The organism is Kitasatospora sp. NPDC058063, assembly GCF_042885395.1.
Lineage (GTDB): Bacteria > Actinomycetota > Actinomycetes > Streptomycetales > Streptomycetaceae > Kitasatospora > Kitasatospora lactacystinica.
The window spans coordinates 1-57,671 of the sequence record NZ_JBHVSD010000039.1 but is presented as its reverse complement, the minus strand read 5'-3'; the positions used below and the strand labels follow the sequence as shown (position 1 = coordinate 57,671).

The window sequence follows — 57,671 nt, the reverse complement described above, 5'->3', positions numbered from 1 at the left end:
AAGACCGTGCCCCGGGCGTCCGCGTCGAACGGGCGGATGTGTCCGTCCGGGGAGAGGAAGGCCCCCTCCTGGTACGGGTAGCCGGTGTTCTCCTGCACCTTGTAGGAGACCGCACCCGAAAGGGCCATGTCGCACTCGTAGTTGAGCAGGCTCTGGCAGGCGGAGTGCAGCGCCACCAGCGAGCTGGAGCAGGCGGTCTGGACCGGGAAGCTCGGCCCCCGCAGGTCGAGCTTGTACGACACCCGGCTGGTCAGGAAGGCGAGTTCGAAGCCCAGGCCGACGTTCTCGCCCTTGATCGCCTCGCCCTGCTCCAGGTTGCCGAGGATGTTCCCGAGGTAGGCGGTGGTGCTGGCGCCGCCGAAGACGCCGGTTCTGCCGTCGTACTGGGCGGCGTCGTAGCCGGAGTGCTCCAGTGCCTCCCAGGCCGTCTCCAGGAAGAGCCGGTGCTGCGGGTCCATGATCTTCGCCTCGCGGGCGGTGTACCCGAAGAACTCCGCGTCGAACAGGCCGATGCCCTCGAACCTGGGTGCGGCCTTGACGTAGTCGGGCCGGCCGAAGACCTCGGGCGGCACCCCGGCCGCCGCCAGCTCCTCGTCGGTCAGGGCGACGATCGACTCGACGCCGTCGCGCAGGTTCGACCAGAACTCGGTCAGGTCCCCCGCGCCGGGGAAGCGCCCCGCCATCCCGATGATCGCGACGCCGTCCCGTTCCGGGAGATCCGTGAACTCATTGGTCATCATTCGCCCCTTGCCGTCCGACGCCGTTGCTGATGCTGACGCCGGCGCTGCTGCATCTTCTCTCTGCGTTCCTCAAGTGCCTTGAGGCTGCCGCCCGTTGGCTGCTGCTCGGGCTTCTCGACCAGGCCGGCCAGGTGGGCCGCCGTCAACCCCTCGTACAGGTCACCGAGGGCGAGCTTCGTGCCCAGCCGGGTGTTGATGGTGCTCACCAGCTGGATCGCGATCAGGGAGTTGCCGCCCAGATCGAAGAAACTGTCCTGGATGCCGACCTTCTCGATGCCCAGCAGCTCCTGCCACAGCTCGCAGATCGTGCGCTCGGTGTCGCTGCGCGGTGCCACGAACTCGGTGAGGATGTCCGGGCGTTCGTGCGCGGCGCCACGGGGTGCCGCGGTGGCGTCCTGCTCCAGCGAGAAGGCGTTCTCGAACAGCGCCGAGAGCTCGGCGGGCGACACGATGACCTGCGACTCCGAGACCCGGGCCAGGATCGTGTCGAGGGCCCACAGCCCCTCGGCGGGCGACATGGCGCGCTCGTCCGCCTGCTCGGTGCCGGACGGCGCGGCGGTACCGACCGCCATGCCGATATCCCGCCACGGACCCCAGTCGATCGAGATCACCCGCCGGGTGCGCCCCCGGTCCTGGGCGAAGGCGTCGAGGAAGCAGTTGGCGGCGCAGTAGTCGACCTGGCCGACACTGCCGATGTTCGCACCGTTCGAGCCGAACAGGACCAGGAAGTCCAGCTCCTGGTCCGCCAGCACCTCCTCCAGCACCAGGGTGCCGTGCACCTTCGGGCGCAGGACCTCGGCGGCCGCCTGGAGGTCCTTGAGCTGGATCAGGCCGCCACCGGCGACGCCCGCCGTGTGGAAGGCGCCGTGGATGGCCCCCCACCGCTGGGTGGTCCGCCGGACGGCCTCGCTCATCGCCGCCTGGTCGCTCACGTCGGCCCGGAACACCAGGAGCTCCGCACCTGCGTCCCGCAGGCGGACCAACTCCCGTACGGTATCGGCGAGTCGGCCCTTGCCCGGGTTGCCGGCGAGCCAGGAGTCCCACTCCGCGGCGTCGGGCAGCCGGGTACGCGCGGTGAGCGCGACCCGTGCCCCCGCTGCCGCGAGGTGCCCGGCCAGGGCCAGGCCCAGGCCGCCGGTGCCGCCGGTGACCAGGTAGACACCGTCCTTGCGCACCACCGGCGACTCGTCGCGTCGGGGCAGCGGCTGCGGCAGGTAGTGCTGGGACCAGCGGTGCCCTCCTCGGTGCGCCACCGTCTCCGTACCGGGCTCCGGTGCTGCCGCCAACTCGGCCATCAGCTTCCCCAGTTGGACATGGGAGGGAGCTTCCTGGCAGTCGAGGTCGACGCTGCGGCAGGTGGTGCCCGGCAGCTCGCGGGGCAGCACGCGACACGGGCCCAGCAGGGTGGCCTTCAGCGGCGAGAGCGGCTCGGCGCCGGTGACGTTGTGCAGGCCGTTGCTGAGCACCCAGATCCGGCGCGGCCCGCCGTCCGGGTGCTGGACGAGGGCCTGAGTGAGGCGGATCAGACTCTCGAAACCGTGCTGGAGGCTGCCCTCCTCGCCCGGCGCGGTGACGCTCCAGCCGTGCACGATGTGGGTGGGCACGCCGGCAGGGCCGTTCCGCAGGGTGCTGATCAGCCGCTCGTAGCCGGAGCTGTCGGCCGGGTCGATGGCGTAGTGGCCGTCTCCCCGGTCGGACCAGGCGTCGGCCGCCGCCACCACGGTGACGGCGGCACCGGCGGCCCGCAGCTGCTCGGTCACCGCCTCGCCCACACCCAGGCCGTCGGCGAAGACCAGCCAGTGCCGGGAGCAGTCCGGCTGCTCCCCGGCCGGGAGAGGCGCCCGCTGCCAGGACGGGGCGTAGAACCACTGCGTGATGTCGTCGCGGCGCGCCGCGGCACGACCGGTGGCCCGGGCCGTCGTGGCCTGTCGGTCGAGCCAGTAGCGCTTGTGTTGGAAGGGGTAGGTGGGGAGGGGGATGCGGCGGCGTTGTTGGTGGGAGTGGTAGGTGGTCCAGTCGGGTGTGGTGCCGGTGAGCCAGAGGGTGGTGAGGGCGCGTTGGACGGTTTCGGAGGGGGTGCGGGGGTCGTGCTTGTGGGGGAGTGAGTTGAGGGTGGTGGCCTGGGTGGCGGTGTTGGTGAGGATGCGGCGGGCGAGGCTGGTGAGGGTTTGGCCGGGGCCGATTTCGAGGAGGGTGGTGCCCGGTTCGGTGGTGGCGGTTCGGATGCCGGTGGCGTATTCGACGGTGGCGCGGATGTGGTGGCCCCAGTAGGCGGGGTCGGTGGCCTGCTGGTCGGTGATCCAGGTGCCGGTGGTGTTGGAGACGAAGGGGGTGTTCGGTGCCTGGCGGGGCACGCCTGCGACGGCGGTGGTGAATTCCGTGATCACCGGTTCCATCAGGTGGGAGTGGAAGGCGTGGGAGGTGGTGACGGGTTGGGTGGCCCAGCCGTGTTCTTCGGCGAGGGTGGTGAAGGCCTGGATGGCGTCGTGGGGGCCGGAGACGACGCAGTCGCGGGGGCCGTTGTGGGCGGCGAGGGAGAGGTCGTGGGGCAGGGCGGCTTCGACGGTGGAGCGGTCGGCCATCACGTTGAGCATGGCGCCGGGGGGCTGGGCCTGCATGAGGCGGCCGCGCAGGGCGACGAGGCGCAGGGCGTCGGGCAGGGTGAAGACGCCTGCGACGCAGGCGGCGACCCACTCGCCGAGGCTGTGGCCGAGCATGGCGGTGGGGGCGATGCCCCAGGACTGCCAGAGCCGGGTGAGGGCGTACTCGACGACGAAGAGGGCGGGTTGGGCCCACTGGGTCCGGTCGAGTCGGCTGTCCTCGGTGAAGATCACCTCGCGGATGTCGTCGCCGAGGTGTGGTGCGAGGAGTTCGGCGCATTCGTCGACGCAGGCGCGGAAGACGGCTTCCTGCTCGTACAGGTCACGGGCCATGCCGGTGTGCTGGGAGCCCTGGCCACTGAACAGAAAGACCAGTGGTGCGGTTTCGCGGGTGGTGTGGCTGGTGGTGACGTGGGCGGGATCGCGGGTCTCCAGGGCGGTGGCGATGGTGTCGGGGGTGGTGCCGGTGACGGTGCGGCGGTGCGGGAACGTGCGGCGGCCGGTGGCCAGGGTGTGGGCGGCGTCGGCGAGGTTGGGCTGTTCGCGGCGCAGGTGGGCGGCCAGTCGGTCGGTGGCTTCTTCGAGTGCCTGCGGGGTGCGGGCGGAGAGGACGAGTGTTTCGGTGGGGCGTGTGCCGGCGGGGGAGGCTTCGACGGCCGGCGCTTCTTCGAGGATGAGGTGGGCGTTGCTGCCGCCGAAGCCGAAGGCGCTGATCCCGGCGCGGCGGACGCGACCGTCGGTGCGCGGCCAGGGGCCGGGCTCGGCCTGGACCCGGAAGGGGCTGGTGGCGAAGTCGATGTCGGGGTTGCCGCGGGTGTAGTTCAGCGAGGCGGGGAGGAGTTCGTGCTTGAGCGCGAGCGTGGTCTTGAGCAGGCCCGCGACGCCGGCGGCGGCGTCGAGGTGGCCGATGTTCCCCTTGACCGAGCCGAGGGCCCAGGACCCGGTGTCGCCGAACGCCCGTGACAGCGCCTGCACCTCGATCGGGTCGCCCAGCGAGGTGCCCGTGCCGTGCGCCTCGATGTAGTCGATGTCCGTGGGTGCGAGGCCCGCGCCGGCGAGCGCGGCGGAGATGACCGCGGCCTGACCGCCGACGGTCGGTGCCGTGAAACCGACCTTCACCGCGCCGTCGTTGTTGATCGCCGAGCCCCTGATCACGGCGTGGACGGTGTCGCCGTCGGCCAGCGCGTCCTCCAGCCGCTTCAGCGCGACCAGACCGACACCCGTCCCGAAGACCGTGCCCCGGGCGTCCGCGTCGAACGGGTGGACGTGCCCGTCGGGGGACACGAAGGACCCGTCCTGGTGCAGGTAGCCGGTGCCCGGGTTCGGGTCGACGTGGACGCCACCCGCCAGGGCGAGGTCGCACTCCCCGGCGAGCAGGCTCCGGCAGGCGGTGTGGGCGGCGACCAGCGCGGTCGAGCAGGCGGCGCGCAGCGAGACCGCGGGGCCCTTCAGGTCCAGCTTGTACGACACCCGGGAGGCCAGGAAGGCGAGTTCGTTGGCCACCAGGATCTGGGTCTGGCCCAGGGTGTCCACGATCTGCTGGTGCGAGTAGACGTGCTGGACGTAGCGGTTGGCCCCCGCGCCGCCGAAGACACCGGTTCTGCCCTCGTACCGGGCGGCGTCGTAGCCGGCGTGCTCCAGTGCCGCCCAGGCCGTCTCCAGGAAGAGCCGGTGCTGCGGGTCCATCACCTCGGCCTCGCGGGCGGTGTACCCGAAGAACTCCGCGTCGAACAGGTCGCTGCCGGCGAAAGCGGGCGCGGCCTTGACGTAGTTCGGCTGTCCGAAGACTTCGGCCGGCACCCCGGCCGCCGTCAGCTCCTCGTCGGTCAGGGCGACGATCGACTCGACGCCGTCGCGCAGGTTCGACCAGTACTCGGTCAGGTCCCCCGCGCCGGGGAAGCGTCCCGCCATCCCGATGATCGCGACACCACCGCGCGCCGCCGTCACCGCGCCGCCCGGAGGCCGTCGACGAGCGCGCCGAGGGTGCGCACGGTGGGGCCCTCGTAGACGATGGTCAGCGGTACGGCCACCGCCAGCTCCTGACGCAGCCGGTGGACGACCTGCAGGCCGAGCAGTGAACTGCCGCCCAGTTCGAAGAAGTTGTCCTGCACGCCGACACTCTCCAGGCCGAGCAGCTCCTGCCAGATCTCCGCCACCCGGTGTTCGGTCTCGCCGTTCGGAGCGACGAACGGGTTGCGCAGGTTGGGGCGCTCGTGCCGCGCGGCCGGGGCCGGCGCCTCGGCCACCGGGTCGGCCCACAGTTCGTGACGCAACGTCAGATCACCGGTGGAAGTGATGATCTGCGCCTGGGGCACCGCGTCGAGCAGGGCGTCGAACACCTGCCGGCCCTCGGTCGGGGTGAGTGCCAACTCACGTACTGCCGCGCCGAGTTCGGAATTCGCCCGGTCCTCCTGGGAGAAGTGCCAGGCCTCCCAGTTGACGCTGGTCCAGGGCAGGGCCGCGCTGTGGTGCCGCTGGGCGAAGGCGTCGAGCGCGGCGTTCGCGGCGGCGTACGCACCGAAGCCGAGTCCGCCGAGCAGCGAGGCGATCGAGGAGCAGATGACGGCGAAGTCCACCTGCTGGTCGGCCAGCACCTCGTGCAGCACCTGCGTGCCGTAGAGCTTGGGGCCGAAGTGCCAGAAGGCCTCCTCCGCGCCCAGGACCGCGACCTCCCGGTGGGCCGCCGTGCCGGTCGTGCCGGCACAGTGCAGCACGCCGTCGACCGGGCCGAACTCCCGCAGGACGCGCTCCTTCAGGGCGAGCATGGCCGTGCGGTCGGAGACGTCCGTGGCGGTCACCAGCACCTCGGAGCCGAGCGCCTCGATCTCCTGGACGGCACGGATCGCGGACCGGACCGCTTCCGGGTGCTGCGGATCGGCCCAGTTCTCCCGGGGCGGCAGGCCCGTCCGTCCGAGAAGCACCAGGCGCACCTCGGCCCGGTCGGCGAGGGCACGGGCCATCAGCAGGCCGATCTTCCCGAGGCCGCCGGTGACCAGGTACACCCCGCCGGGGCGGACCGGGGACCCGCCCCGGGGGCGCGGCGCGCCGGTCACGTACGTCGGCGCCCAGCGGTGCCGTCCGCGCAGCGCGATGGTGCGCTCGCCGGGCGGGGCGGCGAGGTCGGCCAGTAGCTGGTCGACCAGCCCGGGTACGGCCTGCGGGCCTTCGGGGCGGACGTCGAAGTGGACGCAGCTGAGCGAGGGGTACTCCTGCGGCAGCACCCGGCACAGGCCCTGGACGGTCGCCTTCGGCGGGCAGAGCGGCTCGTCCCCGAGGACGGCGTGCACCTCGGAGGACAGCACGTCCCAGCGCTGCCGCTGCGTCATCAGCTCGGCCTCGGTGGCCTGGGCCCAGTGGACCAGGCTGTCGAAGGAGCGGTGCAGCAGGGCCCCGACGTCCTCGGGTGCGGTGGCCCGGTCGGCGTCGTCGCCGACGCTCCAGCAGTGCACCACCCGACCGGGCAGCGGCCCCTCGGCGCGCAGCGCCTCGGCGAGCCGGTCGAAGTGCTCCGGCCGGGCGGGGTCGAGGACGTACTCGCGCTCGCTCCTGCGGTGCCACTCGGCTCCCCGTGAGACCGTGCGCACGGTGGCGCCGAGACCTTCGAGGCGGTCGGCGAGGTGGCGGCCGACACCGGTCTCGTCCGCGAAGACGAGCCAGCGCTCGTCGGCCGGGCCGACCTCGGCGGGCCGCGGTGCGCCGGCCAGCCGCTGCCAGGACGGCGTGTAGAACCACTGGGGCAGGTCGCCGCGCCGCTGCTGGGCCGAGCCGCTGCCGGGCTGGGCGGTGCCGGGTTCGAGCCAGTAGGTGAGCCGCTCGAAGGGGTAGGTGGGGAGCGGGACCCGCCGGGCGCCGGCCGTGGCCGGGAAGGGGCGCTCCCGGCCGGCGAGCCAGAGGCGTCCGGCGGCCCGCAGGAGTGCGGTGCGGTCGCTCTGCCCGAGGAAGGCGCCGGGGAGGGACGGGAGGACGACCCGGTCGGTGCCGGCGGCGGCGGGGTGCTGGATGGCCCCGGGGGTCAGGGCCGGCGCGGGGCCGATCTCGACGATCGCGATGTCCGGGACGGACCACAGGGTGGCCAGGCCGTCCGCGAACCGCACGCTCTCCCGTACGTGCCGGGCCCAGTACTCGGGGCTGGTGGCCTCGTCGTCGGTGATCCAGGTGCCGGTCAGGTTGGAGACGAACGGCACGGCCGGGGCGTTCAGCCGGACCGAGCGGACCAGTTCGGCGTAGCGCTCGACGACCGGGTCCATCATCGGGGAGTGGAAGGCGAAGCGGGTGGTCAGCCGGCGGGTGGCGATGCCGGCGGCCAGCAGTTCGCCGGCCACCCGCTCGATGCCCTCGACGGTGCCGGAGAGCACGCAGGTCTGCGGACCGTTGATCGCGGCGAGGCAGACCTCCGCGTCGGTGTACCGTGCGACGGCCTCCTCGGAGAGCGGCACGGCGAGCATCGCGCCCTCGCCCTGCTCCTCGATCAGCCGGGCGCGTTCCGCGACCAGGCGCAGGGCGTCGGGCAGCGAGAAGACCCCGGCCACGCAGGCCGCGACGTACTCGCCCAGGCTGTGACCGATCATCACCTCGGGCTCGACCCCCCGGGCGGCCCAGAGCCTGACCAGGGCGTACTCGAGGGCGAACACCGCGGGGTAGCCGAGGCGCGGCTGGTCCAGCGGGTGCTCGCTGCGCTCCGGCTGGAGCAGCAGCCTGCTGAAGTCGAAGGGCTGCCCGGGGGCGGCGTCCGCGGACTCGTCGACGGTGAAGACGAGTTCGCGGATGTCCGTGCCGAGCAGCGGCTCGAGCAGTCCGGCGCACTCGTCCATCGCTGCCCTGAACTCCGGCTCCTGGGCGTAGAGTTCGCGCGCCATGCCGGGGAACTGGGAGCCGAAGCCGGTGAACATGAAGGCCACCGGCCGGTGCGGGGCCTCGGGCGCGGTCGCGGTGAGCAGCCGACCGTCGTCGCGGGCGTCCAGCGCCGCCAGTGCCTCCTCGGTGCCGCCGGCCACCAGCATCCGTCGGTACGGGAACGCCCGGCGGCCCTGCTGGAGGGTGAACGCGACATCGGCCAGCGGGAGTTCGGGGTGCGCCCGGAGGTGGTCGTGCAGCTGGTCGGTGGCCGCCTCCAGGGCCTCCGGGCTCTTCGCGGAGAGTACCAGCAACTGCTCGGTGCCGTCGGCCGGCCGGGATTCGCGCGGCAGCTCCGGGGCCTGTTCGAGGATGACGTGGGCGTTGGTGCCGCCGAGGCCGAAGGAGCTGACCCCGGCGCGGCGCGGGCCGTCGCCCTCGGGCCAGGGCAGCAGCTCGGTGTTGACGTAGAACGGGCTGCCGGCCAGGTCGATCCGCGGGTTGGGCCGCTCGAAGTGCAGGGTGGGCGGCAGCTGCCCGTGCTCCACCGCCAGCACGGTCTTGATCAGGCCGGCGACCCCGGCGGCCGAGTCGAGGTGGCCGATGTTGGTCTTGGCGGAGCCGAGGGCGCAACTGCGCTCCCCGACCCCGGAGTAGGCCGAGGCGAGTGCGGAGAACTCGATCGGGTCGCCCAGGACGGTGGCCGTCCCGTGCAGCTCGATGTAGCCGATGCTCTCGGCCGGCACGTCCGCGTTCGCCAGCGCGGTGGAGACGACGGCGGACTGGGTGGCGGCGCCGGGCGCGCTGAAGCCGGCCCGGCGGGAGCCGTCGTTGTTCAGCGCGGAGCCCTTGATGACCGCGTGGATGTGGTCGTTGTCGGTGATCGCGTCCTTGAGGCGCTTGAGCACCACCATCCCGACGCCGTCGCCGCCCACCGTCCCCCGGGCGCGGGCGTCGAAGGTGCGGCAGTAGCCGTCCGGCGAGAAGATGCCGTCCGGGCGGTAGACGTAGCCCTTGCTCCTGGTCCCGTCGACGGCGACGCCGCCGGCCAGTGCGGTGTCGCACTGGTAGGCCAGCAGCGCCTGGCACGCCTCGACCACGGCGACCAGTGACGTGGAGCAGGCGGACTGGATGTTGAGGGCGGGGCCCTCCAGACCGAGCTTGTAGGAGACCCGGCTGGCGAGGAAGTCCGGCCGGTTGCCGATCACCGTCTGCTTGTCGCCGAGGATCTGCGCGGCGCCGGGCTGGGAGGCGATGTTGAAGAGCAGGTAGGTGTTGTTGCCCGCGCCCGCGTAGACGCCGACCAGGCCGTCCTGCCGACCGGCGTCGTATCCGGAGCTCTCCAGGGCGGCCCAGGCGCATTCGAGCAGGACCCGGTGCTGCGGGTCCATGAGTTCGGCCTCGCGCGGGGAGTAGCCGAAGAAGGCGGCGTCGAACTTCTCGCTGTCCGCCAGCGGGTAGCCCGCGCCGACGAAGTTCGGGTCGGCCAGGGTGGCGGCGTCCACGCCCCGGGCGGCGAGCTCCTCGTCCTCGAAGCGGGTGACGGAGCAGACGCCCGCCTTGAGGTTGCTCCAGTACTCCTCGACCGTCCGGGCGCCGGGGAAGCGGCCGGCCATGCCGACGACGGCGATGTCCAGACTGTCGTCGAACTCGGAGAAGCCGTCGGCCTGTTCGGAGTCCGGCTCGGCGTCCACGGTGGGGTCGGGCTCGGGGGAGTGCTCACTCATGGTGACCTCGCTTCGCTTGCAGCTGCTGCTGGCGGCGCTTCAGCAGGGCGTTCTGCTGAGTGCTCCTGCCGCGGGTGGCGGCCGGTGCCACCCCCTGCCTCTGCTGCGAGAGCAGCTCGGCCTGGGCCCGGACGGTGGTGTGCTGGAACAGGTCGAGCAGGTCGACCTCCCGGCCGGTCGCCGCCCGGAGCCGGTGGTGCAGCCCGACCATGAGCAGGGAGTGCCCGCCGATGTCGAAGAAGTTCTGGTCGGTGCCGACCGCTTCGGTGCGGAGGACCTCCTGCCACACCTGCGCCACCAGTCGCTCCAGTTCGTTCCGCGGTGGCAGCGGCGCGGTGGCAGGCTCGGCGGGCCGGGGCAGCCTGCCGCGGTCGACCTTGCCGTGCCCGGAGAGCGGCAGCCGGTCCAGCGTCACCATCGCCTGCGGCACCATGTGCGGGGAGAGCCGGTCCCGCAGGTGGCGCTCCAGTCCGGCGGTGCTGAACCCGGGGCCGTGCGGCTCGATGTAGGCGACCACCCGCCGGTCGCCGGGGACGTCCTCGCGGACGACGGCGACGGCGTGGCGCACCTCGGGGTGGCTCTTCAGCGCGGCCTCGATCTCGCCCAGGGCGACCCGGAAGCCGCGGATCTTGATCTGGTCGTCGCGCCGGCCGAGGAAGGCGATCGTCCCGTCGGCCAGGCGGCGGACGATGTCGCCGGTGCGGTAGAGGCGGGAGCCCGGCCCGTCGCCGAGGGTGTCCGGGACGAAGGCCGCCGCGGTGAGGTCCTCCCGGCGGTGGTAGCCGCGGGCGAGGTTGCCGCCGCCGATCAGCAGCTCTCCGACGACGCCGACGGGCGTGGGCCGGCCCGCCGCGTCCACCACGTGGGCCCGGGTGCCCGGGAGCGGAACGCCGATCGGCGCGGTCTCCCACTCCGCCTCCGGGTGGTCGGCCACGGCGAGGGTCAGCACACCGACGGTGGTCTCGGTCGGACCGTAGTGGTTGAAGACCCGGCAGTGCGGGACGAGGCGCTGGAGGGCGCGCAGCCAGCGCCAGTCGGAGGCCTCGCCGCCGATGACCAGCAGGCGGCGCGGCAGGAGCTCGGCGAAGCGCGGCGAGGTCTGGAGGGCCCGGAGGTGGGAGGGCGCGATCTTCAGGCAGTCGACCCCCCGGGTCTGCACCCAGTCGGCCAGCCTCTCCGCGTCCAGCGCGACGTCACGGGAGATCAGCTGGACCTCGCCGCCCGTGCACAGCGGCGGGGCGAAGGCCGTGACGCTGGAGTCCACCGTCAGCGGCTGCACCATCGCGTAGCTGAGCGGCCCGTCGATGCCGAGCCGCCGGACGACGGCGCGGGTGTAGCCGACGAGCTGGCGGTGCTCGATCACCACGCCCTTGGGCTTGCCGGTGGAGCCGGAGGTGTAGAGCAGGTACGCGGCGTCCCCCGGGGCCGAGTGCCCGGCCGGCGGGTCCTCGTCCGGCCGGCCGGCCAGCACGGTCAGCCCGGCGTCGAGCTCGACCACCCGGTGTCCGGTGTCGAGCGGGGCGGTCGCCACCACGATCCGCACGGCCGCGTCGGCGAGGATGCCGTTCCGCCGCTCGGCCGGGTCGTTCGGGTCCACCGGTACGTACGCGCCACCGGCCTTGAGGATGCCGAGCACGGCCACCATCAGCCGTACGTCGCGATCGGCGCACAGGCCCACCGTCACCTCGGGGCCGACGCCGCTCTCGCGCAGCAGGTGGGCCAACTGGTTGGCCCGGGAGTTCAGTTCGCGGTAGCTGAGGGCGGCGCCCTCGGAACGGACGGCGATCGCTTCGGGGGTGCGGGCGGCCTGCTCCTCGAAGAGCCGGTGGAAGCACCGGTCCGCCGGCTCGCCCGGGACGCCGTTCAGCGCCTCGATGACGCGCTCCTCCCCGGCGGTGAGCAGGGGCAGCTCGGCCACCGACCGGTCCGGATCGGCCGTCGCGCCTTCGAGCAGGCGCAGCAGGTGGTCCACCGCGCGGCGGGCTGTGGCCGGGTCGAGGACGTCGGTGGCGAACACCAGCTGACCGGTCAGTTCGCCGTCGACGTGGCAGAGTTGGAGATCCAGGTCGCAGGAGGTGGTCTCGGGCACGGGACGCGGTTCCGGCCGGAAGGAGAAACCCGGCCAGAGGTGGACGGCCGCGCCGGTGCGGACCTCTTCGGCCGCCGCCAGCGCGGCGCCCGCCCGCCGGACCAGGTCCCGGAAGCTCCCGCCGGCCTCGACGCGGACCGGCGTGGTCACCCCGGCGCCGTTGGTCACCCCGACCGCGAGCTCGGCCTGTCCGCCGTACCGGTGCAGCAGGGCCAGGTGGAGGGCGAAGGCCGCCGCCGGGAGCCCTCCTCCGCAGGCTTCACCCAGCTGCCGCAGGGCGGCGCTCGCCCCGGCGGGGACGACGAGGGGGACCGAGCCGGCCCGGTGGTCGCGCCGGGCCGGAGGCGTCCGGTCCAACGGGAGCTCCGGGGCGGCGGGCAGCTCGGCGGGGCGCCCTTCGGCATCGGGGCCGGGCACGGAAGGTGCGGGGTGGCGCAGTGTCATGAGGGTTGCCTCGAGGAGTCTGGGGGCAGGACGTACGTCACCCGTCTCGCCGGAACGGGCCACGGCTACGCGGATCGCTTGGTGCAGAGGTAGACCTGGTTGCGGCGGTGGTCGGCGGGGACGTCGATGATCTCGACCGTCTCCGAGAGCGAGTGCAGCAGCGCCTCGAACGGGCCGGCGGCGTAGCGGTTGAGCCAGATGTAGCCGTCGGCCGTCTCGCGCCGCAGCAGCACCTCGGTCTCCCGAGGCACCTGGAACATGCAGATCACCACGGTGCGGCGGGAGACCCGGAACAGTTCGCGGACGGCGGTCTCGTAGTACGGCAGGCTCTCCAGCACGTGCCGGCAGTTCACCACGTCGAACGAGCCTTCGGGGAAGGTGAGGTCGGTGACGCTCATCTGCTCCCACCGCGCCTCGGGGTGGAGCGCGCGGCAGTCGTCGATGGCGGCCTCGTTGATGTCGATGCCGGTGTAGTCGACCTCCAGGCCCGCCGTCAGCAGGTGGCGGTAGGTGACCCCGGAGATGACACCGCAGTCGAGCAGTTCGAACGGTTCCTCGCCGTGCAGTGCCGCGATCCGCTCGGTCACGACCGCGTGCGAGGGGTGCCCGGCCCGGGACTCCTCGCCCATGTGAGCCATGTCAGAGGTGTGCGCCCAGAGCGATCTCGTGTTCACTGCGTTGATCCTCCGTACTGCTGGAGCGGAGCCGGTCATGACGGCACGGCCGGCCGGACGGTGGCTGGTGGGAGAGTGCCGGGCGCGCGGGACGCCGCCGGACCAGGGCCGTCGGGCGGCGGACGTCGGACGGTCCGGAGGGCCGTTCCAGGGCTTCCGCGGGCGCGGCACCCGGTTCCCTGGCACCGTCCGGACCGGGAGAATCCCGGGAGCCGGCGGTGCGCGCGTGACATCCGTCCCGTCCCGGCGCACGGGAACCGATGTCACATCAGAAAGCCGCGCCTTCCTGGGACTCGGTGTCGAAGACGGCGTCCGGGCCGAACATCCGGGCGTGCTTCGCCGCGGCGAGGGCCAGCGTGCCGCTTGCGTCGCGGGCGCTCGCGACCTCGGCCAGTTGGTTGACCACGGCGGGCTTCGCCAACGTCTGATCGCGCAGCTCGGGGGAGCGGGACATCAGGACCATGGCCGCGGTGGTGTAGCCCGACTCGGCCCAGGACTCCCAGATCGCGTCGCGGTCCTGCTCCTGGCCCGCGAAGAGCTCCTCGCGGCGATCGTGCCGGCGCGTGGGAACCGGGCTCCGGCCGGCGGCCTCCGTGCGCAACCGGACGCGGCGGCCCGCGATGTAGGCGACGGCAGCGCCCTTGCGGATGGCGAAGTTCAGGGCCTGGGCCGCCGTGTCCACCACCGGCTCACCCTTGTCGTTCAGGGAGGTGTTGCACACCATCGGCACCCCCGTGGCTTGCCGGAACGCTTCGATCGCCCGGTGGAGCAGGGGGTTGGTCTGGGCGGACAGGGTCTGACGCCGGGCCGAATCGTCGAGATGGAGGATGGCCGGGACCAGCCGGCGCTTGGACTCGGTCACGTACGCCGTCTCGAGCATGTAGGGCGAGGGCCAGGGGTCCTCGAACCACTCGCCGCTGTACTCCTCCAGGACGATCGGGGCCACGGGGCGCCACCACTGCCGGCTCTTCCAGTCGTTCAGCAGCTCCTTCGACCGGGGTGAGCGGGGATCGGCGAGGATGCTCCGGTGGCCCAGTGCGCGCGGACCGATCTCGGCCGCTCCGTCCGCCCACACCAGCGGTCCGGTGGAGAGGTCCTCGACGAACCGGGCCTCGGTGAATTCCTCGACGTCCTCGATGAAGTCGTCGAAGTGCTGCAGCGCGCTCTCGACGTCGGTGAGCTCGGAGCCGTGGTAGGCGGACTCGAGCCGGAAGCCACCGCCCGGGAGCAGCCCCTCGCCGAGGAGGCCGAGGAGGCCGATCCCGAGGGACTGGCCGGAGTCGTTCGCGCTCGGCGGCGTGAGCAGGCCCTTGAACCCGTAGCGGCGCAGGAGGAAGGAGTTGGTCGGACAGTTGAGGGCGAAGCCCCCGCTCAGGGAGAGGTACGCCTGGCGCGGGTCCACCCCTGCCGACTCGAGCAGCCGGTCGACGTTGCGCACCATGACGAGCTCGCAGGCCGTCTGGACGATCTTCATGACCGCGGACTGCAGGTGCTCCTGGCGGGTGAAGCGGCTGTCCAGCTCCATGGACGGCAGCTGGGACTCGGCCGCACGAATCACGGCCTGGACGAAGGGAAGTGTGTCGACCAGCGGTACTCGCCGGCCTCCGAACAGCTCCAGCTCCCGCACCGCCGCCTCGGTGTCGAAGGCGATTTCGGTGAGGCAGGCCGACGCCAGGGCCATCAGGGTGCCCGGCTCCCTGCCGAACTCCGAGGACGCGGCGTCGTAGATCGGGGCCGGGGATTCGACCGGAGCGAAGTCGACGTCGCCCTTGGCGGACACGCAGCCGGTGTACCAGTACTTCTTGCCCGTCCGGTCGAGGCCGAAGTCGGGCCGGCCGTCCAGGGCCAGTCCGATGATGGTCTCGCTGCGGAACACCTCGGAGTCGAGGAGCAGTCCGCTGTAGAGATGGGCGAGGCTGTGGACCGGGAAGTCCTCGGTGCCCGCCGGTAGCTTGATGTCGGCGTGGTGCGGCAGGCCGGGCGTGCCCCAGGACAGGCTCACGTCCTCCAGGCAGAGCCCCTCGGCCGCGAGCAGTTCGGTCAGCACCTTGTTGTAGCGGTCGACGGTGAAGAGCGGCCAGAAGTGGTGCTTCTGTCCGCTGACGCGCTCGAGCTCCCAGACTCTGACGAGTTCGACCCGCGAGTCGTGACTGCGCCAGAGCGCGATGTTCTGATCATGGCGCGGTGCGATGACGGATAAGCTGCCGGGCGGGGAGATGTAGCTCGACAGGAAGTACTTCGCGGCTGGGTAGGCGGTCACGATGTCTCTTTCGGCGGTTGGACAGTGGCTGCTGGCTCTTCGGGCCGGACGGTCCTGGAAACCGCCCGCGTAGGCGGTCGCGAGGCTGCCAGGGCCGGCTCGGCCGGGCGTCGGTGTCCACCGGCGACGTCAGGTGCGACAGACTGTCCCGGCCGGGTGCGATCGGGCCTCGAGCCGGAGCTCCGGCGGCGGCCTGCACGGGGACTTCGACCTTCTACGAGGCCTCGGGACGGGGACGGCGGGGACGGACTCCGACCCCGCATCCTCGTGTGGATGCGCCGGCCCCGGGGCGAGCGACGGGATCGCTCGGGTCCGTCCGCGGCGGGACTACTTCGAAGCGGGGATCCGCTCCTCGACGAGCTGGACCAGTTCACCGACGTTGGCCACGGTGAACATGTCGACGACGTCCAGATCGACGTCGAACGTGCTCTGGATCGAGACCATCAGGCGGAGCAGCGACACGGAGGTGGCTCCGAGATCGTCGAAAGTGCTGTCCAGTGCGACTTCAAGGGGGGCGAATACTTCGGAAATCACCGACATCAAGTCGTCGGACTGTGCGTTCGACATTTTGTGTTCCAGATCTCTTGCATTCGAGGTCTATGCAGGTAATTGACCCTATGGTCTTGCTGAGACATCGTCAAGTCTCTTTTTCCGGTTGGGAGATGGTTGATGTCCAGATTGTGTCGCGTTGGGTCAGGTGGGCGAGATTGGTGTGAAACGGGCGTAGTGAAGCAACAGTTTGTCAAGTCGGCGCGCTTTCCCTGGTCGAAGGCTCGACAGGACGTGGGTACCCTGGGGTAGGGTGACCGACGTTTGATCGCACAGGCACTCACCGCTGGGGGATCTGGTGTCAGAAATGACTTTTCGGCCTCTCACGCCTATCACTGGCGCGGAGGTGGAAGGCGTCGATCTCGCGGCGGAGCTGTCGCCGGCCGTAGTGGCCCGCCTTCGCGAGGCCCTGGTGCGTCACAAAGTTCTCGTTTTCCGGAATCAGCCGATGAGTGACGCGCAACAGGTTGAACTCACCAATGCTCTGGGTGGTGCCACTGCGGCACATCCCATCGTGAACGGTCTGAGCGAAGCCCCCGCCGTATTGCGGACCGCGCTGTCGGAGGAGCGACGGGCGCTGGTCGAGGCCGAGGCCGGCCTCAGTCATCCGTTGAAGGGAACGACACCGCGGCGCCTGCGGACCGAATGGCATGTCGACAGCACCTTCGTGGTCAATCCGAACGCCATCACCATTCTGCGCGGTGTCGAGATTCCACCGGTCGGCGGCGACACTCTCTTCGCCGATCTGGAAGCGCTCTACGAAGGATTGTCGTCCTCCCTGCGGGGGTACGTCGACACCTTGCAGGCGATACACTCCCGACACGTCCCGACAGCGGCGCCCCGCTTCGACGGCAAGCCGGCCGGCCCCTTCGCGGCCGTGCACCCGCTGGTGCGGGTGCACCCCGAGACCGGTGCGCGCAGCCTGCTCGTCAGTGCCGTCTTCCTCCAGGCCATCCGCGGTCTCAAGCCCCGCGAGAGCGCGGCCCTGCTGGACTTCCTCCTCGACGAGCTCGCCGGGCGGGACGAGATCCACGCCCGGGTCCGCTGGGAGCAGGACACCCTCGTCATGTGGGACAACCGCTCCGTGGCCCATGCCGGTCCGGTGGACGGCCTGATGTTCCAGGAGGAGCGGATCGTTCACCGCACCACCGTCGTCGGCGACGTGCCCCGCGGGCCCGACGGCTTCGTGTCGCGCGCCCTCATGGGAGGCCGGTGCGAAGCGCTGGCCTGAGAGGCCGCGCCGTGACGCCACGGCGATCAGGCGGTCCATGCAGGTCAACTCGGTCATATGAAGATGTACTGGCATCGTGGCTCCGGCACAGATTCGGGTCAGTCGGTCCATTCTCCGGTAACTTCTGTGGGGGAAAAGCAAAATGCCGGTCGTCGACCACTGTGCAACAGCCGAAGCGCCACCCAGGTACCGCCTGTTATGCGTCGACTGCGGCTGGGAATCCGATCCGGAATTCCGGCTCCGATGTCCCCAGTGTTCGGGTGCGCTCGATCCCAGGATGAACCTGGAGAACGTCACCGAGCGTGACGGCGACCGGCCTGAGCTGACCTACCTGGACTTCCTTCCGGTCGAATCCGAGCACTTACTCGACGCGAGCATCAGTGTGCGGACCCCCTGCCGTCCGGCCGCGCGCCTCGGAGCGGTCATCGGTCTGCCCCGCCTCTGGGTGAAGGACGAGTCCCAGCAGCCGACCGGGACCACCAAGGACCGGCTGGCCTCCGTGGTCCTGGCCGTGTTCCGGCAGTTCGGGATCAAGGAGTTCGTCGCCTCCAGCACCGGGAACAGCTCCACCGCCCTGGCCCGCGCCGTGCGGAGGGACCCCTCGATGCGGGCACACTTCTTCTGCGGCCGTGACTTCACCGGCGACCACGACATCGAGACCGGCGACCGGGTGTCCCTCACCGTGGTGGACGGCAACTACGCACAAGCCACCCGGGCGGCCCAGGAGTTCGCAGCCCGGAACGGGCTGGTCTGGGAGGGCGGGTTCTTCAACTGGGCCCGTCGCGAGGGCCTGAAGCTCACCTACCTGGAAGCCTTCGACGCCATGGACGACAAGCCCGACGTCGTCGTCCAGGCCATCAGCAGCGGCATGGGGATGATGGCCGTACGCAAGGGCGTGGCAGAGTACCTCGCCTGCGGCCGGCTCACCTCCTCGCCCCGCTTCGTGATGGTCCAGCAGGACACCTGCGCGCCGATGGCCGTGGCCTGGCGGGAGGGACGGGCCGAGCTCACCGAGGACGACGTCATCGAGCACCCGACAGGTCTGGCCCGGGCCATCCTGCTCGGCGACGGCCGGGCCACCTATCCCTACATGCGGGACATCGCCACCGAGAGCGGTGGCTCCATCGTCTCGGTGAGCCAGGACGAACTGGTCCAGGCCCGTACGATGCTCCGCGAGCTGGAGGGGCTGGACGTCTGCCACTCCTCGGCCGCGACCATCGCCGCGCTGCGCAACGAGGCCGCGGCCCGGCGGATCACCCCGGACCAGGTCGTCCTGGTCAACCTGACCGGCCGTGAGCGGTACACCGCCGCCGACGCCGGACCGGCCCTCGCCGCCGCCACCGCCGGCTGAGCCTCCCTCTTCCGAGCCGGATGCCACCGCTCCCACCGGAGCGATGTGCCCGCCCTCACGTTCGCAAGGAATGCGTTGATACTCAGTCACCTCACCCCGCAGCAGGCCGAGCGCCACGCCGAGTTCCGTGCCTTCGCCGACCGCGTCCTGGTCCCGCAGGCGGACCGCTGCGACCGCGAGCAAGCGGTCTCCCGGGAGACCGTCGCCGACCTGGCCGGGCAGGGCTACCTCGGCGCGCCCGTCCCGAAGGAGTTCGGCGGCCTCGGCATGGACTGGGTCGAATACGGACTGCTCACCGAGGAACTGGGCCGAGGCTGCCAGTCGATCCGCAACCTCGTGGCCGTGGAGGACATGGTCGCCCACTCGATCCACAAGTGGGGAACGCAGGAGCAGAAGCAGCGGTGGCTTCCCCGGATCACCTCGGGCCGAACGCTGGCGGCCTTCGCCCTGACCGAGCCGGACGTCGGCAGTGACGCCGCCGCCGTCGGGACCACGGCGACGGCCGACGGCGCCGATGTCGTCCTGCGCGGCACCAAGAAGTGGATCAGCTTCGCGCAGATCGCGGACCTCTTCCTGGTCTTCGCCGCGTTCGACGGGCAGCACACCGCCTTCCTGGTGGAGCGGGACACTCCCGGCCTGTCGGTGGAGCCGATCGAGGGCCTGCTCGGCCTGCGCGGCTCGATGCTCGGCCGAATCACCTTCGACGACTGCCGGATCCCGGCCGCCAACCTGGTCGGGCGTCCCGGCCTCGGCCTCACCTTCGTCGCCTCCAGTGCCCTCGACCTCGGCCGCTACAGCACCGCCTGGGGCTCGGTCGGCCTGGCTCAGACCTGCCTGGAGGCCTCGACGCAGTACGCCGGCCGCCGCACCCAGTACGGCACCGAGATCCGCAACCACCAGCTGGTCCAGCAGCTGCTGGCCGACATGCTCACCGACACCGTCACGGCCCGGCTGCTCTGCTACCACGCCGGGGTGAGCAAGGAGCGCGGCGAGACGGAGTCCGTCAACCACACCCTGCTGGCGAAGTACCGGACCTCGACGATCGCCGTCAAGGCGGCCGCCGACGCGGTGCAGATCCACGGCGCCCAGGGCATCGGGGCGGAGGCTTCCGTTCAGCGCCACTACCGGGACGCCAAGGTGATGGAGATCATCGAGGGCACGACGCAGATCCAGCAGACCATGCTCGGTCAGTTCGCCGTCCGGGCGGCCCGGCTGTGAGCGAGCTCCGGACGGGGGCAGTGACATACGGTCAGCTGTCGGTCCTGCGTTCGCTGGAGACACACGGCCCCGACCATCGGGCGGTCGCCAATCTGGTCAGTGTCTGGGAGGTGCCGTTCGGTCTCGGCGCGGCCCAAGTCATGGACGCCTGGCTCCAGTTGGTGGAGAAACACGACTCGCTGCGGACCACCTACGACCTGAGCGGCCCGACGCCGGCCCAGACGGTCCACCCGTACCGCCCGTCCCGGGTGGCCGCGCGGGAGCTGGCCGAGGACAGCTTCGCGGCGGCCCTGCGGCTGGGCGGCGAGGCGGCCGTCGAGCCGATCGACATCGAGACCGAGCTGCCGTGGCGCGCGTTCGTCACCACTCACCAGGGGGATGCGCTCCACCTGGTCACCGTGATCCACCACGTGGCGGCCGACAACGGTGCGCTGCGGGTGCTGGAGGAGCAACTCGGCGTCCTCCTGGAGGGCGGGGCGCTCGGGCCGGTGGTGCAGCCGCTGGACATGGCGCGGGAGCAGCAGGAGGAACCGGGCACCCGGAGCGTCCGGCACTGGACCGAGGCCTGGAGCCGGCTCGTCCCGGCGGACCGGGATCCGGCGGACGCCACCGAGCGACGCCGGGCATCGCTCTACAGCCCGGAGGGACTGACCGCCGCGCAGGAGCTCTCCGACCGGCTGAAGATCTCGGTCCAGTCGGTGGTGCTCGGCGTCGGCGCGCTCGCGCTGTCCCGGCTCAAGCGCACCGAGCGGATGACCTTCGCGCTGATGGCCGCCAACCGGCTCACCACCCGGTGGGTGCCGCTGGTCGGCTCGCTCAACCAGTTCGCCCCGGTGACCGTCACGGTCGACGAGGAGGCCCACCCGCTGGAGTACCTGAGGGCCTGCTACGTCCAGTCCATGGCGGCGTACATGAACGGCTGCTACGACGTCGACGCGCTGAAGGAGAGTCTCCGGGAGGCCGGCCTGCCGGAGACGGATCCCACCGCCTTCGCCAAGCACTACAACTTCCTCGGCGAGGTGGACGCCGAGCCGGCCGCCGGGTCCTCCCTGCGCACCGGGATCGAGTGGCGTCCGTCCACCCAGCGGTCGGGGCCGAACTTCCACCTGGCCGTGGCCACGGGGAAGGGAATCCTCATCGGAGTGGGCGCGAGCCGCGATTATCTCGACGGAAATCTCCCGGCCGTTCTCGCGGCGTCGATCGAGGCCGGTCTGATCAATATGTCCAAGGGGTTCGAGAAATCCCTGGCAGAAGTTTCACTGGAAAATACTTGGCGAATTCTCTGAAGGCAGAAGAATGCGGGGAGAAACGCTTCTTCTCCCCGCACTTCGGCATCCCTGGGCCTGGTCGAGCCAGTTCTAGAAGCCTGCGCAGATTCCCCGAAGCTGCTTCTTCATCATGACCACCTCCCGTCCGTGGCGACTATAGCCACAGGCGGTCGGGAGGTGGAAGGAAAATCTGGATATGGCCCAGGAAAGATGGTTAGGATTTCACTCATGACGGATTCGTACGCCGATCCGGGAACCCCGGACCACCGAAGTGCCGCGCGTTACCTGTGGTGGCTGACCATGAGTCAGCGCCGACGGGTGACGGGCGGTGCGGTGATCGGCACCCTCTGGATGGTCGGCCTCCTGCTGCCGCCGTACCTCATGCAGCGTGCCATCGACGACGGGCTCCAGCGGGGGAAGACCGGCGTCCTGGTCGGCTGGGTGGCGGCACTGGTCGGCGCCGCGCTGCTCAACGCATGGCTCGGCATCATGCGCCACCGCATCATGACCCGGGTCCGGATGGACGCCACCTTCCGGACCATCAAGGTTGTGGTCGCGCACTCCACCCGGCTGGGTGCCGAACTGCCCCGCAAGGTGACGGCCGGCGAGGTGGCCAGCATCGGCGTGGGCGACGTCGCGCAGATGAGCCAGACACTGACGATCACCGGCCCGGGCGTCGGCGCTGTCGTCGCGTACATCGTGGCGGCCGCGCTGCTGCTGTCGGTCTCCGTCACGCTCGCCCTCGTGGTCCTGCTGGGAGTGCCGCTGCTCGCGGTCGTGGTCGGACCGCTGCTGGAACGCCTCCAGGGCGCGGAGTCCAAGTACCGCGCGCAGCAGGGGGCGCTGACCGCCCGGCTCGGGGACATCGTCGGCGGCATGCGCGTACTCAACGGCATCGGCGGCAAGGACATGCTGGCCGGCCGCTACCTGCGCGGATCGCAGGACCTGCAGGCCGAGGGCTACCGGGTCGGCGCCGTCACCAGCTGGATCCAAGCGCTCTCGGTCGGCCTGCCCGCCCTCTTCCTCGCGTTGGTGACCTGGCTGGCCGCCCGGATGGCGGCCGAGGGCACCATCACGATCGGCACCCTGGTCGCCGTCTACGGCTACGTCGCCGTCCTGGTGGTACCGGTCTCCAACTTCATCGAGGGCGGATACGACCTCACCAGGGGTCTGGTCGCCGCTCGACGGGTCGTCCGGATGCTCGACCTGAAGCCCGCCTTCGAAGACGCCGCGACACTGCGACCGGCCCATGACGAGCCGTCGGCACTGCACGACGCCGACACCGGTGTGGAACTGGCCCCGGGCCGGCTGACCGCCATCGTGAGCGCTCGCCCGGCCGAATCCGCGGCCGTGGTCGACCGGCTCGGCCGGTACAGCGCATCCGCCGCGACCTGGGGCGGCGTGCCGCTCGCCGAGATCGCCCTGGCCGAGATCCGCAGGCGGATCGTGGTGGCGGACAACGACGCCGACTTCTTCTCCGGCGCGCTGCGCACCGTGGTCGACGGCCGGTCCGAGCACACCGGCCCGTCCATCGCCCAGGCCGTCCGAGACGCCGCGGCGGAGGACATCGTGCAGGCACTGCCCGACGGCCTGGACACCATGATCCAGGCCCAGGGCAGCAACCTCTCCGGCGGTCAGCGCCAACGGCTGCGGATGGTCCGCGCCCTGCTGGCGGACCCGGAGGTGCTCCTGCTGGTCGAACCCACCTCCGCCGTGGACGCCCACACCGAGGCCGCCATGGCCGCCGGCCTGCGCCGGGCGCGCACCGGGCGCACCACCGCCCTCACCTCGACCTCCCCCGTCCTCCTGGAGCAGGCCGACACCGTCTGCTACCTCGTCGACGGCCGTCTGGCGGCGGCCGGCCCGCACCAGGAACTGCTCGCGACAGAGCCCGGCTACCGCGCGCTGGTGGCTCGCGGCGAAACCGCCACCGAGTCCACGCCCGCCGAGGAGGCCGTCCGATGACCGCTCAGACCCAGACCGACCCCGGACGGCTCCCGATCGCCGGCCCCGCCGAGGTCCGCCGGGCCGCCGTGCGCCTGGTGGGGCAGGACGGCCGTGCCGTCGCCGCGATGCTGACCCTCAACGGACTGGCCGCGGCCGCCGGTCTGGGCGGCCCCTGGCTGCTGGGCCGGATCATCGACGACGTCCGGGGCGGCGCCGGCACCGGACACGTCGACCGACTCGCCCTCGGCATCCTCTGCTTCGCGCTCGCGCAGCTGCTCCTCGGACGCTTCGCCCGCTACGCCGCCCACCGCTTCGGCGAGCGGACCCTGGCACGGATCCGAGAGCGGTTCGTCGACCGCTCCCTCGCCCTGCCCGCTTCGGTGGCCGAACGCGCCGGCGTCGGCGACCTGCTGACGCGCGGCACCGCCGACGTCGCCACCGTCGGCTCCACCCTGCGCGACGCCGGGCCGGAGGTCTCCGTGGCGCTCGTCCAGATCCTCCTGATCCTGGTCGCCATGCTCGCGGTCAACCCGCTGCTCGGCATCTGCGGGCTGCTCTGCCTCTCCGGAATCTGGTTCGCCACCCGCTGGTACCTGCGCCGCGCACACACGGGTTACCTCGCCGAAGGCGCCGCCAACTCCGCGCTGATCGAGATCCTCACCTCCACCGCGACGGGGGCCCGCACCGTCGAGGCCCTGGGTCTCCAGGACCGCCGCATCGCCGCCACGGCCGAGGCGGTCGAGCACTGCCGGGCCACCCGCACCTACACCCTCAGCCTGCGCACCGTGCTCTTCCCCGTGGTCGAGTTCTCGTACATCGCCCCGGTCGCCGGCATCCTGCTGCTCGGCGCCGCCCTGCGCGACACCGGCGCGGTCACCACCGGCGCGGTGGTCGCCTGCGCCCTCTACTTCTGGAAGCTCTCCGAGCCGCTGGACAAGATCCTGCTCTGGCTCGACCAACTCCAGCGCAGCAACGCCTCCTTCGCCCGGGTCGAGGGCCTCGGCCGGATGGACGCCCCGGCCGTGACCGGCGGCGGCCGGCCCGAGGACGACCGGATCGACGTGGTCGACGTCCGGTACGCCTACCAGGGCGAGCGGGACGTCCTGCACGGCGTCGACCTCACCGTCCGTCCGGGCGAGCGGCTGGCGATCGTCGGCCCGTCCGGAGCCGGCAAGTCCACGCTGGGCCGGCTGCTGGCCGGGGCGGAGACGCCCCGCACCGGACGGGTGACCGTGGGGAAGGTGCCCGTCGCCGAGCTCGACCCGGCCCAGCTGCGCCGACACGTCGTCCTGGTCTCCCAGGAGCACCACGTCTTCCTCGGCACCGTCCGGGACAACCTCCTGATCGCCGCGCCCGCCGCGACCGACCAGGACCTGCACGCGGTGCTGGCCGCCGTCGACATCGACTGGGTCGACGAGCTGCCGGACGGGCTGGACACCGAACTCGGTGCCGGCGGGCTCCGTCCGAACGCCCAGCAGGCCCAGCAACTCGCCCTGGCCCGGGTGGTCCTGGCCGATCCGCACACGCTGATCCTGGACGAGGCCACCTCCCTGCTCGACCCGACCACGGCCCGGCACACCGAGCGCTCGCTGGCGGCCGTGCTCAAGGAACGCACCGTGATCGCCATCGCCCACCGCCTGCACACCGCCCGCGACGCGGACCGGATCGCGGTCATGGAAGGCGGCCGGGTGACCGAACTGGGCAGTCACGACGAGCTGTTGGCGGCCGGCGGCGGCTACGCCGCGCTCTGGAAGTCCTGGCACGGCGCCTGAGCGCGCCCCGGCCCTCCCGACCCCTCCCGACCCGTAGGAGCGGAACCCCATGCACCCGGCACCACCGCAGACCGCCCAGAGCTGGGTCCGGCCGATTCCCGGCCGGACCGAGCCCGGCGCCCTCCGGCTCTTCTGCTTCCCGTACGCCGGGGCAGGCGCCTCGGTCTTCCGGGGGTGGGGCGCCGGACTCCCGGAAGGAGTGGAGGCGTTCGCCGTGCAGCTCCCGGGTCGGGAGGACCGGTTCTTCGACCGGCCGATCGCGGACCTGGAAGAGCTGCTGGACGTCCTCCTCCCCGCCCTGCTCCCGTACCTGGACCGGCCGTTCGCCTTCTTCGGGCACAGCATGGGCGCCATCGTCAGCTGGGAGCTCGCCCGCAGGCTGCAGCGTGAGCAGGGGCTGGAGCCGGTCCGGATCACCGTGTCCGGCTGCCGGGCGCTACCGGCCCACGAGTCCAGGAAGCCGAGTGAACTCGACCTCTCCGACGAGGAGCTGATCAACGAGCTCCGCCGTCTCAACGGCACGCCGGAGGTGTTGCTGCAGAACCCGGACTTCGCCGCCTTCATCCTGCCGACCTTCCGGGCCGACCTCTCGCTGTTCGCCGGCTACGTCTACCGGCCGGGCGAGCTGCTCACCTGCCCCGTCTCGGCCTTCGGCGGTGACGCGGACCCCAGGGTCGCCGAGGAGCACCTCCAGGGCTGGGCCGAGCTGACCACCGGCCGGACCGAGGTGGAGGTCTTCCCCGGCGGCCACCTCTTCCTCAACGACGAACGGGAGGCCGTGCTCCGGAGCGTGTCCCGGGCGCTCCCGGCCGTCGGCCACTGACCAGTACTTCGTTTCGAACCCAGGGGGCTCGCGTGGAGACAGTGTGGAATGTCGTCCAGGCTCAGGTGGAGCGGACGCCCGAGGCCGTGGCCGCGCGGACGGCACGCACCTACACCTACCGTGACGTCGCCGCGCTGGCCGCAGACCTCGGCGAGCGGATAGCGGCGAAGGTCCGGCCGGGCTCCGTCGTGGCGCTCGACGCGTCCAGCCGGTTCAGCGGGGCCGTCGGCATCCTCGCCGCGAACGCCGCGGGCTGCGCCGTGCTGCCGCTCGACCGGCAGAGCCCGCCGGCCAGGCGGGCCCGGGTCCTCGACGACGCCCGCCCCGCCCTGCTGCTGCGCGAGCTGGCCGAGGGCGAGTTCGCCCTGGAGGGGAACGGACTTCCGTCACCGCCGAGGGAACCGGACCTGGGCGAGATCGCCTACATCCTGTACACCTCCGGCTCGACCGGGCAGCCCAAGGGCGTGATGGTGGGCCACGAGGCCCTGATCGACCGCCTCGCCGCCCTGGCCGAGCGGCCGGGGCTGGCGGCCGGCGAGAGCGTGCTGGCGATGGCCGCGCTGTCCTTCGACATCTCGCTGGTGGAGCTGCTCCTTCCACTGACCGTGGGGGCCTCCTTCACGGTGGTCCCGGAGGAGACCAGGGCGGATCCGCTCGCCTTCGCGGAGCTGGTGGCGGCGGCCGCGCCGGACGTCGTCCAGGCCACCCCCAGCTTCTGGCGGATGCTCACGGCCTCCGCCTGGAAGGGTGCGCCCGGCAGCCGGCTGTGGACCGGCGGAGAGACGCTCACCCCGAGCCTCGCCCGGGAGCTGCTGCCGCGGTGCGGTGAACTCTGGAACGTGTACGGCCCGACCGAGGGAGTCCTCTGGTCCACGGCGGCGCGGGTGGACTCCGCCGAGCGGATCTCGCTCGGCGAGCCGGTGGCCGGGGTGGGCCTGCTCACCGACGAGAGCGGCGAACTCCTGCTCTACGGGGAGGGGCTGGCGCACGGCTACCTCAACCGGGAGGAGCTGACGGCTGAGCGTTTCCTGCACAGCGACACCCCCGACGGCCGCCGCCGCGTCTACCGCACCGGGGACCGGGTCGCACGGGGGCCGGACGGCGCACTGGAGTTCCTCGGCCGCCTGGACAGCCAGGTCAAGCTGCGCGGACACCGGATCGAGCTGGGCGAGGTGGAGGCCGTCCTGGAGGATCACCCGGAGGTCTCGCAGGCCGTCGTGCTGGTCCAGGACGCCGACCGGCCCGACACCGCGGCGCTGGTGGCCTTCGTGGTGCAGCGCGCCGAGGCGGACCTCCGGGGCTGGTTGAAGGACCGGCTGCCGTCGAGCCACCACCCCGCCAGGATCACCGCCCTGTCCGCGCTGCCCCGCACCACCACGGGAAAGGTGGACCGGATCGGGCTGGCGGCCGGCCCGGCCGCCGGCGACCGGGCGGTGCAGGCCGCCGAAACGCCCGCCGCAGCGCCCCCGGGGGACGTCCGGGCACTCGTGGCCGAGGCGTGGCGGCAGACGCTCGCCGCGGACTCCGTCGACGAGGACACCAACTTCTTCGACGCCGGCGGCAATTCGGTTCTCCTGACGGTGCTCCAGAAGCGGCTCGCCGACGGCCTCGACATCCGGGTGCCGATCAAAGAGATCTTCCGGCACCCGACCGTCGCCTCGCTGACCGACCACATCCTCCGTACGGAGACACCCGAGTGAACCTCTACTGCATTCCTTACGCCGGGTGCTCGGCACGCGTCTACGACCCGTGGCAGCGGCACCTGCCGGACCGCGTCACCGTCGTGCCGCTGGAGCTCCCCGGCCGGGGCTCACGCTGCGTGGAGGAGCCGATCGACGAGCTGGCAGCCCTGCTCGCGGACCTGTACCAGCAGCTCGACCCGACCTCGCCGTACGTGCTGTTCGGCCACAGCTACGGAGCTGTGATCGCCTTCGAGCTGGCCAAGCTGCTCCGCTCCAAGGGCGCTCCGGAGCCGTCGGCGCTGCTGGTCTCGGCCAGCCGCGCACCCCGGCTGCCGGCCGTCGACGCGGACAGCCACCGACTCTCCGACGCCGAACTCGTCGAGCGACTGGCCGCGCTGGGCGGGACTCCGAAGGAGCTGCTGGAGAACGAGGAGCTGATGGAGATCTACCTCCCCGTCATCCGCGCCGACTACCGGATCATCGGCGAGTACGGCACCGGCACCCCGGGCACGGTCGGCTGCCCGGTCGTGGCGTTCTACGGGGACACGGACGACGAGGCGGACCGGTCCTCGGTCGAGGCGTGGGCGGACTACACCGACGGCCCCTTCCGAGTCGAGGAAATCCGCGGCGACCACTTCTTCCTGCACTCCGCCGAGCGTGAGCTCGTGGCCGCCGTCGAGGCGGTCTGTTCGAAGGGGGAGCCGTGCTGAGTCCGGCCGCCGCACCGGTGACCCCCGGCCAGTTGCCGGTCGCCCCGCCGCGCCGGGTCGACCAGAACCCGGAGAGTGCCAAGTGACCGTGACACAGGCCCCACGCTGCCCCTACCGCGACGACGACCGTCCGGCGGCCGACCCCTGCGCGGACTACCTCCCGCTGCGGGAGGAGGAGCCGGTCCGCTGGGACGAGGACCTGGAGGTGTGGATCGTCTCCGGGTTCCGCGAGACGACGGCCCTGCTGCGGCACCCCGCTCTGTCGGCCGCCTGGCCGCAGCGGGGCACCACCACCCTGCACCGGGAGGGCGAGGGCGGGGAGCGGGCCGCAGAGGTCGTGCGCAGGTGGTTCATGTTCAACGACGACCCCGAGCACGCGGCGGCCCGCCGGGTCGTCGCGCCGCTCTTCGCGGCCGACCGACTCGCCGCGATGCGTCCCGTCGTCGAAGAGCTCGTCGACGAGCTCCTGGCGGGGCGCACCGACGGGCTGGAGGTGATGGCGGAACTCGCCGTCCCGCTCTCCAGTCGGGTCATCTGCCGGATCCTGGGCCTGCCCGGGGAGGTCGCGCCCCGGCTGCACGACTGGGCGCCCGACATCGCGGCGCTGCTGATGGCGGACTACCTGCCGCAGGTCAGGACCAGGGGTCATCGCGCCCTGCGGGAAATCGCGGACGTGGTGGACGAGGCCCTGCGCTCGGAGGTCCGCGAGGGCACCGGGCTCCGGCTGCTGCGCGACGCCCGCCAGAGGGGCGTCATCGAGGCCGCCGACGTCTGGGCCACGGCGAGCCTGCTGATCTACGCCGGGTACGAGACCACCTCGACCTTCATCGGCAAGGCCGTTCGGGCCGCGCTGCACGCCGATGCCTGGGCCGACCTGCGAAGCGGTGAACCGGGCCCGGTGGTCGACGAGCTGCTCCGTTTCGACACCTCGGTCCAGCAGGTGGCCCGGGTGGCCACCGCGCCGGTGGAGGCGGCCGGTCACCTGATCGCGGAGGGGGATCTCGTCCTGCTGATGCTCGGCGTGGCCAACCGCGACCCGGCCGTCTTCGCCGACCCGGACCTCCTGGACTACGACCGCGAGATCAGGCGGCACCTCACCTTCGGCTTCGGCGCGCACTACTGCCTGGGGGCGGGGCTGGCGCGGATGGAGTCCGAGATCGTACTGGAGCGCCTCGCCGGCAGGTGGGCGGATCTCGCCCTCGACGGGCCGCCGGTGACGAGGCAGCACTTCGGCGTGACCCTCCTGGAACGCCTGGCCGTGCGCGGCACGGCCTCCTGACGGCCGACCGCACATCCCCGAAAGGAGAGTTGGGATGACACGAGTGACGAGCGGCTCCCCGGAGTCGGCGGACAGCCTCATCGGCGGTGAGCGGGTGTCGCGGCACCACCTCCGCCGGTTCCTCGCCCACCAGGACCACCGGGGCGACAGGGACGTGGTGGAGCGCGCCGCCCGGGCGGACCGGGAACTGCTTGCCGGGGACAGGAGTGGTCTGTGATGCAGGGCATCGTGAACGAACCGACGGTGGTCCGGATGCTCGGCGCGATCGTCGATGCGCATCCGGACGCGGTTGCGGTCGAGTGCGGCGAGCAGAAGCTCACCTACCGCCAGTTCTGGGACGCGGCCGCCGCGGTGGCCGGACGCATACGGCAGGCCGAGGGCCACCGGAGCGGTTGCCTCGTCGGCCTGCTCTTCGAGCGCGGCATCGAGGGCATCGTGGCGCAGCTCGGAAGCTGGCTCGCGGGTGCCGCGTACCTGCCGCTCGACCCGGCACTGCCGGACGGCCGGGTGGAGGCGATCCTGCACGACGCCCGGCCGGTGGCCGTGCTCGCGCAGGAGGGGCTCGCCGGACGGGTGCCCGCGGGTGTTCCGGTACTCGACAGCACCGGGGCGGCCCCGGCCCCGGTGCCGCCGGTGCCGCCGGGCCCGCCGGCCTACGTCATCTACACCTCCGGTTCGACCGGTACGCCCAAGGGCGTCGAGGTCGGCCACGCGGGCCTGGCGAACCTGGTGTCCTGGCACCGGGAGACCTACGGCACCCGGCCCGGGGTACGGGTCGCGGCCTTCGCCGGGCTGGGGTTCGACGCCACGGTCTGGGAGGTCTGGGCGGCTCTCGCGAGCGGGGCGACGCTGGTGCTGCCGACCGAGCGGCTGATCGTCGACAGCGCGGTGATCGCCGAGTTCATCGAGCGGAGCGCCATCACGCACTGCTTCCTGAGCACCCCGCTCGCCGAGCAGCTGTTCGCCCTCCCGGCCCCGCCCGTCGGCCTGGCCGTCCTGCTGACCGGCGGGGACCGTCTTCGGGTGAGCCCGCCGGCCGGCTTCCCCGCCGCGGTCTTCAACCACTACGGGCCGACCGAGGCCACCGTGGTGACCACCGCCAGCGCGGACCTGCGCCGCTGCCCCACCGAGGGCGCGCCGGTGATCGGACGCCCCATCGCCGGCGCGAAGGTCCGGCTGGTGGATGCCGACGGGGTCGAGGTCGCCGAGCCCGGTGTGCCCGGGGAACTGCTGATCGGAGGCGACGTCCTGGCCTTCGGCTACCGGGGCGACCCGGAGCTCACCGGCCGCAGGTTCGTCGCCGACCGGGACGGGAACCGCTGGTACTCCTCCGGCGACCTCTGCCGCTGGACGGCCGACGGCGAGCTGGAGTTCGTCGAGCGGCGGGACGCCCAGGTCAGCATCCGCGGCCACCGGGTGGAGCCGGCCGAGGTCGAGCAGGAGATCCTGGCCGTTCCCGGAGTGGACCAGGCGGCCGTCGTCCACGTGCCGGACCAGGACGGCGGATCGCTGCGCGCCTTCTTCTGCGGCGAGGCCGAGCCGGGCGACATCCGCGCCGCACTGACCGGTCGGCTGCCCGCGTACATGCTCCCCGCCGGGCTGCACCGGCTCGTCGCGATGCCGCTGACACCCAACGGCAAGATCGACCGGAAGGCCCTGCCGGACACCCCGGCCGCAGCCGCAGCCGCGGCCGAGCCCTCGCCCCTCGGCGCCACCGAGGCGCGGATCGCCGAGATCTGGTCCGAGCTGACCGGGAACGTTCCCCGCTCCGGGGACAGCTTCTTCGAGATCGGTGGGCACTCGCTGATCGCCGCCCGGGCGGTGTCCCGGACGCGTGAGCAGTTCGGCATCAAGATCGGGCTGCAGGCCATCTTCAACCATCCGGTCCTCGCGGACTTCTCCGCCGAGGTCGACGAAGCCGTCAGGAGTGCAGAGTGATGCAGGACCAACGGCCCCTCGTGATACTGGAGTTCGGGAACGAGGTGCCCCGGAGGACCTTCGGCGCCGTCCTGCCCGACGGCTGGCGGGAGCGGACCCTCAGGATCGACCCGTTGCACTACCCCGGCCTCGCCGACGGAGCCGTCGGGACGGCCGAGCAGGCCGCCCACTGGGCCGGGCGGATCACCGCCGCCGGGCCGCTCCCGGTCGCGGTGCTGGCCTACTGTTCGGCCGTCGGCCTGGCCGCGGCGCTGGTGGAGGCGCTGCCCGGGCCGGACGTCCCGCTCATCGTGCTCGACCCGGCACCGGCCGATCCCAAGACTCCTCAGGAACTGCTGGACGACCTCGCCCTGGCCATGGACGAGTCCGCCGAGGTGCCCACGATCACCGGCCTGCCGCCCGGTGACGCGCTCACCCTGGCCGGCTCCTTCCTGCTCTCGGTGATCACCGGCTGCTCGCCCGGGCTCGACGAGGAGATCCTGGTCGAACTGACCGAGGGGCAGCGGGCCTGGCTCAGCTTCACCCTGACCGCGGCGGTGCCCCCGCAGGCCCCGCCGGCTCCCACCCACGTCCTGCTGAGCGAGGCGCTCGACTGGCCGGGCTCCGGGGCGGTGCACCGGGTCGACGTGACGGCGGAGGAGCTGTTCCACGCACCCGCCGTGAAGGACCTGCTCACCGACCTGCTGGCCACCGGGGAGAAGGAGGAGCCGTGCAGCCCGCCCGCGTAGAGCGTGACGCCGTCGACGTACCCACCCCGGAAGCGGTGGACGCCGTGACGGCCGAACTCGACGGGGCTGCCTCGTGATGACCCTCCTGCCGCCCGGGGTGGAGGTCGAGGAGGCCTACGGTGATCTGCCCGACGTCCCGCTGCAGCCGGGGGAGGCCGAGGCGGTCGCCCGGTCACCGGTCGCCAGGCGCCGCGAGTTCGCCACCGTCAGGCACTGCGCCCGAACCGCCCTCGGCCGGCTCGGCATCCCCCCGGCCCCGATCCTCCGGGGCACGGCGGGGGCACCGCGGTGGCCGTGCGGCGTGGTCGGCAGCATGACCCACTGCCCGGGCTACCGGGCGGCCGTGGTCGCCCGGGCCGGGGCATACCGCTCCCTCGGCATCGACGCGGAGGTCCACCGGCCGCTGCCCGACGGGGGCCTGCGCCTGATCACGTCGCAAGCCGAACGGCGCCACCTCGCGGAACTCCTCCACCGGGACGCGCAGGTCCACTGGGGCACGCTGCTCTTCGCCGTCAAGGAGAGCGTCTACAAGGCGTGGTACCCCCTGGGCGGCACCGTGCTCGACTTCGCCGACGCCGAAGTCGTCCTCGACCCGGAGAACGGGACCTTCACCGCCCGGCTGACGGCTTCGGAGGCGACGGCCGACGGGGCCGGCCCGGTCTTCTTCGAGGGGCGGTGGCGGGTGGCGGACGGGCTGGTCCAGGCCGCGAGCGCCGTTCCGGGTCGGCCGTGCACGTCCTGAACCGGTTACGTCGGTCCGGGTGTCCCGTAAACCATTGATGTGAGGATTGGCTGGCCAAGTGGAAGACCCCGACGATTTCGAGGGTGACAGGGCCTGGTTCGAACTGTGGAACGGCCAAAGGGGGTTGTGGCTCCAGCATCAGCTGGACGAGGGCCGGGAGGAATCCAACCTTCCGTACTGGCAGCACTTGTACGAGGTGGTGGACATCGTCGCCGTACGCCGTGCCGCCGCCTTCCTGATGGACCGGCACCAAGCGCTGCGGCTGTCCTTCCGGGACACTCCGGAGGGTCCGCGCCAGCGTGTCCTGCCCGGGTTCGACCTGGACGTGCCGCTCGTCGACCTGACCGGCGAGGCCGATCCGACGGCCGAACTGAATCGGCGCGTCCGGGCCGAGAACGCGACCCCCTTCGACGAACTCGCCACCCCGCCGGTGCGGCTCAAGGTGTTCAAGCTGGCCGCCGACCACCACTGCCTCCACGTGAACGTGCACCACATCATCGCGGACGGCACCAGTATGGGCATCCTCATACGCGAACTGCTGCTCTGCTACCGAGCCTTCGCCGCGGACGGAGAGCCGCAGCTGCCCCCGCTCCCGACGACCTACGACGCCTTCGTGCGGGGTCGGCGGGAGTGGCTGGCGAGCGACCGGAGCAAGGCCATGGAGGTGTACTGGCTCGACCAGCTGGCCGCCCCGCTGCCGCGGCTGCGCATCGGGGACTACGACGCTCCCGCCGACGCGGTGGTGAACGAGACGCTGGAGTTCGACGTCGAGGCCGACACGGCCGCAGGGGTGGCGGCACTGGTCAAGAAGCTGCGCGTCACGCCGCACATCCTGCTGCTCAGCGCCTACGCGGTCGCGTTGCGGGACATCAGCGCCGACGACGACATCGTGGTCTGCGTCCCGTTCTCCGGCCGGGACACCATGGAGTTGAACGGCATGTTCGGCAGTTTCGTCAACCCGCTCTCCGTCCGGGTGCGGATGTCGGGCGCGGACCCCTTCGAGGAGGTCGTGCGCCGGACCAGGGCCGTGAGCATCGGCGCCTACGCGCACAGCCGTTACCCGTTCACCCTGCTGCTCGAGAAGCTCGATGCGGAATCCCGACCCGGCCGGAACCCGGTCTTCTCGACCTCCTTCCAGTTCGCGGACTTCCTGCCCCCGGCCCGGCAGACCTCGCAGCTCGACCTCTGCCTGTTCGGCAAGCCGGACGGCGACCGGCTCGGTCTGCGGCTCAACTACAACTCCCGACGGCTGGCGAAGTCCGAGGCCGAGGAGGTCCGGTCGGCCTTCCTGGCCGTCCTGCGGACGGTCGTCGAGGACTCGACGGTCCCGCTGGCCGCCCTGGCGGAGCCGCTGGCGCGGGCCCGGCGGGCGGCGCGGACCGTACCCGCCGGCCGTCGCCGGCTGGGCGCCCTGCGAGCCTCCCGGCCCGGGACACCGAACGCCTGAGCCGGTATCGCGCCATCTCACCGAAAGGAAGGGCCCATGGACGGACAGCGTGACGACGACGGCTATGTCGTCGTGATCAACTCCGAGGAGCAGTACTCCATCTGGCCGCAGGGCCGCGAGCTGCCCGCCGGCTGGCGGGAGACGGGCGAGCGGGGCTCGAAGGAGGCCTGTCTCGCGCACGTCGACGAGGTGTGGACGGACATGCGTCCGCTGACCCTGCGCCGGGAGATGGCGGGCGGGACCGGCCGATGAGGGTGACGGTCAGGCCGCTCGCCGAGCGGCCGCAGGCGGCCACGCGGCTGTTCTGCTTCCCGTACGCCGGCGGCGGCGCCTCGGTGTTCCGCGACTGGGCCGCCGCCCTGCCCGCCGACATCGAACCGTGGTCGGTACAACTTCCGGGCAGAGAAGACCAGTTGGGCGCCCAGCCGTTCGACCGGATGGGCTCGGTGCTCAACGCCCTGGTGCCCTCGGTCATCCAGCACCTGGACCGTCCCTTCGCCTTCTTCGGGCACAGCATGGGCGCCCTGGTGGCCTGGAACCTCACCCGCACCCTGCAGCGGATGGAGATCGGCTCACCCACCCGGCTGTTCGTCTCGGGGTGCGTACCGCCCCAGGCCCGGGAGGAGACCGCGCACCACGCCGGCCCGGAGAAGGAACTGATCGGGAAACTGCGCTCCTGGTCCGCGACACCGGAAGCGGTTCTGGCGGACCCGGAACTGATGCGCCTGATGCTCCCGGTGATCCGGGCCGACCTCGCGGTGATCGAGACCTACCGGTTCACCGACGGGCCGCTGCTGACCTGCCCGGTCACGGCGTTCGGCGGGACCGAGGACGATCCCGCGGGCATCGCGGCGATGCCGCGCTGGGGCGAGCTCACGGCCGGCGGCTTCGACCTGCGGATGTTTCCCGGCGGCCACTTCTTCCTGCACTCCGCCCGTCCGGCCGTGCTCGCCGAGATCGCCGGGCGGCTCGCCGCCGTGCCCCGGCAGAGCGGTCACTGACCCGAAGCCCTTCGAAACAACCATCCTCTCGATCGACGGATTTAGGTGGAACGACATGTCGCAGCGGTCCGTGATGGACGTCGTCTCGGATGTGTGGACGGCTGTCCTGCACACCGAGATATCCGGTCCTGACGCCAACTTCTTCGCGCTGGGCGGAAACTCACTGCAAGGTGCCAGGGCGATCAGCCGGCTGCGCGAGGAGCTGGGCATCCGGATTCCGCTCAGCGTGCTCTTCGACGCACAGACCCTCGTCGAGCTGACCGCGGCCATCGAGGCGATGCGGGAGACGGAGCCCGGAGCGGAACAGACCATCGCGCCGTTCGACGGGCGCTCGGGCGAGGTCTTCCACGCGCCCACCTCGTTCACCCAGCAGCGGCTGTGGGTCGACGAGCACATCCAGGGTCCGAGCTCCCGCTACAACATCCCGATGGCGCACGAGCTCGTGGGCCCGCTCGACATCACGGCCCTGGGGCAGGCCGTCCAGGAGCTGGTCGACCGGCACGAGGTCTTCCGCACCACCATCGAGGCGGTCGACGGCATCCCCGAGCAGGTGATTCAGGCCGAGGCCGAATTGCCGCTGACCGTGGTCGACCTCCGGGACGAGCCGGAGGAGAAGCAGGAGCAGGTCCTGGCCGGCCTGCTCCTCGACTCCGCCCAGCGGCCGTTCGACGTGGAGCGGGGGCCGCTGCTCCGGGTCGAGCTGTACCGGCTGGACGAGGACTGGCACGTCCTGCTCATCAACCTGCACCACATCATCACCGACGTGCACTCCTTCGAACTCGCCATGGCCGAGCTGCTGGAGCTCTACGCCGCCGCCGCCGACGGCGGGATCCCGGCGGCCGCGAAGCCGCCGGTGCAGTACGCCGACTACGCCGCCTGGCAGCGGCGCACGGTCACCGGGACCGCGCTCGAACGCCAACTGGACCACTGGAAGGACCGGCTGCGCGGCCCGCTCCCCGTGCTGGACCTTCCGACCGACCTGCCGCCCCGGGAGACCGGCACGAGCCAGGGGGCGTCGGTGGACATCGAGCTGCCCCGAGCGGTGTCGCGCAGGATCCGCGAGCTGTCCAGGGAGCACAACGCCACTCCGTTCATGACCATGTTCACGCTGCTCAACGTGCTGCTCAGCCGGTACAGCGGCCAGACGGACATCGTGGTCGGCATCCCCAGCGCCAACCGTGATCTGCCGGAGCTCGAGTCCATGCTCGGGTGCTTCCTCAACACCCTCGCCGTGCGCAGCGACCTGTCCGGCGACCCGACGCTGGCCGAGCTGCTCGGCCGGGTCCGGGGCAGGGTCCTGGAGGCCTTCGCCCACCAGGACGTCCCCTACGAGCGGGTGGTCAACGCGGTCTCGACCGACCGTTCCTCCCGGCAGGGGCCGTTCCGGGTCATGCTGGCCTACCAGCACGCGGTCCCGGCGCCGGAGCTGGCCGGGATCACCGTCAACGACGTCGAGTTGGGCCTGAACCTGAAGGCGGTCAAGTTCGACCTGGTGTTCCGGGTCGTCGAGACCGAATTCACCTACCGCCTCGCGGTCGACTACAACACCGACCTGTTCCTCGAGGACAAGGCCTGGCGCATCCTCGACCACCTGGCCGTGCTCGCGGCCGACGCGGTGGCCGCTCCCGCCAAGCGCCTCTCCGAGCTCACCATCCTTCCCGAGGAGGAGCGCCGTCAGCTCGAGGAGTGGTCCACCGCCCGCTGCGGTCCTTACCCCACGGACCTCTTCCTGCACCGGCTGTTCGAGGCGCAGGCGCTCAGGACCCCGGACGCGGACGCGGTGGAGAGCGGCGACGAGCGGGTCGGCTACCACGAACTCGACCGCAGAGCATCCCGCTTGGCCGACGAGCTGACGGCGCGCGGCATCGGCACCGACGATCTGGTCGGCCTGTGCGCGGACCCGTCGGTGGACCTCATCGTCGGCATCCTCGGCATCCTGAAGTCCGGTGCCGCCTACGTGCCGATCGATCCGCTCGCCCCCGTCGACCGGATGTCGTACGCCGTCGCGGACAGCGGGATGAGGATCCTGGTCACCACCCCGGAACTGCGGGACCAGCTGCCGACGGCCGTCCTGGAGAGCGTGGACGTGGTGAGCACCGCGCAGGACGGCGTGCAGGACGGCGCCCGGGGCGGCGCCCCGGGGTCCGCGCTGCACCCCTCGCAGCTGGTGTACCTGATGTACACGTCCGGGACCACCGGCCGGCCCAAGGGCGTCGGCCTGCCGCACACCGCGATCACCCCGTGGATCCAGTGGGCCCAGGACATCCGTCCGATCGGGCCCGGCACCCGGGTGGTGCACAACCTCTCCTACCACTTCGACTGGTCCGTCGAGCAGATGTTCCACGCACTGACCGCAGGCGCCTGCCTGGTCATGCTGCCCCGCGAGGTCAAGGCCGACGGCCGGGCCACCGCCCGGTTCATCAACGAGCGGTCGATCCACATGCTGTACCTGACGCCGACCCAGATGCGCGGCATCACCGACGCCGGCCTCGACATGCCGACGCTGCGGCACGTGTCCATGGGCGGCGAGAACCTGGACGCCGACCTGGTCGCGCGGACCCGTGCGGTCGTCTCCGCCGGGTGCGAGATCTGGAACGAGTACGGGCCGACGGAGACCGCGGGCGCGGCCCTGGTCGGCCGGATGGGCGACGAGCCGCTGGAGCGCAGCTCCATGCCGCTGGGTGAGCTGATCGCCAACGCCTCCTGCGCGGTGGTCGACCGCTGGGGGAACCCGCAGCCCATCGGCGTGCCCGGCGAGCTCTGGATCGGCGGTGACGGCGTCGCCCGCGGCTACCGCAACCAGCCCGCCCTGACCGCCGACCGGTTCGCCCCGGACCCGGCCCGGCCCGACCGGCGCCTCTACCGCACGGGCGACCTGGTGCGCCGCCTGCCCAACGGGGAGATGGAGTTCCTGGGCCGGGTCGACAACCAGGTCAAGATCCGCGGCGTGCGGGTCGAGCTGGAGGAGATCGAATCGGTGCTGCGCGGTCACCCGGAGGTGGCGAACGCCGTGATGGTCCTGGAGCCCGACCAGCGGCTGGTCGCCCACGTGGTCAGGACACCGGGCAGCGGGCTCGACGAGGCCGCGCTCCGTGCCCACCTCGCCCCGAAGCTGCCCATCGTCATGCAGCCGGCCGTCTTCATGTGGCTCGAAGCCATGCCGCTCTCCCCGACCGGCAAGGTGGACCGCGGGCGGCTGCCCCGACCCGAGCCGATTCCCGTGCTCGCGACGGCCGTGACGCCGCCGAGCACGGAGACGGAGCGCACCGTCGCGGCGGCCTGGGCGGAGGTGCTCGGGTTCGCCGAGGTGGACGTGCGGGCCAACTTCTTCGAGGCCGGCGGGGACTCGTTCTCCCTGCTGGCGGTCGTCAGCCGACTGCGGGCCGAGCTCGAGCTGGACATCCCGGTGCGCGCCCTGGTCGACACGCCGACCGTCGAGACGCTGGCCGCGCACATCGAGGCACTGCGCCGGGCGGCCTGACATCCGCCCCTCCGAGCCGTGGCGGTCGCGGAACGGCGAGAGCCGAGTCCCCGGCGAGCCATACGCCCCCGCGCCTGCGCCGCGGGGCGACGAATCCTCCTCGGCCCCGTCGGTGCCTGTCCCGGCCCGGCGGTCAGTTCGACAACGATGGGAAGTGACGTCATGAGCGACACCGCGGCTCACGACATGGCGGCAGAGACTCTGCCCGAGCTGTTCGCGGCCCAGGTGGCCCGCACCCCCGACGCCGTCGCGCTCGTCGGCGCCGATGCATCCCTCACGTACGCCGAGCTGGATGCCAGGGCCGGCCGACTGGCGCGGTCGCTCATGGCCAAGGGGGCGGGGCCCGAAACGGTCGTGGCGGTCGCGGTGCCGCGATCCGTGGAACTGCTGGTCGCCCTCCACGCGGTGCACAGGGCCGGGGCCGCCTACCTTCCGGTCGATCCGCTGCTGCCCGCCGAGCGTGTACGGGAGATGACCGAGGACGCACGGCCCGTGCTGATGCTCGACAGCGAGGACGTCCGGCGGATGTCGGAGGAGGGCGCGCCCGGGGCGGACGAGACCGGATGGCCCTCGCCGCACCCGTCGAGCACCGCCTACGTCATCTTCACCTCCGGATCCACCGGCCGGCCCAAGGGGGTGGCCGTGTCCCACGAGGCCATCGTCAACCGCCTGCGCTGGATGCAGGCGGAGTATCCGCTGGGCCACGACGACCACGTCCTGCAGAAGACCCCCGCCGGATTCGACGTCTCCGTGTGGGAGTTCTTCTGGCCGCTGTGCGTCGGCGCGCGCCTCGTCCTGGCCGGGCCGGACGAGCACCGGGATCCCACCCGGATCGCCGAGCTGATCCGGGCGGAGCGGATCACGACCGTGCATTTCGTCCCGTCCATGCTGCGTCACTTCCTCGAAGGGCCGACGGCGGCCCAATGTGATTCGCTGCGCCGGGTGTTCGCGAGCGGCGAGGCGCTCTCGGCCGATCTGCGGTCACGGTTCTTCCGCCTCCTGGACGCCGAACTGCACAACCTCTACGGGCCCACCGAGGCCGCGGTGGACGTGTCCCACTGGCGCTGCGGCCCCGGCGACCCACCCGGCCCGGTGCCGATCGGCGCCCCGGTGCGCAACACCCGGCTGTACGTTCTGGACGAGCGGCTGAACCAGGCCGCGCCCGGTGCGGCCGGCGAGCTCTACATCGCGGGTGTCCAACTGGCCCGGGGGTACGTCAACCGGCCGGGGCTGACGGCGGAGCGGTTCGTCCCCGATCCCTACGGCCCCGAAGGCAGCCGGATGTACCGAACCGGGGATCTCGCCCGGCGGGACCCCGACGGGGTCCTGCACTACCTGGGCCGCGACGACCACCAGGTCAAGGTGGGAGGCGTGCGCATCGAACTCGGCGAGATCGAAGCGACGTTGGCCCGGCACGCCGCGGTCGCCGACGCGGTGGTGGCCGCGAGGCCCGACGAGGCCGGCGGGACGCGGCTGACCGCCTACCTCGTACCCGACCCCGTCGAGGCCGCCGCGCTGCGGAACCTGTGCCGCCTCGAAGAAGCCGGGCTCCTCGACCGGAAGGACCTGCAGACGCTACCGAACGGCATGGCCGTCGTCGCGCCCAACCGGTCGGAGGCGGACTTCCTGTACCGCGAGATCTTCGAGGAGGGCGAGTATCTGCGGCACGGGATCACGCTGCCCGACACCGGGGCCTGCGTCTTCGACGTGGGCGCGCACATCGGGTTCTTCTCGCTCGCGGTGGCCCGCTCCCGTCCCGGCAGCGTGGTCCACGCGTTCGAGCCGATTCCGCAGCTGTTCCGCATGCTCGAACTCAACACCCGGCTGCACGGGGTCGACGCCAGGCTGTTCCCGTGCGGCCTCGCCGAAGAGGCGGGTACGGCGTCGTTCACCTACTATCCGCAGCTTTCGATAATGTCGGGGCGATTCGGCGACATCGCCGAGGAGCGCGGCGTCCTGGAGGCCTTCGTCCGCAACGAGCAGCCGATGCGGGAAGCCCTTCCGCACAGCGGCGCGGCGGATCTCGACAGTCTGCTCACGGAGCGGCTGCAGCACACCGACGTGACCTGCGAGCTGCGCACGCTGTCGGACGTCATCGACGAGACCGGTGTGGAACGGATCGACCTGCTCAAGATCGATGCGGAGAAGAGCGAACACGCGGTGCTTCTGGGGCTCCGCGAGGAGCACTGGGACCTGGTCCGCCAGCTGGTCATCGAAGCGCACAACACCCCGGGCCGGATCGACTGGATCCGGGGCCAACTGGAGGAGCGGGGGTACCGGGTCACCGTCGACGGGCTGGCGATGCTCGCGGAGACCGGGCTGGTCACCCTCTACGCGGTCCGCGGCGGGCAGCCGGCCCCCGGTGGCGGGGACAGTGCCGCACCGGCGCACCGCGGGTCGGGTTGGTCGTCCCCGGATCCGTACGTCGAGGACGTGCGGCGGGAAGCGGAGCTCCGGCTCCCGCCGCAAATGGTTCCGGACCACTTCGTGATCGTCGACGCGCTTCCCCTGACGGCCAACGGCAAGCTCGACCGGGCGGCACTGCCCGCGCCCCGGCGCCGACCGACCGGGAGAGCGGCCGCTCCGCGCGACACGACCGAGGCGCTGCTCCGCTCCCTGTTCGCCGACGTGCTCGCCGCACCCGACATGGGGATCCATGACGACTTCTTCCGCCTGGGCGGCAACTCGTTCGACGCGATCCGCCTGGTGGCCCGGATCCGTGAGGCGCTGGGTGTCGCAGTGACCGTCCCGAGCCTGTTCAAGGCCCCGACCGTGGCCGCCTTCGCCGAACTGCTGGCCCATGGACCCGACGGAGCCCCGTTCCCGCTCGACGCATGACCCTTCCGCTTCGACCGACACGGCAACCGAGGAGCCGGGCCGCCGCACCGAGGGACTCCGAACACGTCCGCCGGGCCGTCGGATCCGTCACGGTCCCCTTCGGGACCTGCGGCGAGCCCGGCAACGCCCGGGCCGGCGGACAGTCCTGCCCCTGCTGAACCGCCGCTCCCGTCCGGGCACCCGGACGGGAGCGGCTCGCGGCACGGCGGACCCCTGGAAGCTGCCGGGGACGGTGGACCCCGGCTCCCTGACCGGCCTACAGCAGGCGCATCGACGTGGTGGTCATGCGGGAGCTTCCGAGGAGAAGGAGCGAGGCGTGGCCGACGTCGTGGCCGGCGGGGCGATCTCGGCGAGACGGCTGTCGAAGGCGCGCAGCAGATCAGGGAGCCGTTGCGGCCAGGAACCGGTCAGCGGAGCCTGGACGACGCATTTCAGGGTCCCGTCGGGCAGTTCGCACACCTGGAGCTGAACCTCGGCGACCGCGCCGACCGGCGGCACCGGAACGCTGTGCATCCTCACCGGACCGGCCGGATGCTCGACGCGCCGCCAGTTCTCGAAGGCGAACAGCGCCTGGTAGACGGGCATCCGACCACCGGGGACCGTCTGCACGGCCCGGACGATCTCGTAACGGGGCAGCGCGGAGCCCAGGATGCTCTCCCGCACGGCGGCCCAGACCCGCTCGACCACCCCGGGTGCGGACAGCTCGGGCATCCGCACCGGCAGGATGTCGATCAGGCAGCCGAGTTCGTCCGCCTGCCCGGCCGAGCGGGTGGCCACCGGTGTGCCGACGCAGAAGTCGGAGCCGCCGGTGATCTCGGCCAGAGCCCGGCCGTACGCGGCCAGCAGCACCGCGAACGGTGAGCAGGCGCTGCGCCTGGCCTGGTCGCGCACCGCCTGCCAGGTGCTGGGCGGACAGCTGGTTCGGAGCTCGGCCGACCCACCTGCGGCGAGCTCGTGCTGGTTCGGCGCCGGGCTGCCGTCCGGGGTGGGCAGGTCGGCCGCCCCGGTCAGCAGGGCGCGCCAGTGCGTGGTGAGTTCGGCGTGCTGCGCCGGCGTGAGCTCCGCGGCCTCCGCTCGTTCCAGCACGGGCAGATCGGTCGCGACGCCGTCGACGGCCCGTGCGTAGGCGCGCGCCAGATCGGCGGCGAACACCTCCTGGGAGAGGCCGTCGAAAGCGATGTGATGGACCGCCAGGAAGACGGTGGCGCCCTGTGCGTCCGGGGCGACGGCGGCCCTGTGGACGCGGCCCGCGGCGAGATCGAAGGTGTCGGCGTTCAGCAGGGTGGCGGCCGCCTCCTCGAAGCCGGTGCCGGGCCCGAGGCGCAGCAGCGGCTCCGCGACCGGCTCCGCGAGAACCTTGCGGACCACCTGCTCGTGCTCGAAGACGAAGGCGGTGCGCAGCGCCTCCTGGCGGCGCGCCACGGCCGACAGCGCCGCGTCGAGGGCGGGGAGATCGAGCGGGCCGTGGACGCGGACCTGGGCGAGGATCCAGCCGGCGGGGCTCGCCGGGTCGATCTGGTCGGCGAGCCAGAACTGCATCTCCAGGGCGGAGGCCGGCTGAACCCGCACCGTCGCGTGGTCAGTCACAGGAAAGCTCCTTGTCCGTGCCGTCGCAACGCGGCGCTCATGCGTTCCAGGGTCTCTTCCAGGACCTGCGGGGACGTGCCGAAATTGAGCCGTACGAATCCATCGCCGCCGGCTCCGAAGGCCGGACCGGAGAAGAGGAGCACCTTGGCCTCGTCGCGGAAGAAGGGCATGGGGTCCGGGCCGATCCCCAGCTGCCGGCAGTCGAGCCAGGCAAGGAAAGTGGCCTCCGGAGTCCGACATCGGATCCTCTCCGGGAGCCGCTCGGCCAGCAGCCGACGGTTCCGGTCCAGGATGGCCAGCACTTCGTCCAGCCAGGCATCGCCCGAGGTCCAGGCGGCCTTCAGGGCCTCGACCGCGAGCACTCCCACTTGGCCGAAAAGCAGCCCGCGCCGGGCGTCGACGGCATCCCGTACGGCCCGCGGTCCTATGTGTGCCAGCGCGCAGCGGATCCCGGCGAGGTTGAACGCCTTGCTCCCCGAGGTGAGGGTGACGGTGCGGGCGGCGATCTCCGGGCCGAGCGAGGCGAAGGGAACATGCCGGTGCGGGGCATGGGTCAGATCCGCGTGCACCTCGTCGGAGATCACCAACAGGTCGAACCTGAGCACGAGTTCCGCGAGCGACTCCAGCTCGTCACGGCGGAACACCCGGCCGGTGGGGTTGTGGGGGTTGACGAGGAAAAGCACACGGCAGCGCCCCGAGCCCTCGTCCGCCGCGGTCCGCTCCATGAGCGCGGGATCGAACTCCCACCCGCCCTCGCCCTCCTGGAGCGGAACGGTCAGCGCCCTGCGGCCGATCCTCTCGATGACATCGACGAACGGCGGGCAAGCGGGGGTGTGCAGAAGTACCGCATCGCCGGGGTCGGTGGCGACCTGGAGCGTCGCGAGCATCGCCTGGTTGATGTCCGTGAACAGCCGGACGTGCGTGGGATCGGGCCTGTGGCCGTACCGGTGCCGCGTCCGCTCGGCGAACACCTCGCCGAGCGGGCCGCCGCGGCTCTCGTCGAACCACGGGGGGTAGCCGAGATCGCCGTCGGCGCGGCGCAGCAGGGCCTGGCGTATCGCGGGTGCGGTCGGAAAGTCCATGTCCGCGACCCAGGAGGCCAGCATGCCGTCGCCCGCGGTGGCCCACTTCTCCCCGTCCCGCTGTGACAGGCGGCTCAGTTCGAGGGAGTCGAGAGCAGTTGACGAAGTGTCGGCCTTCATAGTCCTGTTCCGTGTTGGTTCGATGGCACAGCGTTGTGCGGACCAATGCCGGTGCGGTGCCGCACGACGGAGAGGAGGCCGGTACGGAAAGCCCGCGACAGGAAACCGATCGCCCGGCAGACCTCCTGCGGCCCCCCGGCCCTCCAGTCGCATCCCCATAACCCTGTTGGTCTACACGGGAGTTCCCCGAGTACGTCATGGTTGCCCTACGGGGGGGAGCACACAAGGTTATGCGCCAGCCTTCGACCGCGAACGTGTGACGTCGGCCACATTGCGGCGTTCGCGACCCGCCGATACTGTCGCCAACAGCGCCTTCCTCAGCCCGGATTGGACGCTGAGGCTGGTCGCTCGCAAAGCTTGGAGCCTCCTGGCCCGGCAGTCGGTGCGCACATGCGCCCATCCGATATTCACAGTCGAATTACATCTGCGATGTCGAGAATCTGTGACAGGAGACAGGAATTGCCCTCCCATGCTGCCCAAATCCCTGCGGACCGGCCGCGTGGCGTCGACGCGCCCCGTTGCACGGGGGTAGTACGCCGAGACATTCCCGGTCTTTACGCCGGCGCCGTCAGGGATGTGGCGGCGTCCTGCGCGACCGCCCCGGAGAGTGTGCTGCTCGCCGGCTTCGCCGCGCTGGTGTACCGGTATTCCGGCCAGAACCAGGTCGAGTTCCACGTGCGCCGCGAAGGAGGTGAGGACTCGCTGCTCCGCTTCTCCGTCACCGGGGAGAGCACGCTCCGCGGACTGACCGGTGCGGCCGGTGCCGCGGCGGCCCCCGGGAAGGAGCCCGCGCGCATCGGCGTACGTTTCGGTGCGGATCGGGCCGGCGAGGGCGATCGGCCGTACGAGGTCGAGTTCGTGCTGCCCGGGGCCGGGGCGGCGTCCCGGCCGGCCGCTCTCCACTTCGACGAGCGACTCTTCGACACGGCGACCGGCGACCGGCTGCTCGCCCACTTCCAGAACCTGCTCGAGGACGGCGCGAACCGGCCGGACCGGGCGCTGGCGGATCTCGTGCTTCTCACCGGGCCCGAGGTGCACCGGATCCTCGTGGAATGGAACGACACCGCTGTCCAGCTGCCCCGCGAGGAGAGCTGTCTGCACGAGGCGTTCGAGGAGCGGGCCGCGCGGTCCCCGGAGGCCGTCGCCGTGATCCAAGGAGCGACCCGGCTGACGTTCCAGGAGATCAACGTCGCGGCGAACCGGCTGGCACATCATCTGAGGGACCTGGGCGTCGGCCCCGACGACCGCGTCGGCCTCTACCTCGAGCACTCGCCCGATCTGCTGATCTCGATGCTCGCGGTACTCAAGGCCGGCGGGGCCTATGTGCCACTCGACCCCGGCTATCCGCAGGCCAGGGTGTCCACCATGATCACCGGTGCTTCCTGCGTGGCCCTGATCAGCCACAGCGAGCTCGCTGCCGCTCTGACCGGGGAGGACTCCGTACGGCAGGAACTCCTGGTGTTGTTGGACCGCGAGACCGCCGCCCTGTCCGCCCGGCCCGATCACGATCCGAAGCCCCAGGCCGGGCCGGACAACCTCTGCTACGTGATCCACACGTCCGGTTCCACCGGAAAGCCGAAGCCGATCGCGCTGCGCCACCGGGGCGTGACGAACAACGTCGAGGATCTCAACTCCCGCTTCGCCGTGGGCATCGGCGACAGTGTCCTCGGCCTGTCGTCCCCGAGTTTCGACATGTCGGTCTACGAATTCCTCGGGATGACGGCGGCAGGCGGCACGCTCGTCCTTCCCGCGCCCGGCCGGGCCAAGGATCCGGCGCACTGGGCCGAACTGGCGGCGGACCACGGCGTCACGGTGTGGAACACCGCACCGGCGCTGCTGGAACTGGTACTCGATCATGTCGAGCGCGGCGGGGGTGACGGGCCCTCACCGGTGAACGCACTGCGGCTGATCATGGTCGCCGGAGACTGGATCCCGCTGAAGCTGCCCGGACGCGCCCGCGGAGCCGCGCCCGATGCCAGGTTCATCTCCCTCGGCGGGGCCACCGAGGCCTCGATCTATTCGACGATATTCGAGGTCGAGGCCACCGACCCCACCTGGAGGAGCATTCCGTACGGGCGCCCGATGGCCAATCAGCGCACCTACATCCTGGACGAGTCGCTTCAACCCGTTCCGCCGGGTGTGACAGGCGAGTTGTACCTCGCCGGCGTCGGCCTCGCGCTCGGCTACCTGGACCAGCCCGCCTTCACCGCCGAGCGGTTCGTCGAGTGGACGTACGGCACGGTGGCCGACGAGCGGCTGTATCGCACCGGCGACCTGGCGAGGTTCGGTGCCGACGGACTGATCGAACTGATCGGCCGGACCGACCTCCAGGTGAAGATTCACGGGCTGCGGGTGGAGCTGACCGAGATCGAGTCCGTACTCCGCGACCATCCTCAGGTCAAAGAAGCGGCGGTGACCGCACAGCCCGATGCCGTCGGCGTCCCGGTCCTGGTCGGGTATGCCGTGCCGCGCGACGGTGAGGTCCTGGACCCGGAGGACATCCGCAGGACCCTCGCGGCCAGCCTCCCGGCGCACATGGTTCCCGGCACTGTGCTCGTGCTGCCGGCCATGCCGCTGAGCCCCAACGGGAAGCTGGACCGCAAGTCGCTTCCCACGGCCCCCTCGCCGCACGAGGAGCGCCGTGGCGGCACCGTGCCCGTGGGTGCCGAGCCCAGCGGGCCGTGGGAGAAGCGGATCGCCGCGGCATGGCAGGACGTTCTGGGCATCGATGCGATCCGGCGTGACGACGACTTCTTCGCCCTGGGCGGCGACTCGATGACGGCCATGCGCAGCATGGCGCAGGTGCCCGAGCTGACGTTGGTGGCTCTGCACCGCCATCCGACGCTGCAGAGCCTGGCCGCGTATCTTCAGGCCACGGCCGCTCCGCCCGGGGCGGGGAACTCCGACGCCTGCTCGGTCTGACGGACCGGGCAGGAACCGCGGCACACCGGCGGTGGCCGGCCGTGCGGGCCGGATGCCCGGGCGTCCGTCCCGCGGGTACCAGCCCGCGAAGTCCTCGTCGCACCACGGCCCGTCCCGCCGGTCTCCCACCCGCATCGCCGTCGTACCGCCCGGGTTGCCCGCCCGCGGCCGCCTGTGAGTTCTTCGACGCGGGCCCGGAACCGCCCGGCTCGGTCGGCCGGTTCGCGTTCGCGGAAAACCCCGGTCGAAATCCTTGGCCGGCGCGCACGTAAATGACCGAGGACATGAAATTTTGAAGACACGACCCAGTAGGGTCGAGTAAGATCGCGGGTGAGTTCGAGGTCGTTCCGGGCGGGCCCTCGATCGAAGAGCTGCTGGACCGCCACAAGAAAAACGCGGCCAGGCTTTGAGAATGTCCCAATCCGTGACGGATCGGGATGTGTGTTTTCGGGAGAACAGAAGGACGGAAATGTCCATCGATGGCCCGCCGGAGTAATCGCGTCATTGATGCCCGTGTTCGGGGACAAGATCCTGGAAGAACCAGAATCCGGAGGACCGATGGCCACGCACGCTATTCAGAAGATAGATTCGGGGCGCGGTGGCATTCAGATGCACCGCCCGGGGGAAGTGTCCGATCCGGACGCGTTCCGGGAACGGCGTCTGACGCGCAGGCGCCGGCTGTTGGACGACCTGGCGAGTGCGAGAACGGACACCCGCTATTTCCCTGTGCTGTCGGTACTGGCGCCCGTCATGACCCAATCCGAGGGTGAAATCACCTATCCGGGCGACCCGATGTGTCTCTACACGGCGCTGAGCGCTGCCGTGCACCGTGCTGTGGCGGACGCCGGCCCGCTGGAGGACGCCGTGCACTACAGCGACCTCGCGCCCGAGTGGACCCGGTTCCCGTCCAAGGAGTACCGGCTCTCCGCCAGTGACGACGGGTACCGGGCCTACGGCACGTCACCCAACACCGACCAGACGGTGTTCGACCCCCGGGTCTGGGACGACGCGGCGCGCACGAGATGGCTGCGGCTGCTGCGCGAGGTCCGGCCCAGGGTCGTGCTCATCAGCTCCGTGTCACCCGCGCACCGCTACGCGCTCGACATCGCGAGGCTGGTCAAGCGCGAGGTCCCGGATGCCTTCGTCATCCTCGGAGGCCGTCATGTGGACGAGACCGTCACCTGCACCCCCGACGGCCGGGCCCTCGTGTGCGAACCCAGCAGCACGGTGACAGTCATCCAGGAGGGCAAGGCTCCCCAAGTGGTCGACGCCGTCGTCGGCGGCGAGGCCTACTTCGCCGTGGACCTGCTCATGCGGGCCCTCGCCCTTGCCACCGATCTCGACCGGCGCTGGGTGGACCGTGACCAGGTCCTGCCGTGCCTGCAGGGGCTGCTCGCCGAAGAGGGTCCCGTGCCCGGCACGTCGGTCGTCGTCCTGGCGGCGGGGGAGACCTTCGATGCCGTTCCGCTCCGCGGCCGAACGATCGACCTCGCGTCCTTACCCTCGCCGTACGAGGCATTCGCGATCCGATCCCGATTCCCCATCTTCACTCGCCCCGGGACGGGGGAGGTGATGCGCACCGCGCACTTCATGGTCTCCAACGCCTGTCCGTACCGATGTAACTTCTGCTCCGAGTCGTCGCAACTCGGCACCGGGCTCAAGCGGTTCAAGAACGATGCGACAGGTGCGGCGGCGGAGCGGGTCTGTGAATACGTCGGCTACGGCGCCGAGTCGCTCTTCTTCGACGACTCCGTCTTCTGGAGCGGTCGGTACCGGGACATCGAGAACTTCTGCGAGGAGCTCAGCCGGATCCGCCGGGACGAGAGCGGCTCACTCGAACCGCGGTACCGCAGATTCGTTCGCGAGGACGACGATGTCCAGCGGCTGCGCGACCTCCAGTGGGGTGCTCAGCTGACCGTCGACACCCTCGTCGCGCTGCATTCGGCCGAAGAATCGTCAAAAATCCTGCGAAAGATGAAGGACGCCGGATGCAGCTACATCTACATCGGCATCGAGAGCATGTCGACGCAAGTCATGAACAACATTCACAAGAATATCCGCCGGGACGAACGGAAGCCCTGGAGGGAAAAGGTCAGGGAAGCCGCGGCCCTCGTCAAGGCGCAGGGCCTGCAACTGGGAACCTCCGTTCTTTTCGGCCTCGACGGTGAGACACGGGAAAGTATCGACGAGACCATCCACGAAGTGGGCCGTCTCATCGACGACAAGCTGATCGATCTGGCCAGCCCGAACATACTCACCTACCACCCCGCGACACCGGTCACGCGCCAGCACGGCATGCAGGACCAACTCGACTACCACTCCCCGCGCATCGACAACCGGAAGCCCTATATCTATTTCGAGGAAGCTTTTCCCGGTGTCGTCTCCGTCCTCCTCACCGAGGACGACATCTGGCACATTCACAGGGAGACCGAGAAGCGCTGGGGCGGGGCCCGCAATGATGCCGCCGCAGTTCCTGTCCAGGAGGAGCAGTCCGACAGTCCCCAGCATGTCCCCGCCGGACCATGACGACATCTGAAGGCGCCCAGAGGCTCCGGACATGGCTCACAGGACCTGCCCATGGGGATGCACGACTCGATCGCTGCTGTAGGACAACACCGGCGAGGCGGCCCTGCGGACACCGCACCTGCTGGTCCTCGACGACGCGCAGCGCCTGCCGGCACCATGCCTGGGGTGCCTGTGCCGCCGCCTGGTCCAGGACCTCGATGCCCCAACCACCCTGGTCCTGGCCGGAACAGTCGGCACCGAGGCCGTACGACGCGTCCCGGAACTGGCCTCCCGCGTCCTGGCCCGCCGCCACATCCCCCCGCTGACGCCGGCCCAGGCCCTGGCCGTCCTCCCGGCGTTCCACTCCCTGTGGGCACGGATACCGCCACGCGAACTCGCGCGAACCGGCGGCCAGGGCGCCCGAGGGAACTTCCGCACCTACGCCCAGCTCACCGCGCACATCATCGACACCGTACTGACCGACCCGCTCGCCTGCTCCGGCAGCGCCCTGCTCCACAGGGCATGGCACCGCCTCAAGGGCGCATGAGTGGAGCGCCGAAACCCAAGGCGCCCCGCCCCGAGAGCCATCGACCATCAGGGCAGCCCCCGCTGACATCTCCTGCGGAAACCTCACCCGCAGGCACTGGTGAGGCCCGCCGTATCGCCAAGCGTCAATGAGCCGCCCACCCAACCACCCGACCCGGCGACCCCATCCATGCTTAATGGAAAAATTCCATTAAGCATGGATAGAATGCTTGCATGACGCTCAGTACGTTGGAGACTCTGCGGCTCACCGTCGCCGCGCTGCGACAGCGCACGGGGGAGAACCAGCGCGAGCTGGCCGCCGCACTCGGGCTGACCCAGGACAAGGTCAGCCGCCGTCAGTCCGGCGCCCAGCCCTGGTCCCTGGACGAGGTCGACGCCCTTGCCCGCCACTGGGGCATGGGACCACTCGACCTGCTCGCCGGGCCCACCCACGCCGCCCAGTCCCTCACCTGGCCCCCCGGCACCGCCGCCCCGCCCCCGTCAGCGCCGACCACCTTCGCGCCCACCCTGGCCGCCGACGTGCCGCCGGCGCCAATCGCCGTCCCCACCCCGCCCACCCAGGCGCCCCCCACCGCTGTTCCGGCCACCTCGGTCGCTTCGGTCGCTGCCCCCGCCCCCGTCCCGGCCGGGGTCACGACGGACTACGACCGGGGCCCGGACGGCGCCCCCGCCCTCCACCCCCCTGCACCGTGCGAGCGGTGCGGCCGGCCGGTGGCCTACCGGATCGGCGGCCGCCCGCTCCACCTCGGCGGCTGGTGCGCCCCCGGGGCCATCCCGGCCTCCGGCCCCGCGACTCCGGCGGCCCTGCCCGACCAAGCCACCGTCCAGCAGCCGCACTCCACCGCCGTCCCCGGCACCCCGACCGCCGGCGTGGACCAGGCCGTCGCCGTCCCGGCCACCCTCGCCGACGCCGTGCCCACGGCCCCGGCCTCGGCGTCGTCCGCCGCGCCGTCCGCTGCTCCCCGTTCGGGCCCGACGGCCCGCAGCCGTGAGTACGCCGGTACCGGTCGGGAGTTGGGCTTCTACCTCGACATGATCACGATGGCGGTCGAGGAGGCCCTGGAGGAGCACGACGGGGACACCGAGGCGGCGGGCGCGGCGCTGGAGAAGAAGGCCATTCCGAACGGAATGGACCTCTTCGACAAGACCCGTGTGGGCGCGGTGTACGAGCACACCGTTTACCCGGAACGCCTGGAATTCCTCTCCAAGAAGTCCCGGAACGGCGCCGACGATATCTGGGAGGGCCGCCACAAGTGGGAGAACGGCCCGCTGATGGCCGCCCTCAAGGCCGGCGCCGACCCGGTGGCGGTGGACGTCCTGGACACCAACGCCGCCTACTGCTCCGCCCTCAAGACGCACCTGCCGATCGGCGCCCTGCAGCACCGCCCGGACGGCGGCTGGGACCCGAAACGCTCCGGCGTCTACCTGCTGCCCAAGCGTCCCGCCTGGAAACACCCGCACCTGCCCGACCCGATCGGCAACCGCCACGAAGCCGGGCCCGTGCTCCTGGACGAGGCCACCGTGCGCCTGCTGATCCGCTGCCACAAGCTCGGCCTCACCGACGCCCCGCACATCACCGAGGCCTGGACCTCCGGAGCCACCGAGGGCCTGCTGGAGAAGTTCCGCCGCGTCCTCACCATCGCCCGCGAGAACGCCATCCGCGACGGCGACACCGTCACCGAAAAGTACATCAAGGCCATCTACGCGAAATTCGCCTCCACCATCGGCGAATCCGCCTACAACCGCGACCTGCGCCGCCCCGACTGGATGCACATCATCCGCTCCCAGGCCTTCGCGAATCTCTGGTACAAGTCCCAGCGCGCCCACAAGGCCGGACTGACGATCGTCGCGCTGCGCGGCACCGACGAACTCCATGTCACCGGCGGCGAATGGCGAAAGGGCGCAGGTGGTGTTTTCGAAGAGGGCCGCCTGACGACACAGCTGAAACTCAAGGACCAGTACACCCTGCCCCGCACCCGGAACCGGAGCGCCTGATGTCGACCGACGGCTGGAAGAACTTCGGCCGCTACGGCGCCGACCGCGACCGCGGGAACGTCCACGGGAAAATCGCCCTCGGCCGCGCCCTGGAGGACGCCGTGGAGCGCATGATCATCGACGGCGGCATCAAGTCCCCGCCGTCCACCCGCCGGGGCCTGACCGCCCGCATGCGCTACCTCATGTCCCACAAGGGCGGCCACCAGGCCCTCGCCGACGCCGGCATCACCGCCCACCCCGACACCCTGCGCGCCTGGACCCGCGGCAAGCAGCACCCCCGCCCCGCCAACCAGGACGCCATCGACACCGCCTACTGGAACCTGCGCGCCGCCAACGTCCTGAACAACCCCGCCATCCTCAAGGCGCACCTCAACCGCGACGGCCGCGGCACCCGGGTGGAGATCCACCCCATCGACCAGACCCTGGTGGACGAGCCCCGCCGCCGCGACATCCGGGTACGCACCGTCCAGGTCCGCTACGTCTGGGACGACGCCGTCGACGCCCTCACCACCGGCGACGCCGACAAGCTCGAAGAGATCTGGGATGACGTCATCGCCGACCTCGACAGCGACTACGGCGCCTACCAGTACGTTTCCCACATCGGCCTCGGCGCCTGACACCAGGCACCCAATGCAGGTTCCGCGTCTCCATGCGCAACGGTCGCGCCGGATGCGCACTCGATGCGCAATTCTGGGCCTGCGTGCGCAATGGATCTCGTGACCAGCGTCGATGCCGAAGGCGGTCCATCGTCAGACCACGGCGCCCCGAGGGATTGCGTATCCCCGGCCGACCGGACGACTGCGCATCGAGCCCGGATTCCGGTGTTTCCGCTGGAACCAGTGCGCACGGAGTCGCGGGCCCTACACCCAACAGGCCCCGACGCCCGTTCCTGGGCGTGGGGGCCTGCTGGGTGTAGGGCCCGGTCGGCGGGATGGCATGTTCGCGGCCGAAAAAGCCCAGGCCTGGCCTCCCACCGGCCGGGCCCCGCGGAACACCCCCCTGCTCCCCGGGACCCGGCCGGGCTGCGCTCCGTTCCTGGACGCTCGGACGGAAGGCGCGGGTCTACGGGGCGGTGTGCCTGCGGCGGCGGGCTCGGGCGGCCTGCTGCATTTCGGCCTCGGCCAGGTGCCGACGGCCGGCGGCAAGGTCTCGGCGGACCTGTTCTTCCACGGCGGTGAACGCCTTGTAGTAGGTCTCGTCGTACGTCGTCCACCCCCGGCGGCCGACGGTGCTCCTCGTCCCGTTCTTCGGTCCCGACGTCATCTGCCACCGATGCCTCCCGACGTGCTCGCGCGACCCCCCTTCACCGTCGTCCGGCCGGGGAGTAAGCGCATACGGGAGAGGGCCGACCGGCGGTCAGGCCGCCGGCTCCTGAGTGGTGTCCGGGCGGGCGGCCTGCTTGAGCTTCATTTCAGCCTTGTGCCGGTTCTCGGCATCGCCCCAGTACGAGTGGGAGTACAGCTCGGCGCCGACCGCGCCCCGCTTCTCGGCCTTTCCAACCTCGCCGCCACCCGCTACGTCCCGTCCGCACACCCGGAGAAGAAGAACGGCCCCATCGCCTCGTAGAGCTACGACCGTGGGGACCGACAGGGCAGCGAGGCGGCGGCGGACCGTGAGCGTGAGCAGCAGCCACTACGTCGAGTGGCACCTGCCTGGCTATGACCCGATCCTGGAGCTGGGCGTGGCGCCCGCGTGGCTCCAGGTCAGCGAGCAGATTCCGACTACAGCACAGGGAATGATCATGGCCAACGTCACATGCTTTTCGGTCCACCCAGAACAACAGTCCATCCCGCCCGACGGGACGGTCTTTTTCTCGGTAGGCCCGGATGATCGTCTCGGCGGCGCCGCGATCACGGCCACTGTCCAGGCAGGCTCAGGCTCGGGAAGGACCGTGTTTGCCGAGGTGATACAGATGGCCACGCGGAGTCAGATCGACTTTCCTGGACCTGCGACGAGCCACTTCCTCGACATCGTCGTCAGGAACAACGGTCACGTCAGCGACGACGCCGCGACCATCGACTTCTACGACGTTTTCATCACCTCTATCACTCCGTAGCTCGCTCCGGCGGTGGTTTCAGATAGTGGCACCACCGGGCCGCCGGCCAGCGCAGCCACAACTGCGAGCCGCGCTGCGGGCCGGCTACGGCTACCCCGGCGACGCCGAGCGCCTGGACACCGAACTCGCCGAGCAGCCACTACGCCGGGTGCCGGTCGACCGGCTCGACCAGGTCGACCAGGTCGACCAGGTCCCCGCCGTCGTGGACCTGGTCGCGGTCGCCGAGATCGTCGCCGCCTACCGCGGCCGCGTGCTGCTCGCCGCCGACCCGGAGACGTCCGACGCCGTCGACCAGGCCGTCGCCGACCTGCTGGCGCGGTAGGGCGCCGAGTGACCGACCAGCACCAGCAGCCGGACCCGGCAGTCGCCGTGGTCACCGACCGCGCCGCCCGGCGCGTCAAGGAGCTCGGCGCCACCAAGGGCCTGGAGACGCTGCGCGCCGAACTCGCACACCGGCCGCGGCTCGGCCGCCCGATCCGCACCGTCACCGAGGGCGGTCAGCAGGTCGAGCTGTACTCCACCCGGATCGAGGGCGACCGGGCCGAAGGCCGGCCCGGTCTCAACGTCGTGCACGCCTACGCCCCCGTCCCGCCCTGGCCACCGACCGTACGGATCGCAGCCGTCGTCCCCGAAGGCCCGCCGCACCCGTAGAGCCGGGCCGGCGGGCCGCGCCCGCTACGCTGCTGCCGGTGCCCGCCGGACCCGAGACGCACAATCCGGGCCATCACCGGCGGGCGCCGTCGCGCCGCCGTCGGCCTGGGACAAGGCTGCGACACCCCTGTCCCAGAACGCCCGGTATACCCGATTCGCTGGGACGGTCCTACCCGAAAACCCCAGGTCACGCTGTTCTGCATCCGGACCTGGGACAAGGCTGGGACAACCGGCCGACGGCCTTCGTCAGGGCTGACCCGTCTCGTCGAAGTTTGACGAGTCTCATCGGAGTTTGACCGCCTGGGATTCGTCTCATCGGAGTTTGATGTCGCAGGTCAGGTACGGTGCGGGCATGATCGAGAGTCTTCCTCCCGACGCTGACATACCAGGTGAGAAGCTGCTGGCTGGCTACTTCGTCGCGGTTCCCGAGTCGTTGAACGGCTCGGGCCTGCCCAGGGTGGCGGGGTTGACCACGGCGTCCGGCTGCCTGGTCGACCGGCTTCCGGAGTACGGGTGCTGGTTCGCCAGCGCGTCGGAGGCGTTGGAGGCCTGCGGGTCCCTCCTGGTGCCGACGGGGGCCCGCCTGTACGCCCTGCTGGTGCCCTCCGACCATGTCGACGGCTTCGCCGCTGACATCCTCACGGCCGGTACGGATGAGCCGGTGCTGCTGGCGCACCTCGACCGCCGGGCCGGTCTGCCCGTCGGGGAGGCAGCCGAGGACGGGCGCGAGCTCGGCTGGGAGGTGCTCGGCTACGACCACGGGCTGCTCCACAGCTGGCTCTGCAACGACCTGTACGACGACGGCCTGCGCGAGCTCGGCGTGGGCACGGACGCACGCGGCCTGCCGCCCAGACGGGAGGACGCCGTACGGGTCGCCGCCTGGGCCAACGCGCGTGGTGACACCAAGCCGGTCACCTGGTTCCCCGGCGCTCTGATCGAGTGGGACACCCTGATCGAGGGCCGGACCGGCCCCGTCACCCCCGAGGCCCCGACGCCTCCTGTCGCACGGTCCTGGTGGCGCCAAATCCTCTAGCAGGCCCAGGCCGAGCCGCGTGATGGCGGCACCGGTCAAACTCCGCTGAGACGCCGTCAAAGTTCGGTGAGACGGGTCAAGGGCTCCCGGAACCGGACCAGCGGCGGGTGCTCCACGGCGTCCGGGTCGGTGTGCGGGTCGTAGACGGCGAGCCCGGCCGCCCGCACCCGCTCGGCGATCCGCAGCCACTCCCGGTGGTCCGCCTCGGAGGTGAGCACCGAATGGTCGACGTTCGGGTCCTCCAGCGCCAGGCCCCGGACGTGCTGGAGCTGCTCCAGTGCCTTTTCCACCGCCCGGTCGATCTCCGGCGGCGTCATCCCGTCCGCGGCTCGTCCGCGGGGTGGGCCAGGACGGTGGTGGTGCCGAGGCGGGCGCTGTCCGGGGGCCGTTCCCAGGGCGCTGACAGCCGTCCTGGAACCGCCCCGGCCCAGGCCCCGCCGACCGGACGGGCCCTGGCCCGGGACCGCTCCGCCGGGGCCTGCTCGCCCTCACCGCGGTGACCGTCGCCCGGTGGACGGCGAGACCCGGCCACGCCGGACCGACCGTGACGACATCCGCACCCCCACCCAGGCGCCGGCCTCGCCCGCGCCAGGTGGAGAAGGACGCCAGCAGCCCGCTACGGTCGGTGCCGACCCCGACACACCCTGGGCCGATACCACCCGGTGGCGGCCGCCGTTGAACCACACAGCCCGCCGTCCCGGCCACCAGGAGACCCGCGTTGACCGACCCCGCCCGCCCCGCCCCCGCCGCCCCCGTGCGGCTGGAGCTCTTCCCCCAGCGCAGCCGGCCGATGCCCGACCGCCAGACCGGCCTGGGCCGCGCGGTCCTCGACGACTCCTCGCAGGCGGACGGCGCGATCTGGCTGCGCTGGACCGACCGCGACGACATCCGCACCCTCCACCATGGCACCGGCCTCGCCCGCGCCTGGATCGAGAAGAACGCCTGCGGCCTGAACGGCTGGGCCGCCCTGATCGACGGCCGACTCGTCGTCACCACCGACCACGACGGCCGGCGCGAACCCGTCCTGCACACCGACGCACAACAGGCCAAGGACACGCTGCGCACCGCCCTCGCCCGGCACCCCGCCGGAGCCGACCAGGACGATGCCGGGGACGGGGAACGCGCAGGGACCGGAGGCCGGGAGTACGACCTGCTCGACGCCGCCCCCGCCCGCATCCGTCGCCGGGCGGCCGGGATGACCGTGCCCGAGATCGACCGGGCCCTGGCCGCCGCCCAGGACGACCTGCGGATCGCCGACCGGCACGCCGACGCCGGCGACGAGACCGCCGAACTCCGAGCCGCTGCGGCCGTCGAGGAGTGGCAGCGCGTACGCGGCGAGGCCGCCACCACCCTGCCCAAGGTCTACGACCCGGAGCACGACCTCTCCCTACGGCGGGCCCTGGCCACCGAGCAGCACCGCCAGGACATCGCCGACCGCGCCCGCGAGGCCGCCCACCAGACCGACCAGGCCGCCGACGCCGCCCACGGGGCCCTGGCCGGCCCCGCCGCCCAACCCCTCTACACCGCCCTGGAACGAGCCGGCCTCTACACACTGACCGACGACGACCACCAGGCCGTCCACGACCTCACCCGCCACCTCGACCCCACCACCCTGCGCCAGGTCATGACCTGGCTGGAGCGCGCCCGCACCGGCGCCCTGCGCGGCACCGAACAGACCCCGCCCGCCCGCCCCAGGGTGCGCCGGAGCTGAGCTTGACTCTGTCGGGGATCTTGGTGATTGGCTGCGGGTGATCATGATGGTGCGCCAGTCTCGCGGGTGCACGATGACCGCGAGATTTCCG

At 71.5% G+C, this 57,671-nt stretch carries 39 protein-coding genes and 1 pseudogene (1 of these 40 running past the window's edge); 28 read left to right on the top strand and 12 right to left on the bottom strand.

What is annotated here, in order from left to right:
• The 7 genes from ACFVUY_RS39970 to ACFVUY_RS39940 all read right to left on the bottom strand — a co-directional run.
• Nucleotides 1-740, bottom strand: partial view of an SDR family NAD(P)-dependent oxidoreductase gene (locus ACFVUY_RS39970; RefSeq protein WP_387736947.1) — the start only. It extends 4,663 nt beyond the left edge of the window; 740 of the gene's 5,403 nt are visible here — the first part of the coding sequence; its start codon is at nucleotides 738-740; the stop codon falls past the left edge of the window.
• Nucleotides 737-5,287 carry an SDR family NAD(P)-dependent oxidoreductase gene (locus tag ACFVUY_RS39965; RefSeq protein ID WP_387736946.1) on the bottom strand — a complete coding sequence of 1,517 codons (4,551 nt, stop codon included), beginning with the start codon at nucleotides 5,285-5,287 and terminating at the stop codon, nucleotides 737-739. Before ACFVUY_RS39965 ends, ACFVUY_RS39970 begins: the two co-directional genes overlap by 4 nt.
• A complete protein-coding gene (locus tag ACFVUY_RS39960; protein WP_387736945.1) occupies nucleotides 5,284-9,900 on the bottom strand; it encodes an SDR family NAD(P)-dependent oxidoreductase in 4,617 nt (1,538 codons plus the stop codon). Before ACFVUY_RS39960 ends, ACFVUY_RS39965 begins: the two co-directional genes overlap by 4 nt.
• Complete coding sequence (locus tag ACFVUY_RS39955; RefSeq protein ID WP_387736944.1) at nucleotides 9,893-12,433, bottom strand: amino acid adenylation domain-containing protein; 2,541 nt, start codon at nucleotides 12,431-12,433, stop codon at nucleotides 9,893-9,895. Before ACFVUY_RS39955 ends, ACFVUY_RS39960 begins: the two co-directional genes overlap by 8 nt.
• A gap of 65 nt (nucleotides 12,434-12,498) precedes the next feature.
• Nucleotides 12,499-13,107 (bottom strand): class I SAM-dependent methyltransferase, encoded by a 609-nt coding sequence (locus ACFVUY_RS39950; RefSeq protein ID WP_387736943.1) that lies wholly within the window; start codon nucleotides 13,105-13,107, stop codon nucleotides 12,499-12,501.
• A 268-nt stretch (nucleotides 13,108-13,375) separates the two neighbouring features.
• Nucleotides 13,376-15,367: a carbamoyltransferase C-terminal domain-containing protein gene (locus tag ACFVUY_RS39945; protein ID WP_387736942.1), complete on the bottom strand. Its 1,992-nt coding sequence runs from the start codon at nucleotides 15,365-15,367 to the stop codon at nucleotides 13,376-13,378.
• A 327-nt stretch (nucleotides 15,368-15,694) separates the two neighbouring features.
• On the bottom strand, nucleotides 15,695-15,934 hold the full coding sequence (locus tag ACFVUY_RS39940; protein WP_387736941.1) for an acyl carrier protein: 240 nt from the start codon (nucleotides 15,932-15,934) through the stop codon (nucleotides 15,695-15,697).
• A gap of 289 nt (nucleotides 15,935-16,223) precedes the next feature.
• On the opposite strand from ACFVUY_RS39940, the gene ACFVUY_RS39935 reads away from it, so the two are divergent.
• From ACFVUY_RS39935 to ACFVUY_RS39845, 19 genes and pseudogenes are all read left to right on the top strand, one after another.
• Nucleotides 16,224-17,147, top strand: a complete 924-nt coding sequence (locus tag ACFVUY_RS39935) for a TauD/TfdA dioxygenase family protein (RefSeq protein WP_387694280.1) — start codon at nucleotides 16,224-16,226, stop codon at nucleotides 17,145-17,147.
• Nucleotides 17,148-17,424: 277 nt separating this feature from the next.
• Nucleotides 17,425-18,498, top strand: coding sequence for a pyridoxal-phosphate dependent enzyme (locus ACFVUY_RS39930; RefSeq protein WP_387694279.1), 1,074 nt, complete (start codon nucleotides 17,425-17,427; stop codon nucleotides 18,496-18,498).
• Between the two features lie 75 nt (nucleotides 18,499-18,573).
• On the top strand, nucleotides 18,574-19,716 hold the full coding sequence (locus ACFVUY_RS39925; RefSeq protein ID WP_387736940.1) for an acyl-CoA dehydrogenase family protein: 1,143 nt from the start codon (nucleotides 18,574-18,576) through the stop codon (nucleotides 19,714-19,716).
• Nucleotides 19,717-19,736: 20 nt separating this feature from the next.
• Nucleotides 19,737-21,002: a condensation domain-containing protein gene (locus tag ACFVUY_RS39920; protein ID WP_387736939.1), complete on the top strand. Its 1,266-nt coding sequence runs from the start codon at nucleotides 19,737-19,739 to the stop codon at nucleotides 21,000-21,002.
• Nucleotides 21,003-21,212: 210 nt separating this feature from the next.
• Nucleotides 21,213-22,949, top strand: a complete 1,737-nt coding sequence (locus ACFVUY_RS39915; protein WP_387736938.1) for an ABC transporter transmembrane domain-containing protein — start codon at nucleotides 21,213-21,215, stop codon at nucleotides 22,947-22,949.
• Nucleotides 22,946-24,703: an ABC transporter ATP-binding protein gene (locus tag ACFVUY_RS39910; RefSeq protein ID WP_387736937.1), complete on the top strand. Its 1,758-nt coding sequence runs from the start codon at nucleotides 22,946-22,948 to the stop codon at nucleotides 24,701-24,703. Before ACFVUY_RS39915 ends, ACFVUY_RS39910 begins: the two co-directional genes overlap by 4 nt.
• 49 nt (nucleotides 24,704-24,752) lie before the next feature.
• Complete coding sequence (locus ACFVUY_RS39905) at nucleotides 24,753-25,526, top strand: thioesterase II family protein (protein WP_387736936.1); 774 nt, start codon at nucleotides 24,753-24,755, stop codon at nucleotides 25,524-25,526.
• Nucleotides 25,527-25,558: 32 nt separating this feature from the next.
• On the top strand, nucleotides 25,559-27,226 hold the full coding sequence (locus tag ACFVUY_RS39900; RefSeq protein ID WP_387736935.1) for a non-ribosomal peptide synthetase: 1,668 nt from the start codon (nucleotides 25,559-25,561) through the stop codon (nucleotides 27,224-27,226).
• The gene (locus ACFVUY_RS39895; protein WP_387736934.1) at nucleotides 27,223-27,918 is read left to right on the top strand and encodes a thioesterase II family protein; all 696 of its coding nucleotides are present in this window, start codon (nucleotides 27,223-27,225) and stop codon (nucleotides 27,916-27,918) included. Before ACFVUY_RS39900 ends, ACFVUY_RS39895 begins: the two co-directional genes overlap by 4 nt.
• 82 nt (nucleotides 27,919-28,000) lie before the next feature.
• A complete protein-coding gene (locus tag ACFVUY_RS39890) occupies nucleotides 28,001-29,197 on the top strand; it encodes a cytochrome P450 (protein WP_387736933.1) in 1,197 nt (398 codons plus the stop codon).
• 34 nt (nucleotides 29,198-29,231) lie between these two features.
• Entirely contained in the window at nucleotides 29,232-29,414 is a 183-nt protein-coding gene (locus tag ACFVUY_RS39885; RefSeq protein WP_387736932.1) for a hypothetical protein, read from the top strand.
• The gene (locus tag ACFVUY_RS39880; RefSeq protein WP_387736931.1) at nucleotides 29,414-31,135 is read left to right on the top strand and encodes an amino acid adenylation domain-containing protein; all 1,722 of its coding nucleotides are present in this window, start codon (nucleotides 29,414-29,416) and stop codon (nucleotides 31,133-31,135) included. Before ACFVUY_RS39885 ends, ACFVUY_RS39880 begins: the two co-directional genes overlap by 1 nt.
• Nucleotides 31,135-31,863 (top strand): hypothetical protein, encoded by a 729-nt coding sequence (locus tag ACFVUY_RS39875; RefSeq protein ID WP_387736930.1) that lies wholly within the window; start codon nucleotides 31,135-31,137, stop codon nucleotides 31,861-31,863. The genes ACFVUY_RS39880 and ACFVUY_RS39875 overlap by 1 nt, the downstream gene beginning before the upstream one ends.
• A gap of 76 nt (nucleotides 31,864-31,939) precedes the next feature.
• Nucleotides 31,940-32,605 carry a 4'-phosphopantetheinyl transferase gene (locus ACFVUY_RS39870; RefSeq protein ID WP_387736929.1) on the top strand — a complete coding sequence of 222 codons (666 nt, stop codon included), beginning with the start codon at nucleotides 31,940-31,942 and terminating at the stop codon, nucleotides 32,603-32,605.
• A 58-nt stretch (nucleotides 32,606-32,663) separates the two neighbouring features.
• Nucleotides 32,664-34,052, top strand: a complete 1,389-nt coding sequence (locus ACFVUY_RS39865) for a condensation domain-containing protein (protein ID WP_387736928.1) — start codon at nucleotides 32,664-32,666, stop codon at nucleotides 34,050-34,052.
• A 36-nt stretch (nucleotides 34,053-34,088) separates the two neighbouring features.
• A complete protein-coding gene (locus ACFVUY_RS39860) occupies nucleotides 34,089-34,304 on the top strand; it encodes an MbtH family NRPS accessory protein (RefSeq protein WP_053690741.1) in 216 nt (71 codons plus the stop codon).
• Nucleotides 34,301-35,053: a thioesterase II family protein gene (locus tag ACFVUY_RS39855; protein WP_387736927.1), complete on the top strand. Its 753-nt coding sequence runs from the start codon at nucleotides 34,301-34,303 to the stop codon at nucleotides 35,051-35,053. Before ACFVUY_RS39860 ends, ACFVUY_RS39855 begins: the two co-directional genes overlap by 4 nt.
• Nucleotides 35,054-35,108: 55 nt before the next feature.
• Complete coding sequence (locus ACFVUY_RS39850) at nucleotides 35,109-38,534, top strand: amino acid adenylation domain-containing protein (protein ID WP_387736926.1); 3,426 nt, start codon at nucleotides 35,109-35,111, stop codon at nucleotides 38,532-38,534.
• Nucleotides 38,535-38,711: 177 nt separating this feature from the next.
• A pseudogene (locus tag ACFVUY_RS39845) lies at nucleotides 38,712-41,372 on the top strand (amino acid adenylation domain-containing protein); the annotation flags it as partial.
• 282 nt (nucleotides 41,373-41,654) lie between these two features.
• Here the strand turns inward: ACFVUY_RS39845 and ACFVUY_RS39840 are convergent.
• Complete coding sequence (locus tag ACFVUY_RS39840; RefSeq protein WP_387736925.1) at nucleotides 41,655-42,959, bottom strand: condensation domain-containing protein; 1,305 nt, start codon at nucleotides 42,957-42,959, stop codon at nucleotides 41,655-41,657.
• Complete coding sequence (locus ACFVUY_RS39835; protein ID WP_387736924.1) at nucleotides 42,956-44,161, bottom strand: MalY/PatB family protein; 1,206 nt, start codon at nucleotides 44,159-44,161, stop codon at nucleotides 42,956-42,958. The genes ACFVUY_RS39840 and ACFVUY_RS39835 overlap by 4 nt, the downstream gene beginning before the upstream one ends.
• A gap of 390 nt (nucleotides 44,162-44,551) precedes the next feature.
• Here ACFVUY_RS39835 and ACFVUY_RS39830 point away from each other — a divergent pair, with 390 nt between their 5' ends.
• From ACFVUY_RS39830 to ACFVUY_RS39815, 4 genes are all read left to right on the top strand, one after another.
• Complete coding sequence (locus ACFVUY_RS39830; RefSeq protein WP_387736923.1) at nucleotides 44,552-47,083, top strand: amino acid adenylation domain-containing protein; 2,532 nt, start codon at nucleotides 44,552-44,554, stop codon at nucleotides 47,081-47,083.
• A 558-nt stretch (nucleotides 47,084-47,641) separates the two neighbouring features.
• Nucleotides 47,642-49,609, top strand: coding sequence for a B12-binding domain-containing radical SAM protein (locus tag ACFVUY_RS39825; RefSeq protein ID WP_387736922.1), 1,968 nt, complete (start codon nucleotides 47,642-47,644; stop codon nucleotides 49,607-49,609).
• A 738-nt stretch (nucleotides 49,610-50,347) separates the two neighbouring features.
• Complete coding sequence (locus ACFVUY_RS39820; protein ID WP_387736921.1) at nucleotides 50,348-52,129, top strand: acyltransferase; 1,782 nt, start codon at nucleotides 50,348-50,350, stop codon at nucleotides 52,127-52,129.
• On the top strand, nucleotides 52,129-52,746 hold the full coding sequence (locus ACFVUY_RS39815; RefSeq protein ID WP_387736920.1) for a hypothetical protein: 618 nt from the start codon (nucleotides 52,129-52,131) through the stop codon (nucleotides 52,744-52,746). The genes ACFVUY_RS39820 and ACFVUY_RS39815 overlap by 1 nt, the downstream gene beginning before the upstream one ends.
• Before the next feature lie 445 nt (nucleotides 52,747-53,191).
• Here ACFVUY_RS39815 and ACFVUY_RS39810 read toward each other — a convergent pair whose 3' ends face one another.
• Entirely contained in the window at nucleotides 53,192-53,392 is a 201-nt protein-coding gene (locus tag ACFVUY_RS39810) for a hypothetical protein (RefSeq protein WP_387736919.1), read from the bottom strand.
• 93 nt (nucleotides 53,393-53,485) lie between these two features.
• Nucleotides 53,486-53,662, bottom strand: a complete 177-nt coding sequence (locus tag ACFVUY_RS39805) for a hypothetical protein (RefSeq protein WP_387736918.1) — start codon at nucleotides 53,660-53,662, stop codon at nucleotides 53,486-53,488.
• Between the two features lie 85 nt (nucleotides 53,663-53,747).
• Between ACFVUY_RS39805 and ACFVUY_RS39800 the strand changes: the two genes are divergently transcribed.
• The 4 genes from ACFVUY_RS39800 to ACFVUY_RS39785 all read left to right on the top strand — a co-directional run bounded on the left by ACFVUY_RS39800 (nucleotide 53,748) and on the right by ACFVUY_RS39785 (nucleotide 55,869).
• Nucleotides 53,748-54,185: a hypothetical protein gene (locus ACFVUY_RS39800; RefSeq protein ID WP_387736917.1), complete on the top strand. Its 438-nt coding sequence runs from the start codon at nucleotides 53,748-53,750 to the stop codon at nucleotides 54,183-54,185.
• A gap of 25 nt (nucleotides 54,186-54,210) precedes the next feature.
• The gene (locus ACFVUY_RS39795) at nucleotides 54,211-54,507 is read left to right on the top strand and encodes a hypothetical protein (protein WP_387736916.1); all 297 of its coding nucleotides are present in this window, start codon (nucleotides 54,211-54,213) and stop codon (nucleotides 54,505-54,507) included.
• An 8-nt stretch (nucleotides 54,508-54,515) separates the two neighbouring features.
• Nucleotides 54,516-54,836: a hypothetical protein gene (locus ACFVUY_RS39790; RefSeq protein WP_387736915.1), complete on the top strand. Its 321-nt coding sequence runs from the start codon at nucleotides 54,516-54,518 to the stop codon at nucleotides 54,834-54,836.
• A 352-nt stretch (nucleotides 54,837-55,188) separates the two neighbouring features.
• Entirely contained in the window at nucleotides 55,189-55,869 is a 681-nt protein-coding gene (locus tag ACFVUY_RS39785) for a hypothetical protein (RefSeq protein ID WP_387736914.1), read from the top strand.
• A 56-nt stretch (nucleotides 55,870-55,925) separates the two neighbouring features.
• On the opposite strand, the gene ACFVUY_RS39780 is transcribed toward ACFVUY_RS39785, so the two are convergent.
• Nucleotides 55,926-56,186, bottom strand: a complete 261-nt coding sequence (locus tag ACFVUY_RS39780; protein ID WP_387736913.1) for a hypothetical protein — start codon at nucleotides 56,184-56,186, stop codon at nucleotides 55,926-55,928.
• A gap of 401 nt (nucleotides 56,187-56,587) precedes the next feature.
• On the opposite strand from ACFVUY_RS39780, the gene ACFVUY_RS39775 reads away from it, so the two are divergent.
• Entirely contained in the window at nucleotides 56,588-57,580 is a 993-nt protein-coding gene (locus ACFVUY_RS39775; protein WP_387736912.1) for a hypothetical protein, read from the top strand.
• The last annotated feature ends 91 nt before the right edge of the window (nucleotides 57,581-57,671 follow it).

What these genes read in the sequence shown, in the direction of transcription:
- ACFVUY_RS39825 (WP_387736922.1), top strand. Translation starts at nt 47,642, where the DNA reads ATGGCCACGCACGCTATTCAGAAGATAGATTCGGGGCGCGGTGGCATT.
- ACFVUY_RS39810 (WP_387736919.1), bottom strand. Translation starts at nt 53,392, where the DNA reads ATGACGTCGGGACCGAAGAACGGGACGAGGAGCACCGTCGGCCGCCGG.
- ACFVUY_RS39830 (WP_387736923.1), top strand. Translation starts at nt 44,552, where the DNA reads ATGCGCCCATCCGATATTCACAGTCGAATTACATCTGCGATGTCGAGA.
- ACFVUY_RS39780 (WP_387736913.1), bottom strand. Translation starts at nt 56,186, where the DNA reads ATGACGCCGCCGGAGATCGACCGGGCGGTGGAAAAGGCACTGGAGCAG.
- ACFVUY_RS39815 (WP_387736920.1), top strand. Translation starts at nt 52,129, where the DNA reads ATGTCGACCGACGGCTGGAAGAACTTCGGCCGCTACGGCGCCGACCGC.
- ACFVUY_RS39850 (WP_387736926.1), top strand. Translation starts at nt 35,109, where the DNA reads ATGTCGCAGCGGTCCGTGATGGACGTCGTCTCGGATGTGTGGACGGCT.
- ACFVUY_RS39880 (WP_387736931.1), top strand. Translation starts at nt 29,414, where the DNA reads ATGCAGGGCATCGTGAACGAACCGACGGTGGTCCGGATGCTCGGCGCG.
- ACFVUY_RS39960 (WP_387736945.1), bottom strand. Translation starts at nt 9,900, where the DNA reads ATGAGTGAGCACTCCCCCGAGCCCGACCCCACCGTGGACGCCGAGCCG.
- ACFVUY_RS39875 (WP_387736930.1), top strand. Translation starts at nt 31,135, where the DNA reads ATGCAGGACCAACGGCCCCTCGTGATACTGGAGTTCGGGAACGAGGTG.
- ACFVUY_RS39940 (WP_387736941.1), bottom strand. Translation starts at nt 15,934, where the DNA reads ATGTCGAACGCACAGTCCGACGACTTGATGTCGGTGATTTCCGAAGTA.
- ACFVUY_RS39915 (WP_387736938.1), top strand. Translation starts at nt 21,213, where the DNA reads ATGACGGATTCGTACGCCGATCCGGGAACCCCGGACCACCGAAGTGCC.
- ACFVUY_RS39955 (WP_387736944.1), bottom strand. Translation starts at nt 12,433, where the DNA reads ATGACACTGCGCCACCCCGCACCTTCCGTGCCCGGCCCCGATGCCGAA.
- ACFVUY_RS39820 (WP_387736921.1), top strand. Translation starts at nt 50,348, where the DNA reads ATGACGCTCAGTACGTTGGAGACTCTGCGGCTCACCGTCGCCGCGCTG.
- ACFVUY_RS39885 (WP_387736932.1), top strand. Translation starts at nt 29,232, where the DNA reads ATGACACGAGTGACGAGCGGCTCCCCGGAGTCGGCGGACAGCCTCATC.
- ACFVUY_RS39835 (WP_387736924.1), bottom strand. Translation starts at nt 44,161, where the DNA reads ATGAAGGCCGACACTTCGTCAACTGCTCTCGACTCCCTCGAACTGAGC.
- ACFVUY_RS39860 (WP_053690741.1), top strand. Translation starts at nt 34,089, where the DNA reads ATGGACGGACAGCGTGACGACGACGGCTATGTCGTCGTGATCAACTCC.
- ACFVUY_RS39905 (WP_387736936.1), top strand. Translation starts at nt 24,753, where the DNA reads ATGCACCCGGCACCACCGCAGACCGCCCAGAGCTGGGTCCGGCCGATT.
- ACFVUY_RS39930 (WP_387694279.1), top strand. Translation starts at nt 17,425, where the DNA reads ATGAACCTGGAGAACGTCACCGAGCGTGACGGCGACCGGCCTGAGCTG.
- ACFVUY_RS39785 (WP_387736914.1), top strand. Translation starts at nt 55,189, where the DNA reads ATGATCGAGAGTCTTCCTCCCGACGCTGACATACCAGGTGAGAAGCTG.
- ACFVUY_RS39870 (WP_387736929.1), top strand. Translation starts at nt 31,940, where the DNA reads ATGACCCTCCTGCCGCCCGGGGTGGAGGTCGAGGAGGCCTACGGTGAT.
- ACFVUY_RS39910 (WP_387736937.1), top strand. Translation starts at nt 22,946, where the DNA reads ATGACCGCTCAGACCCAGACCGACCCCGGACGGCTCCCGATCGCCGGC.
- ACFVUY_RS39935 (WP_387694280.1), top strand. Translation starts at nt 16,224, where the DNA reads ATGACTTTTCGGCCTCTCACGCCTATCACTGGCGCGGAGGTGGAAGGC.
- ACFVUY_RS39855 (WP_387736927.1), top strand. Translation starts at nt 34,301, where the DNA reads ATGAGGGTGACGGTCAGGCCGCTCGCCGAGCGGCCGCAGGCGGCCACG.